This window comes from Thermophagus xiamenensis (genome assembly GCF_900112795.1).
Lineage (GTDB): Bacteria > Bacteroidota > Bacteroidia > Bacteroidales > Marinilabiliaceae > Thermophagus > Thermophagus xiamenensis.
Window position 1 is genome coordinate 1 of sequence record NZ_FONA01000026.1, and the last position, 50,902, is coordinate 50,902.

45 protein-coding genes and 1 tRNA gene are annotated in these 50,902 nt (G+C 40.2%); 24 read left to right on the forward strand and 22 right to left on the reverse strand.

Annotated elements, in window-relative coordinates; all coding sequences use genetic code 11:
- On the forward strand, positions 1-213 hold a 213-nt coding region (locus BM130_RS15500), incomplete at its 5' end, for a hypothetical protein (RefSeq protein ID WP_217645615.1).
- A 386-nt stretch (positions 214-599) separates the two neighbouring features.
- Here BM130_RS15500 and BM130_RS13650 read toward each other — a convergent pair.
- From BM130_RS13650 to BM130_RS13660, 3 genes are all read right to left on the reverse strand, one after another.
- Complete coding sequence (locus BM130_RS13650; RefSeq protein ID WP_010528047.1) at positions 600-1,754, reverse strand: MFS transporter; 1,155 nt, start codon at positions 1,752-1,754, stop codon at positions 600-602.
- A gap of 254 nt (positions 1,755-2,008) precedes the next feature.
- Positions 2,009-3,001: an L-glyceraldehyde 3-phosphate reductase gene (gene mgrA, locus BM130_RS13655; RefSeq protein ID WP_010528046.1), complete on the reverse strand. Its 993-nt coding sequence runs from the start codon at positions 2,999-3,001 to the stop codon at positions 2,009-2,011.
- A 309-nt stretch (positions 3,002-3,310) separates the two neighbouring features.
- A complete protein-coding gene (locus BM130_RS13660; protein ID WP_010528045.1) occupies positions 3,311-4,603 on the reverse strand; it encodes a M64 family metallopeptidase in 1,293 nt (430 codons plus the stop codon).
- Between the two features lie 105 nt (positions 4,604-4,708).
- On the opposite strand from BM130_RS13660, the gene BM130_RS13665 reads away from it, so the two are divergent.
- On the forward strand, positions 4,709-5,995 hold the full coding sequence (locus BM130_RS13665) for a mechanosensitive ion channel family protein (RefSeq protein WP_010528044.1): 1,287 nt from the start codon (positions 4,709-4,711) through the stop codon (positions 5,993-5,995).
- A gap of 146 nt (positions 5,996-6,141) precedes the next feature.
- A complete protein-coding gene (locus BM130_RS13670) occupies positions 6,142-6,606 on the forward strand; it encodes an Lrp/AsnC ligand binding domain-containing protein (protein WP_074964407.1) in 465 nt (154 codons plus the stop codon).
- Between the two features lie 225 nt (positions 6,607-6,831).
- On the opposite strand, the gene BM130_RS13675 is transcribed toward BM130_RS13670, so the two are convergent.
- The 5 genes from BM130_RS13675 to rlmD all read right to left on the reverse strand — a co-directional run bounded on the left by BM130_RS13675 (position 6,832) and on the right by rlmD (position 11,823).
- Positions 6,832-7,740, reverse strand: coding sequence for a bifunctional metallophosphatase/5'-nucleotidase (locus BM130_RS13675; RefSeq protein WP_010528042.1), 909 nt, complete (start codon positions 7,738-7,740; stop codon positions 6,832-6,834).
- A 51-nt stretch (positions 7,741-7,791) separates the two neighbouring features.
- Complete coding sequence (locus BM130_RS13680; RefSeq protein ID WP_010528041.1) at positions 7,792-8,553, reverse strand: 5'-nucleotidase C-terminal domain-containing protein; 762 nt, start codon at positions 8,551-8,553, stop codon at positions 7,792-7,794.
- Between the two features lie 145 nt (positions 8,554-8,698).
- A complete protein-coding gene (locus BM130_RS13685) occupies positions 8,699-9,412 on the reverse strand; it encodes a hypothetical protein (RefSeq protein ID WP_010528040.1) in 714 nt (237 codons plus the stop codon).
- Between the two features lie 98 nt (positions 9,413-9,510).
- Positions 9,511-10,284 (reverse strand): peroxide stress protein YaaA, encoded by a 774-nt coding sequence (gene yaaA / locus BM130_RS13690; RefSeq protein WP_010528039.1) that lies wholly within the window; start codon positions 10,282-10,284, stop codon positions 9,511-9,513.
- 129 nt (positions 10,285-10,413) lie between these two features.
- Positions 10,414-11,823 (reverse strand): 23S rRNA (uracil(1939)-C(5))-methyltransferase RlmD, encoded by a 1,410-nt coding sequence (rlmD, locus tag BM130_RS13695; protein ID WP_010528038.1) that lies wholly within the window; start codon positions 11,821-11,823, stop codon positions 10,414-10,416.
- Positions 11,824-11,938: 115 nt separating this feature from the next.
- Between rlmD and queF the strand changes: the two genes are divergently transcribed.
- The 9 genes from queF (at position 11,939) to BM130_RS13740 (ending at position 18,936) form a co-directional block, all read left to right on the forward strand.
- Positions 11,939-12,379, forward strand: coding sequence for a preQ(1) synthase (gene queF / locus BM130_RS13700; protein ID WP_010528037.1), 441 nt, complete (start codon positions 11,939-11,941; stop codon positions 12,377-12,379).
- Between the two features lie 49 nt (positions 12,380-12,428).
- The gene (mnmH, locus tag BM130_RS13705) at positions 12,429-13,484 is read left to right on the forward strand and encodes a tRNA 2-selenouridine(34) synthase MnmH (RefSeq protein WP_010528036.1); all 1,056 of its coding nucleotides are present in this window, start codon (positions 12,429-12,431) and stop codon (positions 13,482-13,484) included.
- Positions 13,447-14,067 (forward strand): sulfurtransferase-like selenium metabolism protein YedF, encoded by a 621-nt coding sequence (yedF, locus tag BM130_RS13710; protein WP_010528035.1) that lies wholly within the window; start codon positions 13,447-13,449, stop codon positions 14,065-14,067. Before mnmH ends, yedF begins: the two co-directional genes overlap by 38 nt.
- Positions 14,068-14,073: 6 nt before the next feature.
- Complete coding sequence (locus tag BM130_RS13715; RefSeq protein ID WP_010528034.1) at positions 14,074-15,201, forward strand: aminotransferase class V-fold PLP-dependent enzyme; 1,128 nt, start codon at positions 14,074-14,076, stop codon at positions 15,199-15,201.
- Between the two features lie 13 nt (positions 15,202-15,214).
- On the forward strand, positions 15,215-15,427 hold the full coding sequence (locus BM130_RS13720) for a putative Se/S carrier protein (RefSeq protein WP_010528033.1): 213 nt from the start codon (positions 15,215-15,217) through the stop codon (positions 15,425-15,427).
- 177 nt (positions 15,428-15,604) lie between these two features.
- Positions 15,605-16,654 (forward strand): selenide, water dikinase SelD, encoded by a 1,050-nt coding sequence (gene selD, locus BM130_RS13725; RefSeq protein WP_010528032.1) that lies wholly within the window; start codon positions 15,605-15,607, stop codon positions 16,652-16,654.
- A 101-nt stretch (positions 16,655-16,755) separates the two neighbouring features.
- Entirely contained in the window at positions 16,756-17,370 is a 615-nt protein-coding gene (locus BM130_RS13730; RefSeq protein WP_010528031.1) for an SIS domain-containing protein, read from the forward strand.
- Positions 17,371-17,488: 118 nt separating this feature from the next.
- Entirely contained in the window at positions 17,489-18,031 is a 543-nt protein-coding gene (locus BM130_RS13735; protein WP_010528030.1) for an isochorismatase family protein, read from the forward strand.
- A gap of 5 nt (positions 18,032-18,036) precedes the next feature.
- On the forward strand, positions 18,037-18,936 hold the full coding sequence (locus tag BM130_RS13740) for a PfkB family carbohydrate kinase (protein ID WP_010528029.1): 900 nt from the start codon (positions 18,037-18,039) through the stop codon (positions 18,934-18,936).
- Here BM130_RS13740 and BM130_RS13745 read toward each other — a convergent pair.
- Positions 18,926-19,600, reverse strand: a complete 675-nt coding sequence (locus tag BM130_RS13745; protein ID WP_010528028.1) for an inorganic diphosphatase — start codon at positions 19,598-19,600, stop codon at positions 18,926-18,928. The two genes, BM130_RS13740 and BM130_RS13745, sit on opposite strands and share 11 nt — an antisense overlap.
- 572 nt (positions 19,601-20,172) lie before the next feature.
- On the opposite strand from BM130_RS13745, the gene BM130_RS13750 reads away from it, so the two are divergent.
- A complete protein-coding gene (locus BM130_RS13750; protein ID WP_138956907.1) occupies positions 20,173-21,321 on the forward strand; it encodes a serine hydrolase domain-containing protein in 1,149 nt (382 codons plus the stop codon).
- Between the two features lie 197 nt (positions 21,322-21,518).
- Here BM130_RS13750 and BM130_RS13755 read toward each other — a convergent pair.
- The 13 genes from BM130_RS13755 to BM130_RS13820 form a co-directional block, all read right to left on the reverse strand.
- Positions 21,519-21,603 (reverse strand) — tRNA-Ser (locus BM130_RS13755).
- Between the two features lie 161 nt (positions 21,604-21,764).
- Positions 21,765-23,168, reverse strand: coding sequence for a protoporphyrinogen oxidase (gene hemG, locus BM130_RS13760; RefSeq protein ID WP_010528026.1), 1,404 nt, complete (start codon positions 23,166-23,168; stop codon positions 21,765-21,767).
- 196 nt (positions 23,169-23,364) lie between these two features.
- Positions 23,365-24,735 carry an oxygen-independent coproporphyrinogen III oxidase gene (gene hemN, locus BM130_RS13765; protein WP_010528025.1) on the reverse strand — a complete coding sequence of 457 codons (1,371 nt, stop codon included), beginning with the start codon at positions 24,733-24,735 and terminating at the stop codon, positions 23,365-23,367.
- 1,213 nt (positions 24,736-25,948) lie between these two features.
- Positions 25,949-26,293: a phenylpyruvate tautomerase MIF-related protein gene (locus BM130_RS13775; protein ID WP_010528023.1), complete on the reverse strand. Its 345-nt coding sequence runs from the start codon at positions 26,291-26,293 to the stop codon at positions 25,949-25,951.
- An 85-nt stretch (positions 26,294-26,378) separates the two neighbouring features.
- Complete coding sequence (locus BM130_RS13780) at positions 26,379-27,377, reverse strand: mevalonate kinase family protein (protein ID WP_010528022.1); 999 nt, start codon at positions 27,375-27,377, stop codon at positions 26,379-26,381.
- A 51-nt stretch (positions 27,378-27,428) separates the two neighbouring features.
- The gene (gene mvaD / locus BM130_RS13785) at positions 27,429-28,469 is read right to left on the reverse strand and encodes a diphosphomevalonate decarboxylase (RefSeq protein ID WP_010528021.1); all 1,041 of its coding nucleotides are present in this window, start codon (positions 28,467-28,469) and stop codon (positions 27,429-27,431) included.
- A 1-nt stretch (position 28,470) separates the two neighbouring features.
- Positions 28,471-29,385 carry a GYDIA family GHMP kinase gene (locus tag BM130_RS13790; RefSeq protein WP_010528020.1) on the reverse strand — a complete coding sequence of 305 codons (915 nt, stop codon included), beginning with the start codon at positions 29,383-29,385 and terminating at the stop codon, positions 28,471-28,473.
- Entirely contained in the window at positions 29,382-30,701 is a 1,320-nt protein-coding gene (locus BM130_RS13795) for a hydroxymethylglutaryl-CoA reductase (protein ID WP_010528019.1), read from the reverse strand. The genes BM130_RS13790 and BM130_RS13795 overlap by 4 nt, the downstream gene beginning before the upstream one ends.
- A gap of 23 nt (positions 30,702-30,724) precedes the next feature.
- On the reverse strand, positions 30,725-31,750 hold the full coding sequence (locus tag BM130_RS13800) for a beta/alpha barrel domain-containing protein (RefSeq protein WP_010528018.1): 1,026 nt from the start codon (positions 31,748-31,750) through the stop codon (positions 30,725-30,727).
- A gap of 33 nt (positions 31,751-31,783) precedes the next feature.
- Positions 31,784-32,929 (reverse strand): acyl-CoA dehydrogenase family protein, encoded by a 1,146-nt coding sequence (locus BM130_RS13805; RefSeq protein ID WP_010528017.1) that lies wholly within the window; start codon positions 32,927-32,929, stop codon positions 31,784-31,786.
- 188 nt (positions 32,930-33,117) lie between these two features.
- Positions 33,118-35,115 carry an acetyl/propionyl/methylcrotonyl-CoA carboxylase subunit alpha gene (locus BM130_RS13810; RefSeq protein ID WP_010528016.1) on the reverse strand — a complete coding sequence of 666 codons (1,998 nt, stop codon included), beginning with the start codon at positions 35,113-35,115 and terminating at the stop codon, positions 33,118-33,120.
- Positions 35,108-35,902, reverse strand: a complete 795-nt coding sequence (locus BM130_RS13815) for an enoyl-CoA hydratase/isomerase family protein (RefSeq protein WP_010528015.1) — start codon at positions 35,900-35,902, stop codon at positions 35,108-35,110. The genes BM130_RS13810 and BM130_RS13815 overlap by 8 nt, the downstream gene beginning before the upstream one ends.
- Positions 35,903-36,042: 140 nt before the next feature.
- The gene (locus BM130_RS13820) at positions 36,043-37,650 is read right to left on the reverse strand and encodes a carboxyl transferase domain-containing protein (RefSeq protein WP_010528014.1); all 1,608 of its coding nucleotides are present in this window, start codon (positions 37,648-37,650) and stop codon (positions 36,043-36,045) included.
- Between the two features lie 419 nt (positions 37,651-38,069).
- Here BM130_RS13820 and BM130_RS13825 point away from each other — a divergent pair, with 419 nt between their 5' ends.
- The 11 genes from BM130_RS13825 to gyrB all read left to right on the forward strand — a co-directional run bounded on the left by BM130_RS13825 (position 38,070) and on the right by gyrB (position 50,600).
- Entirely contained in the window at positions 38,070-39,005 is a 936-nt protein-coding gene (locus BM130_RS13825; RefSeq protein WP_010528013.1) for an N-acetylmuramoyl-L-alanine amidase-like domain-containing protein, read from the forward strand.
- 137 nt (positions 39,006-39,142) lie between these two features.
- Positions 39,143-39,775 carry a TetR/AcrR family transcriptional regulator gene (locus BM130_RS13830; RefSeq protein WP_010528012.1) on the forward strand — a complete coding sequence of 211 codons (633 nt, stop codon included), beginning with the start codon at positions 39,143-39,145 and terminating at the stop codon, positions 39,773-39,775.
- A 78-nt stretch (positions 39,776-39,853) separates the two neighbouring features.
- Complete coding sequence (locus tag BM130_RS13835) at positions 39,854-41,125, forward strand: TolC family protein (RefSeq protein ID WP_010528011.1); 1,272 nt, start codon at positions 39,854-39,856, stop codon at positions 41,123-41,125.
- A gap of 572 nt (positions 41,126-41,697) precedes the next feature.
- Complete coding sequence (locus BM130_RS13840) at positions 41,698-42,651, forward strand: HlyD family secretion protein (protein WP_010528010.1); 954 nt, start codon at positions 41,698-41,700, stop codon at positions 42,649-42,651.
- A 41-nt stretch (positions 42,652-42,692) separates the two neighbouring features.
- The gene (locus BM130_RS13845) at positions 42,693-43,613 is read left to right on the forward strand and encodes an ABC transporter ATP-binding protein (RefSeq protein WP_010528009.1); all 921 of its coding nucleotides are present in this window, start codon (positions 42,693-42,695) and stop codon (positions 43,611-43,613) included.
- The gene (locus BM130_RS13850) at positions 43,610-44,347 is read left to right on the forward strand and encodes an ABC transporter ATP-binding protein (RefSeq protein WP_010528008.1); all 738 of its coding nucleotides are present in this window, start codon (positions 43,610-43,612) and stop codon (positions 44,345-44,347) included. The genes BM130_RS13845 and BM130_RS13850 overlap by 4 nt, the downstream gene beginning before the upstream one ends.
- A 48-nt stretch (positions 44,348-44,395) precedes the next feature.
- On the forward strand, positions 44,396-45,505 hold the full coding sequence (locus BM130_RS13855) for an ABC transporter permease (RefSeq protein WP_010528007.1): 1,110 nt from the start codon (positions 44,396-44,398) through the stop codon (positions 45,503-45,505).
- A gap of 46 nt (positions 45,506-45,551) precedes the next feature.
- Complete coding sequence (locus tag BM130_RS13860; RefSeq protein ID WP_010528006.1) at positions 45,552-46,661, forward strand: ABC transporter permease; 1,110 nt, start codon at positions 45,552-45,554, stop codon at positions 46,659-46,661.
- A gap of 77 nt (positions 46,662-46,738) precedes the next feature.
- Complete coding sequence (locus tag BM130_RS13865; RefSeq protein WP_010528005.1) at positions 46,739-47,746, forward strand: NAD(P)-dependent oxidoreductase; 1,008 nt, start codon at positions 46,739-46,741, stop codon at positions 47,744-47,746.
- Between the two features lie 96 nt (positions 47,747-47,842).
- A complete protein-coding gene (locus BM130_RS13870; protein WP_010528004.1) occupies positions 47,843-48,253 on the forward strand; it encodes a secondary thiamine-phosphate synthase enzyme YjbQ in 411 nt (136 codons plus the stop codon).
- A gap of 376 nt (positions 48,254-48,629) precedes the next feature.
- The gene (gene gyrB / locus BM130_RS13875; protein ID WP_010528003.1) at positions 48,630-50,600 is read left to right on the forward strand and encodes a DNA topoisomerase (ATP-hydrolyzing) subunit B; all 1,971 of its coding nucleotides are present in this window, start codon (positions 48,630-48,632) and stop codon (positions 50,598-50,600) included.
- Positions 50,601-50,902: the final 302 nt, after the last annotated feature.

The window sequence follows — 50,902 nt, forward strand, 5'->3', positions numbered from 1 at the left end:
GGCTTTTCCCTCTGTCTAATAGTGTTTTTACTGTATACCACATATCAATTACATACATTATGCCTTTTGTTTATGATTTTCAAAAGGCAAGTTAACAATAAGCTTTCCAGAGCTCACATTTCTTCATTTCGCTTCGCTCATTCATCAATGAGAGCTCTGGAAAAGTGGTATACTTTTGATGAATATTGGTGGTATACTTCTGATGAATATTAACAAATAGCTCCGAAGGAGCTAAACCTTTGTAGCCGTTGGTATATGAGAAAAGCCTGAGCCCCGGTAGGGGCGATATCTATCTTATGAAAAGGATTCCTGGGTTTATGCGAAGGTCTCCGACCTTTATGCGAAGGTTTCCGACCTTTGTGCGGGGGTCTCCGACCTTTATGCGAAGGTTTCCGACCTTTGTGCGAAGGTCTCCGACCTTTATGCAAAGGTCTCCGACCTTTATGCAAAGGTTTCCGACCTTTATGCGAAGGTTTCCGACCTTTATGCGAAGGTTTCCGACCTTTGTGCGAAGGTTTCCGACCTTTATGCAGAGTTAAAAGTCCGAAATTTTTGAGAAATTCACGGTATTGTGTGGGAGATTTTTTAGTTAACAGACATTAGTTTTTGAAATGCCTATGTTTAAGAAAGCTCAAAATTACCAACATTAAAATGATGAATGTAATTAAAATTAAAATGAGCTGTTTTATTCCGAATTGATTGAGGATAAAACCTGTCAGGGAATTGAGAAGCATATTTCCAACCAGTGAAATACCAATAACTATGCTAAAGGCTGTGCCGGAATTATAGGGGAATGCCCTGGCGGTGAAACCCAACATTACAGGGAATGAAGCAGCTATGCCAATGCCCATAACCGCACTTGAGGATATACCCATGAATAATGAAGAAGCGAAATTAAGAATGATAATTCCCAGGAATATCACAGCCATACTGCCGAAAATGATAATTATGGGTGATATTCGTTTCAATATCTGGCTAAGGAATAATCTTGTAATAGTAATTCCAATAGCAATAGCGGTGATGGCGTATAAGGCCTTGTCGTATGAAATATCCGCAACTTCCATCAGATAAGTTGGTGTCCAGGCAGGAATTATAGCTTCCAAAGCACCGTAAAAAAAGAGGAAAAGACCAATTGATAATATTACGGGATTGGAGAAAAATTTAAAATATCCTTTAAATGAAACGGGCTTTGACTTTTTGGCAGACGGAAATTTCAGTAGTAAAACTAAAATAAATGGAATTAATAATATGATGGCGACAATTAATAAAATGGTCTGATAATCCATAGCCTTATCCAGAAGCAAAGAGGTGAGCAAGGGGAATCCAAGTGCACCAATTCCATAAAAGACGCCAAGTAAGCTTAGATAAGCACTGCTGTTTTGCGGATATAAATCTGCTACTAACATATTGGTTACCCCATTGATGCTTCCTCCGCCTAATCCCATGACGAAAAACATGAAAGGAACCAGATTGACCCTGACGGAAAATGTTATTCCGGTAATTCCCAAAATCACCAGTAGCACTCCGCCAAGCATTACCGGTTTATAACCAAACCGCTCGGCTATAGGTCCAAAAGTAAATGAGCCAATCAGTATTCCTGCCGCCAATACCGAGGCACAAAAACCAATAAATAATTTATCAACCCGGAAATTGATGGTTAAATAGTTGTTGATGGTTCCCACCGCAACCATGGTAATGCCAAAGAGCATCATTACCATGCCTGCTGCCAGAAAATGAACACTCTTTTTTCTCATACAAGGTTTATCTCTTCAAACTTGCGAGGCATGGAATATTCAGGCAGGTGATATTTCCCAATCGATTTGTGTCAAAATTGTGCATTGTTACTTTAAGTGGTTGAATTTAGGGTATTGAATGATATATTCCGTCCCCAATTAAAGTTTAATTGAAGGGAAATGATTATCAATTCAACTGAATATTCTTTGCCTCGTAGTTTCTTATGCCTGATATTAACTGACTGTAAACAAAAACTAAATTTCTTATTGGCTTTTTACTTTAATACTTTTTCTATTTTGTTGAGCTCTTCTTCGGTGAAATTTAGGTTTTTAAGTGCATCCAGATTGTTTTTCAGTTGTTCCACCCTGCTGGCACCTATAAGAACGGATGTTACCCGTTGGTCTTTCAGCAGCCAGGCAATAGCCATTTGTGCAAGCGATTGTCCTCGTTGTTGGGCCAGCTTGTTCAGGGCAACAAGTTTTTCCCTGACCTGAGGCGTAAGGGCTTCCTTTTTCAGAAAACCATGAGGTTTGGCCATTCTTGAATCCTCAGGTATTTCATTGAGGTATTTATCGGTTAGCAGTCCTTGAGCCAAAGGTGAAAAAACGATGGAACCAATTCCTCTTCTGCCAAGTACTTCCAATAGTCCATCACTTTCAACCCATCGGTCGAGCATGTTATAGCGCGGTTGATGAATTAAAAGAGGAACGCCTAAACTGCGAAGTATGGTCTCGGCTTTTTGTGTCATCTCGGCATTATAGTTGGAGATGCCGGCATAGAGGGCTTTCCCTTGTTTTACAGCCTGCGCCAGAGCACCCATTGTCTCTTCCAAAGGCGTGTGGGGGTCGGGTCGGTGCGAGTAAAAAATATCCACATAGTCCAACCCCATACGTTTAAGACTTTGGTCGAGACTTGCCAGAAGATATTTGCGGGAACCACCGTCACCATAGGGACCCGGCCACATCAGGTATCCTGCTTTGGTAGAGATAATCATCTCATCACGATAGGGTTTGAAATCGGTTGCCAGAATACGTCCGAAATTTTCTTCGGCACTGCCCGGCACCGGCCCGTAGTTGTTTGCCAGATCGAAATGAGTGATTCCATGGTCAAAGGCATATCGTAAAATCTTTCTTCCGTTTTCAAAAACATCCACCGACCCAAAGTTGTGCCATAAACCCAATGATAAGGCCGGCAGTTTTATCCCACTCTTTCCGCAGCGACGGTAGAGCATGGTATCATATCTGTTTTCTTGTGCTTGATAGTTCATAAATTATATTTTTATAATATTTGTTGAAATGTCGTGTTTTTTATCCGTATAAATTTTACTTACTTCATAGGTATATTGTTTTTAAAGTAGTCATTAGTGGTTAGTCCTTAGTCATTAGTTAATCAATACTAGTCACTAATAACTGTTGACTATTGACTAATCACTAATGACTAATGACTTCTTCTGCCTTCTGCCTGTGCACTTCTGCCTTGGGCTTTTTTGTGAGAATCTCTCATTGTCATGCTCGTTTCATCTATACATCTATCATCTAAATATCTGCCATCTAAATATCTATTATCTAAACATCTATCATTTGTTTTTTCCTGCATAAAATTTCACCATTTGGGCTATGGCCTTTTGGCATACTTCACAGAAACCTTCGGCATCATTCGATTTCATTCGGCAGTTAAATGCCGGCCGGTAAATTCCTTTTGCCGAATAGCCGGCACCTTCAAAAACGCCTGTTGCCGATTCATATTGTGGCAGAGGTGGTGTTGGAACAGGAACATTATCGGCAATTAAATGTTTCCATTTTTTGTCGAAAGCTATTAATGTGGTGATGTTCGGGTTCCAAGGCTCATGATTTAAGTCATAAAAGTCGGAATTATCATCGTAATAATATTCATCTGCCAGTCCGGCCAGACCATGTCCGAGCTCATGGACAAATACTTCGTTGGAGTGTTTATTTCGGGCTGAGGTTATGGAAAAATGGTTGTAAACACCTCCGCCACCGTATTTGTCGGAATTAACCAGCAGTACAATGTGGTCGTGCGGTACTCCGGCCGCATAGTCGTAAATGGTCCAGGTGCTGAAGCTTTCCAGATAACGTTCCGACCCAAAAGTGGAGAATGAGCTATTCATGGGTGTTTGACGCCAAATTTGTTTTGAGGGAATATCTGTCCCTGTTTCTGGTGAAGCGATAAACCTGGCCCTGATGGTGATTTTATTTTTTAATTGACTATATGGTTTCATTCCAAGCAGATAATTACTCATTTTTTTTGCATCAATAAAGAATTGATTTTTTTCTGCCCGGGTGTATCCTTCGGCAAGAATGAGCAAATCAGTTTGTTGAGATGGTTTATTTTTACCGTGTAATAATTTAATAGGATGTTCATCCGGGGTTTTCACTTCCATTATAGGAGATTTATGAGGCGAGAATTTTTCACGTAGGAGTGGTTTAAAACTATTAGACTTGTTTCGAGCTTCAAAAATAAGGTATACATCGTTGAGAGGCCATGGAGCTTCAATTGTTTGTTCGAATGCTTTTACTACCTGTTGGGCAGGGGTAGTGACCCGCCATTCTTCGAACAAAGTGCAAAAGCCTTTAATGAAAAGGGTGTCTTGCGTTTTACCGTCTAATAACACTAACCGGTAGGTTCCGTAATCGAATGGCGGCAGGTTTTGATGTTGATTACCACTATAGCCTGAAATTTTTTTAAAGTGGGCAATGGCTATTTTTTGTTGGTTATAATTTCCGGAAAGAACAAAGTCAATTCTTAACGTTTGATTGTAATTGAAAAACTCATGATTTTGTCCTATGCTATAGGTAACCTGCAAAAGGCAATAAAAGTACAGGGCAATATGTTTAAAAGAAGGTAGCATGTAGCATTAAGAAAATAATAGGTTCCGATAAAATAGAATAATTACTTTTGCATTCTTAAGTAAAACAATAAATCAAAAGTAAAAAAAGAATTGAATAGATAAAAGATGGAAGAAGTAAAGTCACAAACCGGATGGTTATCCCAATGGTTTACCGACAAGCTTGGGATGTTAAATATTTCCGACTATTGGATAGGTGCCATTGAGTCGGTTGTTTCACTGATAGCAATCATTGCACTGGCATATTTGGCCTTTTTTATAGCGCGAAAAATTTTTCTGCTGAACCTGATTCGGATGGTGCGCAAGACGCGTTCCAAAATGGATGATTATTTGGTTCAGCGAAAGGTGTTTCACTGGTTGGCTCATTTGGTGCCCATTGTCATTATTTACCTCTTATCGCACTGGATGTGGGGTGATGACCCCGAAAGGTTAAAGTTGTATCATAAGATAGTATCGTTATACCTGACGGTGGTGTTGGTAATGAGCTTCAGAGCATTGATTAATGCTTTTGAAGATATATACAACACTTTTCCGTTTGCTGCAGAGCGGCCAATAAAGGGCTACCTTCAGGTTATTCATCTGGTGGCAGTAATAGTCGGTGTTCTTATTTCCATTTCTATCATATTTAATGTTAAGGTTTTAAATATATTAGCCGGTATGGGTGCTATGGCCGCCGTACTGATGCTGGTTTTCAGGGATTCCATTTTGGGATTGGTGGCAGGTGTTCAGCTTTCGGCCAACAGAATGGTTAAAGTGGGTGACTGGATATCCATGCCCAGCCATCATGCCGATGGAACGGTTATGGAAATAACTTTAAATACGGTTAAAGTAAGAAATTGGGATAAAACCATTTCGACCATTCCCACCTACGCCATGGTGTCCGATTCATTTATTAATTGGCGGGGGATGGAAGAGTCGGGCGGAAGGCGTATTGCCCGTGCCATCAATATTGACCTTCGAAGCGTTAAATTTTGTACGCCTGAAATGCTTGAGAAATTTCGGAAAATCCATCATCTGAAAGATTATATCGACCAGCGGCAAAAAGAAATTGAAGAATATAACCGCAAACATAATGTTGACGAGTCGTTACCTGTTAATGGCCGACGGATGACCAATCTCGGCGTCTTTCGTAAATACCTGGAAAATTACATTTCCAATCATCCTAAAATACATAAGGGTATGACGCTTATTATTCGTCATCTGGAACCCACCGAAAAAGGTCTGCCCATTCAGATTTATGCTTTCTCAAAAGAGGTTGAATGGGCTAAATATGAGAGTGTTCAGGCCGATATTTTCGACCATATATTGGCTATTATTCCATTGTTTGAATTAAGGGTATTTCAAAATCCCGGAGGTGAAGATTTGAAAGAGATTATAAATAGCCTTTCAAATTGAAAGCAACTTTCCTTTCTGTTAATTTATAACCGGATATTTTTGTAATGATTTTGTTGGAATAGTGGATAATTAGTATTAATTTCGTCATTAATTATTAGAAATAAACCCCAAATAGTTTTAAATTCTAACATTTATCATTTTTTGATATGGAGAGCCATTTTCAAATTGATAGTCTTGACAAGAAAATATTGTCAATGATTACGAAAAATGCACGTGTTCCCTTTCTGGAAGTAGCCCGCGAATGTAAAGTTTCAGGAGCAGCTATTCACCAGCGCATCCAGCGATTAATGAATATGGGTGTAATAAAGGGGTCGGAATTTATTATTAATCCCGCCAAGATAGGTTACCACACCTGCGCTTTTATAGGAATATTTCTTAAAAAAGCCAGTTTGTTTGACAAAGTGGCCAAAATGTTGGAAGAGATTCCGGAAGTGGTTGAATGTCATTATACAACCGGTGAATATGCCATGTTTGTGAAAATTTTTGCCAAAAGCAATGAACACCTGAAAAGAATTTTGCACGATAAACTGCAAAATATCCCCGGAATTGCTTCTACTGAGACCATTATATCATTGGATGAGTCCTTTAAACGGCAATTGCCTATTGAGTAATCCGGTCTATTGTCTGTTATAAAAAGTGTACAGGCAAAAGGCAGGAAAAGTTTTTAGTGATTAGTCAACAGTCATTAGTGCAATCATTACTAATGACTGTTCGCTAATCACTAAAAACTAATATTGACTAATCACTAAAACCTAACTTAAACCTAACTTAAATTTCCATTCGACCAAACATTTTACATTGTAAAGAAATCAGGTCGTTATTGGACATCTTCTTTTTTATTTTATCAAATGTTGCGTAGCCAAAAATAGAGGTTCTTTTTTGTCAGGTATAATTTCCATATGTCCAAGAATTACACCTGCCCATCCCACCTGATTGATGATTACAGGTTTTCCGACTTTATTTTTAACAATTTCGGGCTTTGGCATAAAGGTATGTGAATGGCCACCAATAATAATGTCGATTGAAGCGGTGAGAGCCGCTGTTTTTTTGTCCGATTCGGGTCTGTCGGGTGCACTGGTGTAGCCCATGTGTGAGAGGGCAATCACCAGGTTGCATTTTTTCTCTTCTTTGAGAAAGCGAGCCGTTTTTTCGCCTGTTTCGACCGGGTCGAGCCATTTCATCCCTTCATAATTTGCCGGTGAAACCAATCCGCCTGGATTGACACCCAGTCCGATGAGACCAACGCGAAAGGGGCCTTTTTCTATAATTTTCCACGGGATTATTTTATCTTTTAAAACGGTTTGGCTGAAATCATAATTGGTTGAAATAAAGGGGAAATTGGCATATTGCAATTGCCTTGCCAGATGGTCCATGCCGTTATCAAACTCATGATTTCCGATGGTTGCAGCATCATATTTCATTTTTGACATGAGTTCCAGTTCCGGTTTGCCACCAAAGAAATTAAAATAGGGTGTACCCTGGAAGATATCACCCGCATCCAGTAATAATACATTGGAATGCTTTTGTCGTAACTGTTGAATTAATGTGGCGCGCCGGGCAAAACCGCCCTGATTGGGAAATTTGGGATGATTGACGGGAAAAGGTTCAAGGTGGCTATGAACATCGTTTGTATGCAGTATGGTAAGGGATTGGCCCGATGCTTTGGCTAACAAAGGCAAGGGGAGGGAAAGTGCCACACCGCCACCTATAAGTGTTTTTAAGAAGGTCCGTCGGTTTGTATTCATGATATTCGGCTTCTATTATCAATTAGATGACTATTAAATCTTTTACACTGTTTATTTGACTTGTATTTGAATTCTTGTTTCTTCAGGCGGGTTAATAATTTTTCCTTTTTTCGTCAATGTTCTGATATGATTCAGGATGATATCTCTGATTTTTTTCTGAGAGGTATATCTCTTCTCGGCTTTTGAAAAAAATGTGTAATGGTCGCCACCATTTGCCAGGTAATCAGGTGTAACCACATAATAGTATTTATCGGTCTTTAATGGTTCGCCTTGTATCATGGGATTGATGACTTTTTGGTCTTTAAAGATGAAAGATGCACCGGAAAGGCCATCACCGCCCGATGCTCCCATGTGCATAAAGGTTTCATAGACCACTTCGCCCGACAGTTTTAAAATAACCATCTGATTTTCGAAAGGCATAAGCGAATAAATATCTCTTACGGTTATATCGCCTTTAGGCAACGGTGTTCTAAGACCTTTTATGTTGATAACGGCAATGGTGGGTAAAGGTTCGTATCGGGCATCATTGATTTCTCTTAAAGCTTCTTCCCTGATTAAATCGGCGACAAAATGGGAGAGGGGAGTCTCCGGTTTTTCCGGGAATAATTGCTTTTTTGAGGTGCCAATTACCTCGTTCATAATCGATTCAATAGAGTCGTGCAGTGGTGCTATATAGGCTTTAAAAGCGGGGTCTGCAGCAATGGTGCTGTCTAGTCCAATGTTCTGGTATGATTGAAGCCCGGGTTGAAGGTTTTGTTGACAAGAGATGGTAACCAATCCAATAAGGAAAGAAATTATCAAAAAGTGTCTCATTCGTATAAAATTTTATTAAGTAGTTATGGTCCGAATGGTTTTAAATAGGCATTAAAATTAAAAAAAGTATCTCAGCAAGACCCTTTCCCGGGGTATATTTAACAAAAAAAACAGCAAGAAAATCTTGCTGCATGATTGACATAAATTATTTAATACGTTCCATATATTTTTTTCTAACCTCAGTCAGGTATTCTTCATTGATATCAGGATAATAAATTCTGATCATATCCTGTATACCAAATCCGAAATGGAAATGCCCTATAGCGGCATCAAAAAACGGACGCTCCCAATTAAACTTCACTTGCCGGGTAATATTCTCGAAATGTTTCCACGTGAGTTTTTCAGGGATGGCAAAGTAGCCATGATCCTTTTCTATTTGATCAAAAAATACGCCGCGAACTGTTTCGTTAAGGATAAAAAACTTTTTGATACGGATAATTGCCGGGCCTTCCACTTTCCTCGGTGGTTTGCTCCTGAACTCAATACCTTGATCCATGTATCCTGCCTGTAAGTCAACTATCTGGTCGAAATTATCCAAATGTCTAATTCGAATTACATCGAATTGTTTGTTGTAAATGTTAACAACCCCGGGAGTGGCATTAAAATCGGTCTGAAAATAACTTTTTATATTTTGTGTGGCACGGGTTATATCTTCCAGGGTATATAATTTTTTTAATACCAGATATATGTAGAGGGGTTTGCTCTCTACCGGGTGGTCGGAATAATAATTATAAAATCCCGGAAATGGTTCCGGTGCTTCCAAAACAAATGTGTTGGGCCAGATTTTATCTTCAAGTGTGCAAAGGGTCTCTTGTTTCAACAGATTCCCGTAACGTTCCATGTATGGTTCTTTACTCATATTAATATTAGGTTTGATTATGGGACAAAAGTTAAGGAAATTTTTACTGATATACATCAAAACGGTTATAGATAAAATCGATAATAGGTTTTGAATGTTTATAATTCATGTCGAGTAAAGACCATTTCTTTATCGGTAGATAGTTGGTTATTGAAGTGGTATCCATCCAGGTCGAAAGCCTTAAGCTCTTCCGGGTCGGAGAGTTGATTCTGAATGATGAAGCGAGTCATCATTCCTCTGGCTTTTTTGGCATAGACACTAATAACCTTAAAGGTACCATTTTTATATTCTTTAAATACCGGTGTGATGATGGGAACCTCAATTTTTTGGGGGTTAATAGCCTTGAAATATTCCTGGCTGGCAAGGTTTACCAAAGCTTTATGGCCACCGTCTGCCAAATCCTTATTAAGTTGCATGGTTATTTTATCGCCCCAAAATTGGTAGAGGTCTTTCCCTTTGGGATTTTTGAGTTTAATACCCATTTCCAGACGGTAGGGAAGGATAAGGTCGAGAGGGCGCAATAAACCATATAAGCCGGAAAGAATCCGCAAGTGGTGTTGAGCTGTGTTGAGTTCTTCGGTGCTGAAGGTGCGCGCCTGAAGTCCGTTATAGGCTTCGCCGTTAAAGGCTAAGATGGCGGGTCGACCTTCCGAACCATTAAACGGCCAGTGCCATTTAAAAAAACGCTCGGTATTAAGCTCTGCCAGACTGCGGCTTATTTTCATCAGTTGCATGAGGTCGGCAGGTGAATAATTTTTGAGTTGTTCTGCCAACTGAGAGGCTTCCTCAGGAAAGAACAGCTCTGTATAATTTATTTCAGGTACGGGTTGTTTAAAATCCAGTTTCTTGGCAGGTGATAAAATTGCTATCATACTTCGGGTTTTAGTTCATTTTCCATAGTTCCTGGCTTATAACGCTTAGTGCAAAGTGGCTGGTCATAGAGCTAATTTAAAATACTATTTTTCCCCTCAATCTCATCAATCCCCTCAATTCCCGTCAAATTATCTTCTTTCCAACAACACCACATTTTCCACATGGTGCGTATGTGGGAACATATCAACGGGTTGAATAGCTGTAACTTTATAACGGATATCCATCATGTTGATATCTCTTGCCTGTGTGGCAGAGTTACAGCTAACATAAACAATTTTTTCCGGCGCCGCGTTTAAAATAGTTTTTACCACATCTTCATGCATCCCGGCACGCGGCGGGTCAGTGATTATAACATCAGGGTATCCTTCTTTTTCAAACAAATCATGGGTCAAAATGTTTTTCATGTCACCCGCCAGAAACAAAGTGTTAGTAATGCCGTTGATGGCCGAATTTTCTTTGGCATCTTCGATAGCCTCCGGAACATATTCGATACCTACCACTTTTCGTGCTTTATGCGCCACAAAGTTGGCAATGGTTCCCGTTCCCGTATAAAGGTCATATACGGTTTCGTTGCCGGTGAGGCCCGCAAAGTCACGAGCCACTTTATATAAGTTATAAGCCTGAAGGGAATTGGTCTGATAGAACGATTTGGGGCCTATTTTAAATTTTAATCCTTCCATCTCTTCAAAAATATGGTCGCGCCCCGAATATAACTTCACTTCCAAATCGGTAATAGTATCGTTGGCCTTTCCGTTGATGACATACATCCACGATGTCACTTCCGGAAATTGTTCCATCAGATGCCGGAACAGGATATGCCGTTTTTCTTCATCATCCTTATAGAAGACTACAATAACCATGACTTCGCCGGTTGTACTGGTACGGATGATGAGGGTTCTGAGCAGGCCTTCCTGAGCTTTTAAATCAAAAAAAGGCCAGTTGTTTCCGATGGCAAAATCTCGAATGGCCAGGCGAATAGCATTGGATGGTTGAGGTTGAAGATGACACTCTTCAATGTTTATCACCTTGTCGAACATACCCGGAATATGAAAGCCCAGGCCGTTTTTATCGTTAATAACTTCGCCCGAATCCATCTCTTCCTGAGTGAGCCATCTCTTATTGGAAAAAGTGAATTCCAGTTTATTACGATAATACTGTTCTTCAGGTGAAGGTAAAATAGGGGATATCTCGGGTAACTGAACTTTCCCGATGCGCAACAGATTATTCCAGACTTCTCTCTGTTTGAATTTTATTTGTTCCTGATAGGGTATATGTTGCCATTTGCATCCGCCACAAGTACCAAAATGCCGGCAAAAAGGCTGCGTCCGGATTTCCGACAGATGGTGAAAATGTACCGGCCGTCCCTCATAATATTTTTTACGTTTTTTGGTGACTTGTACATCTACGACATCGCCGGGTGCGGCGAGAGGTACAAATACCACCATGTCGTTAATTTTTCCCAAAGCTTTTCCTTCGGCGGCTAAATCGCTAATAACCAACCTCTCCAGTAAGGGTTTATTTTTTCTTGAACGTCCCACGAATAAAATTTTCAGATTTTCGAAGCAAAGATATGCCAATCGCTATACAATAACCAAACTTTTTGTTTCCCTTAAATTGTTAACTTTGCGTGTGTGATTTTAAAAAAATTTGTTTATGTCTGAAAAGGTGCTGACTTATAAAGATATAGATAAAAGTATTTTAAAGGCCCTTCCCAATCCGGTAAAAAAAGCCTATGAAATAAAGATTAAAATTCCGGAGTTTACCTTTTTGGGAGTGAAAAATCAGCCCGATTTTGCCGATGTCTATATCACTTTTTATCCTACCGATAAAATTATTGAATTGAAATCGCTGAAGTTGTATGTTCATGCTTTGCGAAATATTACCGTATCGTACGAACGGCTAATCAATGTTTTTTACGACCATTTAATGGAAGTATATGAGCCTGACCGTATTCGCATAGTTATGATTTGTAACCCCAGAGGAGGTATCAGTTCACGTCTGACCATCGATTCGGACTGGAAGGCTCGGGGCGGTGAGGAAAAATACAGCGACTGGAAAAATCATCTTGATGATACCTGGAATGTAACGCTTTAGCGCTATTTGCCCGCATGGGTAATAAATTTTTAGCAGGAGGACCAAATAAATGGCTGAGGCTTTATTGGCCAACGATTTTTTACGTGCTGCGGATAAGTATCCGGTGGTAGATGTTCGCACACCATCCGAATTCCGGCAGGGACATATTCCGGGTGCTCATAATATTCCTCTTTTTTCTGATGAAGAAAGAGCTGTGGTAGGTACATTGTATAAAAAGCAGGGACGAGAACAAGCCGTCCTTAAGGGTCTGGAATTTGTTGGTCCCAGGATGTCACAAATGGCATCTGAGGCTAAAAAACTGGCTGTTGATAATACGCTTTTGGTACATTGCTGGCGTGGTGGTATGCGTAGTGCCAGCATGGCCTGGTTGTTCGAAACCGTTGGTGTCCGTTCTTTTACTCTGGAGGGTGGTTACAAAGCCTATCGGGCTTCGTTCCATGAGATGATAGCCCGTGAAAACTGGAATTTTGTGGTTTTGGGCGGTCCTACCGGCAGTGGCAAAACCGATGTGTTAAAAGCACTGGAAAGTATGGGCGAACAGGTGCTCGACCTGGAAGGGCTGGCCAACCATAAAGGTTCTGCCTTTGGTGCCCTGGGACAAAAGCCGCAACCTACCACCGAACAGTTTCAGAATGACATTTATGAGGTTCTTCGCCACTTTGACCCTCAGCGAACCATCTGGGTAGAGGGTGAAAGTTATAACATAGGCAAAGTTTTTATTCCTGACCCTTTGTTTGAGCTGATTTTAAAAGCACCTTTGATAATGTTTGAGTTGAATCGTGAACGACGACTCGACAGGTTGGTAAAAGAGTATGGGTGCTTTGATAAAGAGCTTTTGTCACAAGCCGTAAAGAAAATTCAAAAGCGATTGGGTGGTTTACGAACGAAAGAAGCTCTTAAGGCTTTGGAAGAAAATGATTTCCGCAAAGTGGCCGATATCGCACTGCAATATTATGATAAAAGCTATGCTAAATCGCTCAGCCAAAGAAACAAACCGGTATGGTCTTTTTCTGAAGATGAAGACAATCCCGTAGCTACTGCTGAAAAACTCATTAACAACTTAAGTTATGTATACGATAGATACGAAAGGACATCTTTGTCCTGAACCTCTTATCATGGCCAGCAATGGCCTTAAAGAAGTAAAAGAAGGCGAGAAGGTTCTTATTATTTCGGATAATGAGACTTCTTATCAAAATCTCATGAGTTTCCTGACAGATTTGGGGGCTAATCCTGTTGCCAGTAAAAAGGGATATGAATATCATATTGAAGCAACCAAGCCCGCCAAATCATCACCACAAGCTGAAAATAATCCGGAGCAATATTGTTCTGTTCCGGGAGGTGCTGCCCCCGCCACTGATTATGTTGTGGTAGCCCGCAGTTCCCGGATGGGAGAGGGTGACCCCGAATTAGGCGATTTACTCGTAAGAGGATATCTGAATGCGCTTAAAGGGATGGACCATTTACCTACTTATATAATCATGTATAACGGGGGTGTCAAACTGTCACTGGAGGGTACTGATACAGCGCTGGCACTTGGCGAGTTGGAAGACAAAGGGGTGAGCATCATTGTATGTGGTACCTGTGTTGATTATTATAAAGTAAAAGATAAGGTGAGCGTAGGCCGTATAAGTAATATGTATCAAATAGCAACCATACTTGCCGAAGCGGGTCATGTGGTTTATTTGTAATCTGCGATGGAATTTAGTAATACATATTTTGATAATGCCAGTACAAGCTGGCCAAAACCGGCGGAAGTGGGGGATGCGATGAAGCATTTCATCCATCAGATTGGTGGTACTTATGGCCGGGCAGCCTATGGTCGTGTATTCCAAACATCCAGAATAATTGAAGAGTGTCGAAATACCATGGCGGATGTGTTGGGTGTGGCCGAAGCAGGTAATATTGCTTTTACCACAAATGCCACTTATGCCTTGAATACCATAATTAACGGATTGAACTTATCCGGGGGTGAGGTGCTGATTTCACCTCTGGAGCACAATGCTGTGATGCGGCCTTTACAGCGTCTGTCCCAAACAAAAAATATTAAGTGGAAATTATTACCGGCAGGCAAAGATGGACGGATTATTCCGGAAAAAATTCCTGAAGTTCTTACCCCTTCCTGTAGGCTTGTTATTGTGAACCACCAGAGTAATGTAAATGGTGTAATTCAACCGGTAGAAGAGATTCGGTCATATATTGGTTCAATACCCTTTGCCATTGATGTAACACAATCGTTGGGGGGTGTTCCTGTGGAAGGCGACAAATGGGGCGTTGATTTTATTGCCTTTACCGGGCACAAAGGTCTTTTGGGACCTGCCGGAACTGGCGGTTTCTTCGTGAGAAATCCGGAAATGCTCGACCCTTTTATTTATGGAGGTACCGGCAGTCGTTCCGAAAGTTTTGAAATGCCCGGTTTTGTTCCCGACAAATATGAAGCCGGCACACCCAATACGGTTGGGATAGCAGGACTACTGGCGGCCCTTCAAAATAAACCTGATACGCTTTGGACCAATGACTTCTTTAACGAAATACTTCACCGTATAAGGCGCATTAAAGGACTTAAATTACTGGCGGCCGACCATTTTGAGCATCAAGGCTCAGTGTTTTCCATAGCTCATGGTTCCGTTCCCCCGTCAACTATTGCCAGACGGTTATACGACCGATACCGAATAGAGATTCGCTCAGGACTTCATTGCGCCCCGTTAGCACATCAATCTTTACGGACTTTTCCTTCGGGTACGGCACGGTTTGCCTTGTCGCCCTGGCATACCAATGATGATTTGGAGAGCCTTGCTCAAGTTATTGAAGAGATATTGACATAATAATAGAGCTTTTATGCAGTTGTATTTGTTTCCAAATGTTCACAAAGTAATGAAGGCCGAAAAAATTTGCAGCAATATCGGCATTCAGAGCAGAGTAATCCCGGTGCCGGAACATATTTCTTCCGAGTGTGGGATGTGTCTGTTAGTAGAATCAGGTGATGTAGACAAATGTGTGGAACTCTTTGAAAAAAACAGTATACCTTTTGAGGTATATCATGAAGGTTAGTCATTAGTGATTAGTCATTAGTCATTAGTGGTTAGTTTTTAGTTACTAGTCTTGAGTGCCAATGGACTAACCACTAGTGACTATTGACTAACCACAAAACACTAATTACTATTGACTAACCACTAATGACTAGTATTAAATTCCATTCGAACAATAATTTAGATAAATTTTAGGCTAATGGACAGTGAAGATTTTGATTTGCTATCGACCGTTGAATATGGAGGGTGTTCTGCCAAATTGCCGCCGGGTGAGCTGGCAGGTATTTTGGCAAAACTACCGCCAATAAATGACCCTAATCTATTGGTAGATATTGAGACCCATGATGATGCCGGAGTATATAAGCTTAATGATGAAACGGCTCTGATATTTACTACCGATTTTTTCCCACCCATATGTTCCGATCCATACGAGTTTGGAGAAATTGCTGCTACCAATGCCTTAAGTGATGTTTATGCTATGGGCGGGACACCTTTGTTGGCGCTTAATCTTCTCATGTTTTCATCGGCAAAGATGCCTCTGTCAGTTTTTGAGCGTATTCTGCGGGGGGGATATGATAAAGTAAAAGAGGCAGGTGCTTTAATGGTAGGTGGTCATACCATTGAAGATCATCCGCCCAAATATGGTTTGGCGGTAGTGGGGACCATCCATCCGGAAAAATTGATCACCAATGCTGCGGCTCAACCGGGCGACATTCTAATACTCACCAAACCTTTGGGTGTGGGTATTTTAGTGGCTGCACAGCGGCTTAAAATAGTGCGTGAGGAGGCTTATCGTGAAGTTTTAAACCAAATGAAGCTATTGAATAAAACGGCACGAGATATCATGGTCAAACATGGTGTTAAATGTGCCACAGATGTTACCGGCTTCGGACTGTTAGGACATGCACTGAAAATGGCTGATGCCAGTGGCGTGAGCCTTGCTATTAAAAGTCGTGATTTACCTGTTGTTTCTCAGGCAGAACAATTGGCTTATGATGGCTGTATACCGGGTGCAGCCTTCCGAAATCTGAATTTTGTTCAACCTTCTTTGCATGTAGCACAAAAGGTAGAACCCCACCTGAAAATGGTGGCTACCGATGCCCAGACTTCCGGAGGCCTTTTAATTTGTGTTCCTGCTGAAAAAGCTCAGAGGGTTCTTAATGAACTGAAATCCTTGCCCGGCCTTCAAAATTCAGCTATCATTGGAGAAGTTTTGCCCAAAACCCGGAAAGCAATTTATCTGGAGTAATTCATATTTTTAAAATATAAGTTTACTTTTTCCTATTTTTACTTTGAATTTTGAAGGAAGACATGTTCTTCCTGAACTTTACTCAAATAAAAAAATCTATAATGTATAAAGAGGAAATACAGTTGTTATTAAATGCAGAAGCCAAGGCTATTGGTTCTATTCCCGTTACCGAAGAGTTTGAAAAAGCCCTTGACCTGATTTTTGAATATGTGCATAATCGAAAAGGCAAATTGATAACCAGTGGGATGGGTAAAGCCGGGCAAATTGCGGTTAATATGGCCACAACTTTTAGCAGTACGGGGACCCCTTCAGTTTTTCTGCATCCCAGCGAAGCACAACATGGTGATTTAGGCGTGGTGCAAGAAAACGATATCATGTTGCTGATCTCCAATTCCGGAAAAACCAGAGAAATCCTTGAACTGGTAGAGTTGGCACGTAGATTAAGACCCGGTATTCAATTTATCGTTATCACGGGAAATAAAGATTCTATACTGGCGGCCGAAGCTTCGGCATGTATTTTTACCGGTAACCCGCCTGAAGTATGTGCTTTGGGATTAACACCGACAACTTCGACCACTACAATGACCGTAATTGGTGATGTGTTAGTGGTTTTGATGATGAAACGTATTGGATTTACCAATCATGATTATGCACTGCGGCATCACGGAGGTTATCTGGGAGATAAGTCTCGGAAAGCTGCCGGATTGACTAAATAGGCAGACCGGCTATCATGTTCATTGCTTTATTTAACGCTTAAATTATTTTAGGGTTGTAACTTGACCAGATAGCAGAAATCCATGCGAGGATTAACTTTAAACTAAAAACTGATCTCATATGCGAATATTAAAAGACCAGACAATTGCTATGGTTGTGGATGTTCAGGAAAGATTATTTCCACACATTTATGAGCGCGAACTGCTGGAAAAGAATTTAAAGATTTTGGTCGAAGGGCTTAAAATTTTGGAAGTTCCTTTTGTTGTGACGGAGCAATATAAAAAGGGACTGGGCCCAACCGTTCCGTCACTCGAAGCTCTGGTGAAACAAGATATCCACTTTGAAAAGTTGTCGTTTAGTTGTTGTGACGATCCGGCAATTATAGAGCATATTGAAACTTCTACAAAAAGATATGTTATTTTGGCCGGTATTGAATCCCATATCTGTTTGTTGCAAACAGCAATAGACCTTAAAGAGAGAGGTTATAGACCGGTAATTGTTGAGGATTGCGTTGGGTCCCGGAATCCGGAGAACAAACGAATTGCCATAAATCGTCTTCTGCAAGAGGGAATAACTGTTACCAGCGCTGAGTCATTGTTGTTTGAATTGTGCAGGGTAGCCGGAAACGAGCAGTTTAAAGCCATTTCTAAGTTGGTAAAATAAATTTCATGGCACGTATATTTGGTCTGGGCGAAACGGTTCTGGACATTGTATTTAAGGATGGTCGGCCGGTGTCGAGTCAGCCCGGCGGATCAGCCTTTAATGCTTTAATATCTTTGGCCAGAGCGGGTCATCACGTCGAGCTTATTAGTGAAATAGGTGTCGACAGTGTGGGAAACCGTATCATGCGATTCCTGGAAGATAATGGGGTCGGTACTCGGTGGATACATCGTTTTTCAACGGGGAAAACCCCTGTGGCCCTGGCCTTCCTGGATAAGGATAATAATGCCAGGTATCAGGTGTATAAGGATTTTCCGGATGACAGGTTTCAAATAGAAGCACCCGATTTTAAGTCAGGTGATATCTTGTTATTCGGTTCTTTTTTCTCTGTAAATCCGGTTTTGCGACCCAAAGTAAAGGAACTGCTTACCTTAGCAAAAAATAGTGGTGTCTATCTCATTTATGATCCAAATTTTCGGAAAAACCATATCGATGGTATTGAAATTTACAGGCCTATTATTGAAGAGAATTTTTCAATAGCCCATCTGGTTAGAGGCAGTGATGAAGATTTTGAAACTATTTATGGTGGAATCACCATCGATGAGGTTTTAAGTAAAATTCAATCTTTCGGTGCTGATGCCATCGTTACGGCCAATGCCCATGGCGTATATGCTCTGATACAGAATAATTCCTGTTATGTTGCTGCTGAGCCTATTGAGCCGGTAAGTACCATTGGTGCAGGAGATAATTTTAATGCCGGCCTTGCTCATGGATTGGTGAAACAGCACCGGCTTCCGGATAATTCAGACGAATGGAAAGCAATCATTAAAGGTGCCGTTGCTTTTTCTACCGAAGTTTGCTTGTCGATGGATAATTACATCTCAAACGATTTTGCAGCTATTTTGTAATTCTTTCAAGAAAGTGTCGCAGTTCTTCGGTGGTTGAAAATACTTTGGCGGCACCAGCCTCTGATAAAATATCCTCACTTAAAGGCCCCGTATTGATGGCAAGGGTATAAATGCCTGCCGCAACAGCCGATTGAATGCCCAAAGGCGCATTCTCAATGACTATAGCTTCATCGGGATGAAATCCGCCCTTTTTTAAGGCCATCTCATAAGGTTCGGGGTCAGGTTTTCCGCGCTTGACATCCCATCCTGTGATCATTTGATGTTTTTCCACACCATAGTCATGTTTCAAACGGTCCAGCAGTGCCGGTTGCCTAGAACCTGTTACAACCATAATTTGTAATCCCCTGGAACGCAAAGTCCGAATTAAGGACTGCATACCGGGAATCATCGGTGCCGGTTTTAAGCTATTCATCAAATGAGTCTTTTCTGCATATATCCCTTCTATCTCCTGAGGTGTGGCATCACGACCGGCTAATTCTCGTATCGCCTTTTTTATGGTAAAATCACCGGTACTTCCTTCATTGGTATAGGCTTCAATTCGAGGGAAATCAAATCCATATTTTTTGAAGGCGGCCACCCATGTGTCGGCGTGGTACTTCATGCTGTCGTACAACACGCCGTCCATGTCAAATATTATAACTCGGGTATTTCCTGGTTGATGCATTCGTAGAAATTTTACTTAAATTTTTTGTTTAAAGGACCAGAAGGATAACGCATATAGCTTAGTCTTAGTTCTCAGTTTGTGGTGTAATCAACACCAATTTACTACCTGGCACTGACTTTGCACTAACCACTAAAATACTCTTCTGCCTTCTGATTTTGAGATTGAGAAAACAACTATTCTCATTCCATTGAATATTCCTTTAAGCCGCAAAGGTAGTAAATTGGACTTAAAGTAGTGGTAGTTTGGTCATGCTCGTTTCATCCGTATAAAATTTATCTAAGTTATTGGCCGGATGGAATTCGCATGGCTTAAGTTTATTCATGTTCTTATTGTGTCAAACTTTCTTGGTCATCCTCGTTTCATTCTATAAAGCGAATAGTCCTACTTGAAAAATAGACTTTTAGGTCATATTCCTTTACCGCATATCTCAGAAATTTATTGTACTTTATGAAATTAAAGGGTAAATTGTCCCATGAATTGCTTATAACAATTGAGAAGATTGTTACAAGATTTTATGGTTGGTTGTTAGGGTATTACAATTCAATAATTACAGTAAATATAAAACAAAATCTATGCGAGTATTTATAACTTCCCAAGTTCTTTCCGTTATATGTTTAACATTCATGTTGTCTTTCGGTTATCGTTCCTTTGCAGGGAACGCTTCTAAAGCAGATTCAATTTCACAAAAGTCATCCCAATGGCATCCGACAGAGCGACAAGTGCCTAGAGGAGATAAAATTAAAGAACTTTCGGAAGGATCACCGCTCGCTGCATTCAGTCCCGGTGGCGACAAAGAAAAAGAATTGGACGATTTTATTAGGAACCAGAAAGTAGCCGGCCTTTTGGTTATTCACGATGGTAAAATTCGATTGGAACGCTATGCTTTAGGTCATACCGATACAAGTTTGTGGTCCTCATTATCTGTTGCCAAATCGGTAACCAGCACCCTTGTGGGTGTGGCCATCAAGGATGGATATATCAAGAGCATTGACGATTATGTGACGGATTATCTTCCCGATCTTAAAGGGAGTGCTTTCGATAGCGTGAAAATCCGCCATCTTCTTACCATGACTTCCGGTATAAAGTGGAATGAGAATTACACCGATCCCAATTCTGATATTGCCCGATTTGATAATGACACCACTGCAGATGGCATGAAAGCTATTGTAAGCTATATGCGGCGTTTGCCGGCCGAAGCTGAACCCGGTACGAAGTTTAACTATAGTACCGGTGAAACACATCTTTTAGGAACACTTATCAGTGCGGCCACCAAACAAAGCTTAGCGCACTATCTTTCTACTAAAATATGGATCCCTTATGGAATGGAACATACTGCCACCTGGCGAGTGGACCGTACCGGCCAAGAGTTGGCGGGTTGTTGCCTTCAAATGCGGCTTCGTGATTTTGGCAGGTTCGGTCAATTTGTACTTGAAGATGGATACATTAACGATGAATCCATTGTCCCTGACAACTGGTTTCAGGAAGCAACCAAAATACAAATACCATTATGGCCGGGCGGAGGTTATGGATATGGGTGGTGGATCTTTAATAACCATAGTTTCGAAGCTTTGGGCATTCACGGACAAAAAATTTATATCGACCCTTCCAGAAAACTTGTGATTGCCATCAATAGTGCCTGGCCCGAAGCTGATAGTAACGAACGCCATTTCGCTGTGGCCAAATTTATAAATTCTGTTGCTGAAGAGATTGATAAGGAGTAAAAAGTATTTCATTGCAATTAATTATCCTGCAATGGTGGGTTGTTGATTAAGAAATTATCGCCCATGGTGATGGGTTTCATGAAAGTTTTAAAGGCCATTGGCGGCCAAATTAACATAAAACCCATAGAAACATTCTAGTTTTAACAAACAAAAAAAGCCTGTAAGCTTTGACTTACAGGCTTTTTTGACTTTACCGGCGGAGAGAGAGGGATTCGAACCCCCGGACCCGTGAAGGTCAACGGTTTTCAAGACCGCCGCATTCGACCACTCTGCCATCTCTCCAAAACCATAAAACAATTATGGTAGCTTTGAAGTTTAAGAGACCGTTTGTTTCTCTCTCAAAGCGGTTGCAAAATTAGGTGTTTTATCGAAATCACAAAACGTTTTTTGCAAAAAATATTAATTGAATTTATTGCATGAATCGATATTGCTTGGCTTTCAGGTTATTGATTTTTGGAAAAAAGTTCATTTAACTGATTAGCCATAGTAACACCCTGTCGTATACGGTCGGCCATTCCAATGCCATCGCGAAGGTTACCGCCAATGAGTAATCCCGGAAACTGTTGTTGAATGGTATTAACAATATCCAGTCTCTCGCCTGTTTCTTTACTGTATTGGGGTATGGCATGGTGATGCCGAAAGATGCGCAATAGGTCTGGTTCACAGTCCGGCACCATCATCATTTTTTTGAGTTCAGACAAGACAATTTTACGGATATCGTCATCGGAACGTTCAATCATATCCGGCTTAAGTACGCCCCCAAGGAAAACCGATAAAAGAGCACCTTTTTCGGGGGCTCTATCCTTAAGGAATGCCGAGAGGAAAAGAACGCCCAGTATATCTCGTTTTTCTTTAGAGGGCACTAATCCACCGAAAGCTTTTAGAGGTATTCCTCGCCATTCATTGTACCCTACTGCCACCTGTACAACCCGGGCATATATCAGATTGTTAATTTTTTGTTTTTCGTCATCACGTAAGAAGGGTAGGATAGAAGGTACCTCGTGGGCACCTGTGGTTGTGATGACTGCATCGCTTTCAATGGTTTTTGCTTCACCTAATTGATGGTATCGGACAACATATCGTCCATTGACGGGACAAACTCTTGTATTTTGACATTCCAACTGAATTTCGTCGGCTGAAAATTTATTGGTTAGGGCAGATATTAATTTATCGAGACCTCCCGACATGGAAAACATTTCGCGGGTGGCTTTTTTGTGATAATGGTAGAGTTCCGGATTTTCTTTTTTTTCGCGTTTTAATTCGAGTTGTTTTTTTATGCTTCCTTTAATAAAACTACCGTATTTTTGCTCTAAATTGTAAAGTTTTGGTAGGGCATAACGAGTGACCAGCATTGACGGGTTTCCTGCATAAATGCCCAGGATAAAAGGGTCGACGGCGTATTCGAGGAACGATTTACCCATGCGGCGCATTACCAGATGGTCGAGTGTTTCATCGGGGTCATTCCCGGGTTTGCGAAATGGCTCAGCCAACAGTCTCAGTTTATCTTTCCATGAGAACAGAGGTGTTGTAATTCCATCTTTCATGCCTGCAGGTAAGTCATGCCATCGGCCGTTTTTCCAGATTAACCTTCTTTTTGCTTCTTCGTTTGCGGGTTCAACTGTTATTTCAGGGTATAGTTCTTCAAAAAGTTCAGCTACTTCGGGATGAGAGATTACACCTGTGTTAGGGCCGCTCTCAAAGGTGAAACCTTCTTCACGATGAGTATGGATTGCCCCTCCTGTTCTATTATTTTTTTCAAGAATGAGAACTTCCCATCCCAATTTTTTTAAATTCCATGCGGTAGTGAGCCCCGTAAGGCCTGCACCTATAATGACTGCTTTTCTCATTGTAGTTTTAGATGGTTTATAGTCAATGGTTCAAAGTCTGTGGTCAATAGTTTACAGTTCAATGTTTGTGGCTGGTTGTCAAATGCTAAGCATCTGGTATTTTAAAGCCACAAATTTAACTTCAGTGAACACAAACCTATTTGTACCGTGTGCATCAAAAAACTTCAGATTCCATATACACTAACTAATAAAAGGATTAAATTGTTTTGGAAAAACGTTTTTGTGCAGTTTTGAGTTTCGGGTCGAATAAGGCAGCAATGTTTCTGATGAGAAATCGCCCGGTTTCGGTAACGATGATTTCTTTGTCATTGAACTGTACAAGTCCGTCTTCTGCCAAAGCTTTTAGTCGTTGGATATCGAAACCTGTGATTGCTTTGAGCTGATTGTCTTCCATGTTTAGGCGCCCGGCTGTTTCATGCCAGTTGAGATAGTTGTTGCACATTATCTGATTAATTACTTCACGTACAGCAATATCAGTCGAGTCGGTTTGATATCCTTTAACAACAGGAATTTCACCTTTGTTTACTGCATTAATATAGTGAGGGATGTCTTTGGTATTTTGGGCATAAGCATTGTGAAGCTGGCTGATGGCCGACATACCAAAGGCATAAACCTGACCAGTAGTCTCTTTGGTGCAATAACCCTGGAAGTTTCGGTGTAAGGTTTTATTGTTCAGAGCAATGGTTAATGGGTCGTTGGGCAGTGCAAAATGGTCCATCCCAATAGGAATATAACCTGCCATTATCATTTCCCGGCGCGCATTCCAAAACATCTTCATCTTATCCTCTGGTCCGGGGATGCCATTTTTTTCGAGGGTTTTCTGATGACTTTTCACCCAGGGCACGTGCGCATATGAGAAGGTAACAATGCGGTCGGGGTGTGCATCTATGGCATGTTGAATGGTTTGAGCAAACGATTCGGGTGTTTGGTATGGAAGACCGTAGATAAAGTCGAGATTAGCCGAAGCACCCCCCTCATGCAATTGAGCAATGATGTCTTTAACCGGCATTGCCGACGGGTCACGATTAACCGTAAGCAAAATCTTTTTGTTAAAATCCTGAATGCCTAAACTGATGCGGTTAAATCCCATCTTTAATAAACGGTCGATGTATTCAACAGACAGGTAGGCAGGGTTACATTCCATGGCTATTTCGGCGTGTTCGGAAAATTTAAAGTGACCATAAATGGCATCCATGATTTTTTCTATTTGGCCAATGGTCAATGCATTGGGTGTTCCGCCGCCCCAGTGTACCTGGGTGACAAGGCGGGATGAATCTATCCTTTCGGCAATTAAATCAATCTCTTTTATTAGTGCATCAATATATTGATTATAGAGTTCGTTGTTTCGTGAAATATGTGTGGTACAGCCACAATAGAAACATAACTTGGAACAAAAGGGAATATGCAAATAGAGAGATACCGCCTGAGGATGATGATGATTCGACTCTTCAATGGCCTCAATGAAATCTTTACCGTTAAATTTTTCATGGAAAAAGGTTGCCGGCGGATAGCTGGTATACCGTGGTAAGGGCAGGTTATATTTGTCCAGTAATTTTTGAGCTATCATTGTTTAAAATATCTTTTATAGGTTCAAAAATGAATATTTCAGGTTGTTAAAGCTTATCAAAGAAACGTATTGTTGGCAAAAGTTATTCAAATAGAAATGTTTTTTTCTATAAAATAAAATTCAAAAGGTTGGTATTTGTTTACGATACTTCGCCCGTTAGTTTGATGTAATGTTAAAACAACTACAAAACAAGTATTTTGTTTCGAGATTTTTGATAAGGAAGTCCAAAATCTTTATGATATTTTACAAATGATTTTTATCGCCTGTTTGGAATTGATTGTTATTCCCTGGTGCAAAGCAGCGTTTTATTTCATCCGTATAAACTTCCCTTACTTTATTGATATATTGCTTCTTAAAAGTAGTCATTAGTGGTTAGTCCTTAGTCATTAGTTAATCAGCACTAGTCACTAATGACTGTTGACTATTGACTAATCACTAATGACTATTGACTTCTTCTGCCTTCTGCCTGTGCACTTCTGCCTTTGTCTTTTATATATGTCCTTTTGTGGCAACAGCCGCCATGCTCGTTTCACTCATTGTAAAATTTATCCTTTTTAGACTTCAACTATGTGTTCAAAAGGAGGAGGTCGGATGGCATCGTTTTTAATAAATGAAGAATTATAATTTATTTGGTTTTGTGGCCATTGCCGTTTTACGAAAAGTATTAACCGCTTGAAGCTGAAAAAGCATTGCGTGTAAAAAAACTTTTGATTGACCGGGGGGCGATATTTAATAGCCAGGTTATTTTTTGTTGAGTTTAGGTTGAATTTTAAAGTGGCAGAAGGAGGTTTTGAAATAACCAAATGTTCAAAGGATTCCTTTTTACGGCCCATCCGCTCCGGAATTCGATGACCTAAGCCGAAGAAGTAGATAAAGATAATAAGAAAATATGATAAACCGGTTGTAAATACCCCAAACAGGAACATAAGTTGTTTTATAATTTATCTAATTTGTTGGCTGTCCGGAACTAAACTGTTAATTTTTAGTTCATAGCTTTATGAGTATTAGGTAAGGTATTCTTAATGAACCTTCTATTAGCCTAAGTGTTTGATGGTTTAAGAACCTAATAACCCACCTTTTGCCTGTGCATTTTTTTATTGTGACCAATCTTTATGGTCATACTCGGTTCAAGCCTTGCAAAGGTAATGAAAAGTTCACAACATAGGTTCAGATCCTGTTGCGGGTTTTCTGTGTTCCTGCTTTGTATATAGGCTTAAAAAGTTGTTCTGTTCCAACCCCACCGGTTGGCGGGAGCATCTGCGAATTCAATATAAATACGCTCCGGATTAATTCCCAGTTTAGCATGTGCCAGGTCGGCAATTTCTTTGGTTAAAAGGTTGACCTGCTGTGTTGTCAGACCTATACTTTTAATTTCCAGGTAGGCTGTAGGTTCATCTGTTCCGCCAAATGTCATGGGTACGGTAGGCTCAAACAGGGTCATTACATATTTTTCTGATTTTTGCAGTGTTTCAGCAACTTTTTGGGATGCATCCTTCAAAAATGCTTGTTGTGTGGATGCATCAAACGGTTTATTGGTACTGATTTTTAGCAATGGCATAGTTCCTGATTTTTTTTTTCCTAATTGATAAATTTTCCTTCCAAAAATACCCAATTTTACGCAAATAGGAATAATTCCTCAGATGCTAAACAACTGTATTGGGATTATGTTTTTTCAGGTCGTGATAAACCGGTATAATTTCCCAACCCTCCTTTTCGATAATATTTTTGGTGTTGGGAAAATCGCGGGTAAATCCGAGGACGTAACCACCTCCGCCCGAACCACAGAGCTTAAGATAATAGCTGTCAGATTTTAAACCATTTCGCCAAAGAGCCCGAACAGAGTCGGGAACCATTTTTTGAAGTTTCTGTTCCTGCAGGGATGACAATTCCTTTAAAGCAGAGTAAAAATAATCTTTCCTGTTTTCAATAAGATTGATAATACAAGAGTTGTTTAATGGTGTTAGTTTATGTTCTACAAATTTATAGAACTCTTTATCATTGTTGTATTTTTCCATAAATCCCTGGACCAGGGGGGCAGTTTTACCCGGTTTACCACTGTTGATAAGGAAAATACCATCGGTTTTTAGGTCTTGGTACGAGGGTAATCCAACAGGTTCGATATGGTCGAGGTCTCTTAGTAATAAAGGATGTTTCATGAAACAGATTAAAGGGTCGATACCCGAACTTGTGCCGTGAAACCACGTTTCCAGTTGGGCCAGTTGTTCTTTGAGTTTGCGAATGTCTTGAGGGGTCAAAAGGTCTTTTCGTTTGGGTGCGTTGCTAACATATTTTTGGAAAAATGCTGCAACAAGGGCACCACTGCTACCTAATCCATAACCTTCCGGGATGGTTGATTCAAAATAGAGGCCATTGTCCAGGTCCGATTTTAAACGGTCGGTATCGAAATCGCAGAGTAAATCACCGTTGGTGGCCAGGGTATGCAAATAAAACCAAAATTCGTACAGATGTTGGTTACTGCGTTGAGCAAAGGCCAGGTCGGTATAGCTGTTGCGGTTGGGGAAAGCCAACTGGCCATTAAAATGTGAATAAGGGATGGTTAGGCCCATCGACCCGTTGATGATGGTATATTCACCAAAAAGCATAATCTTTGAATAAAATAACTCTCCTGTTTCGGTCTGCATAATCGGTTGGTTTCTACTTTTATTTAAAAAATAAATTTAATTAGTGTGTTTTTAATTTATTTTTCGAGGGCCTTCCCCGATATGGTCACAAATTATGGTTTCGTTTTCGCATAATGGTTTCAATTCCTCTTCTTCCCAAGTCTTAATTTTATTTTTTACTTCTCGGGGGTATAATAAATGAATATTTGGTCCTGCGTCGAGGGTAAAGGTAACAGGTAACCCACTTTTTTGCCGGAACGCTTTAATTTTATTTATTAGGGCTAATGAGTTGGGCAGCATGAGTGTGTAAGCGGGATTACTGCTCATCATCAAGGCATGCAACGACAAGGCCTCGTTTTCGGCGAGGTTGCTGAAGCCCTCCCAATCCCCATTTTCCAAATATTGCAGTAGTAAAAAAGTGTTGTTATGTGCTTGTTTTATTCTTCCCTGTTGATAGGGATGACCATGCATTAGGTCGTGGCCGGCCGAACTGCTGATGGATTTGCGTTTGCCGGAAACGATAAGAATGTCGTCTTGAATGGTTTGAAAAAGCGGGTGTATCTTGTCAGTTAATTGTATCGCATAAAAATCTGAACTTTCCGGTATCTCGGGTAGCTTACCCCAAAGATTCCACCCACCGAAGACGGAGCGTGCGGCACTGCCAGAGCCTATCCGCGCCCAGGATGATATAGTTTGTCTGGAAATTTTTTCTTCTGGATTAACTTGCTGATGTAAGTCAGCCAGACAAAAAGCCAGGGCCGACATGGCACTGGCCGATGAGGCAATGCCTGAACTATGTGGAAAGGTATTGGAACTATTTATTCTTAAATGATATTGTTGAATAAATGGAATTTCGTGACCTAAATGGTTCAGAAATCTTTGTATCTTATCACGAAAACTCAACTTTTCTTCGTTGTTAAGATAAAATGAAAAAGTACCTCTATTATCATTGAGAATTAATTCTACTGTTGTGGTGGTTACTGCCTTGGATAATGAAAAACTTACCGATGGGTTGATAGGCTGTTGCTGGCCTTTTTTTCCCCAGTATTTAACAATGGCAAGGTTTGAAGGAGATTGCCAGGTGGCAGAATATATTGGTTGTGAAGTATTCATATTAACGTTTTATTATATCTTGAAGTTTGAGTAAAGTATTGAATCCTTTTGCTTTGAAATATTCTTTAGTTTTGTCATCGGGCATCAGCGAGAGTGCCATAAAAAAGTCGCCTCCCCAGGCACCGAGGGATTTTACTGCTCCTTTAAAATCAGAAAAATACTTTTGTTTTAAGGTAGGGCACCCAATAACATCGCTAATGATGGATTCATGCTCTTCCATGAGGGCGATAAAGTTCTCGGGCGATTGTTCTATCGACATTTGATGAGAAATATGGGTAATTTGTTCGATGGTCTGTTTTGCTGGTAAAGTGTTTTTTAGATGTTGATTGATAGCTTTTTGAGAGTTTTGTTTGCTGTTAAGAAAACCTAACCATAATTGGCCCATAAAAGGGGGATTAAAAATTGTGTTTTGAACCAGTGGCTTTTCTTTACTCTGTAATTGGAAAAAGATTGGTCCCCTGGCCGAAGCACAGGCAATGTCATAACCGGAACCGCCAAAGGTAAGTGAAAGCAGTTGGTAAGGGTCGATATTTAACCATTGGGCAAGATTGTTGATTAATGTTGAACTGCTGCCCCAACCCCAAATAGGGGGGAATTCCAGATGGGTAGTTATTTCTTTTCCGGAAAATATAGATGGGTTTTTATTTAACTTTCCGGCTGCTATCAGAATGTTTTTTAATTTTTCGGCCAGAGGTGCATCGGTAGTTTCTTTAATGACAAGGTTTGATGAATAACGAGCTGAAAACCACAAGCCGTTAATATGAGTAGCCTTCCATATCAAGTCATCGCCGCCGGTATTGTGGCACGTCATGGTTTGTCCCTTTTGTAAGGGTATTGCCAGTCCTGTAGCACCGAAAAGGACTAAATATTCGCCTGCCAGTAGCAGTTTCCCGTTAGAGCGTATGGTGTAGCTCATGATTTGTTTTGTTGTCGAAAATGCATTAAAAAGTCTTTAACTGCTTTAGCAGATACGGTTTTATTGCTAAAGTATTGTTCGGCAGCGGCTGTTTCTTCCGGCGAAGCATTCTCTGTTTTAAGTAGATTGCTGAGGTGGAGTTTCATGTGTCCTTTTTGTATGCCTGTTGTAACCAGCGAAGCAACGGCCGAAAAGTTGTTGGCCAGTCCTGCCGAGGCGGCAATGCTCATTAGTTCCCGTGCAGAAGGATTGCCAAGCATTTCTATAGCCAGTTTTGCCAAAGGATGAAGACGTGTTAACCCGCCTACGGTTCCCAGAGCTAACGGCAAGGTCAGTTCCAACCGGAATATTTTGTCGTCAGTAATATGACATTGTGAAAGCGACCGGTATTGACCATCTTTTGCTGCCCAGGCGTGGCCGGCAGCTTCCACCGCCCGAAAATCATTGCCGGTGGCTATTACGACAGCATCGGTGCCATTAAAAATACCTTTGTTGTGGGTTACGGCACGAGAGGGGTCCAACCGTGCAATGTCTACTGCCAGCTTAAATTTTTCTGCAAATTGTTCTGATGAAAGGTCGGCGGCAAAAGGTTTGAGTGCCGACACCGGGCATTCAACAGCGGCTGTTACCAAACAGCCGGTGGTATAATTGGATAGGATGGCCATAATGATATCTATGTGACCATGTTGTTTCAAAGTTTCCTGTGATTGAAAAAAATCTTGCAGCGGATTTTTCATCTCTTCCAGACATGAGTTGATGAAGTTGGCACCCATGCTGTCTGCCGTTTCAAATAGCACTTCCAGTTGATAGAGTGAAGTTTTTTGTTCAAGGGGTATAATAGATATTGCTTCAACACCACCACCACGTTTTTCCATATTTTCGGTTATGGGTTTTACCGCTTTCAGAAGTATGGCCTTCAGTGTGTCAATGTGTTTTTGGATTTGTGTTATTGGTCCGTTCCATTTAAACCAAATCTGTCCTTTTTTTAGTGTGCCATGGATGGTGGTTTTAAATCCCCCGTTTTGAGCCCAAAAAGCAGCGGCCCGACTGGCTGCTGCTACCACCGAGCTTTCTTCTACCACCATGGGTACCACATACCACCGGTCATCAATTTTGAAATTGGGTGCAACACCAAAGGGAAGGTAAAAGTTAGACAAGGTATTTTCGGAAAAATCATCGAACAACTCTTGCTGCGAAGGGTGACGGTAGTGTGCCAGCCTTTCCGAAAAATCTTCCGGTAGCGAATAGGTTTGAGTTAATGTTTCAATCTTTTCTTCTCTTGACAGTTTAGAAAAACCTTTGATTAGTGAGCTCATATTCACAGTATTTATGTATCCCCCTACAAGTCGTTTTGATTTTGACAGTTACTTACAGGTATCAGGTATTGCCTGGCAATTCCCAGCGCTTTTTTTATTTGAATTACGAAATTTTTCAGAGTTTCGTAATCGTCCATGGCATGCTTAAGAAAAGCCGAAGCCATCCCAAAGACTGATTTTAAAGAGCTTATTTGTGTAAGGTAAAATCCATCTACCACATTGTTAATTCCACCTGAAATGATCAATTGCTGACATTTCACCGGATATTTTGCGGCAATGATATTTACAAAATGTGTCATTTCCGGTGCGGTGTGACCAATTTTGCCAAAAGGGTCAAACAGCCCGAAGTGTTCAGGATGGTGGTCTTTTATCCGGCTAATTTCAAGTTTGGTAAAATTGGTGCCTCCCAAAGCACCAAACTCAATAGCTTCTAACGGTAGCGACAATAGACGGCGCAGGCTTTCCGGGCCCATGCCTTGCCCTACCTCTTTAACGATGATTCTGAGATTGGTACGTTCCAGAAACGCTTCAATGGTTTCGATCGGCGGGACGCTAATAGTGTCCCCTTCAGGCTGGAAAGCTTCCTGAAGAGGGTTAACATGAATTATCAGTCCGTCAGCCTTTAGTCGGTCGACCATGTCAACAACTTTTTGTTCCTGTTTTTGGTCAATAATTTTTTCAATTTGGGCGATTCCTAAATTGGCATAGAAAGGTACAGACTCGCCCATATATTCTCTAATATTAAAGTCGTCCCAGTGTTCCTGATTGTCGAGTAAGGCACGGCAGGAGCCCAGACCCATTCCCATTCCGAACTCTCCGCAGGCCTGGGCCAGATTCCTGTTTATGGTTCCACTCATGCGTGTTCCGCCGGTCATGCTGCTTACCCAAATGGGTAGGGTCATGGTTTTCCCTGCAAAAGAGAAAGCATCAAAGCGTCCATCATGGTGGGATGCCAAAAGCGGTTCGTAATGAAATCGATTATCTGCCTCATGCTTGCCTGTTCGGGCCGACAAGGCCATGTCAATGTGGTCTTTTTTCCGGTCGCTCATTCTAAAAATAATTCACTAACAATAATATTTAATTTACTTTATGCCCAACTGGCGAGCGATGACATATCTTAGAATTTCGGATGTTCCTTCACCAATCTGTAATAACCTTTGGTCACGATAGAACCGTTCTACAGGGTTATCTTTAAACAACCCGGAGCCACCAAATATTTGGACCGCCTCATCTGCTATTTCACGCGCCATTTCCGATGCATACAGCTTAGCTATGGCTGCTTCGCGTGTGAAAGATTTTCCCTGGTCTTTAAGCAGGCATGCTTTATATAAGGTGTTTCTGGCCAGTTCAATTTTCATGTCCATGTCAGCCAGTTTAAAACTGATGCTTTGGAACTTAGAGATGGGCTGTCCGAATTGATATCTGGTTTGAGCATGTTGAAGGGCATGTTCAAAAGCGCCCCTGGCAAGACCTACTCCCATGGCTGCAATGGATAATCGTCCCCCATCGAGAGTTTTAAGCATATATCTGGCACCCATTCCTTCTTTTCCCAGAAGGTTGGAATATGGCACTTTGCAATTTTCCAGTTTGATTCGGCCGGTGTCAGAGGCTCTCCACATCATTTTACCGGTCATGCGTTCCGAATAAAAACCGGGTCGGTCTTTTTCTACCAAAATGGCACTAAGTTTTTCTTTTCCGTTTTTGTCGGTGGTCATGGCCTGGATGGTGACCCCCAGTGTAAGCTCGTTGGATGAGTTGGTGATAAATCGTTTGGTGCCATTGAGCACCCAATAATCTTTTTCACGTACTGCTTTGGTTTTTGTTCCCAAAGCATCGGATCCGGCGGTTTCTTCGGTTAATCCGAAACCCCAAAGATGTTCTCCGGTGGTAAGCTTGGGTAACCATTTATTTTTTTGCTCTTCACTACCATATACATAGATGGGGTCAATACCCAAACTATTGTGGGCAGCAACAGTGGCAGCCTGAGAAGCGTCAACACGTGCCAACTCTTCTACCGCAATAATATAAGACAGAGTATCAAGCTCTTGTCCTCCATATTTTTTTGGTAATGTAATCCCAAAGAGACCTGCTTCTCCCATTTTCTTGGTTAGTTCAGGTGAGAATCGTTCTTCCCTGTCGAGTCTTTCTGCTTCGGGTTGGATGACTTCTTCTGCAAAAGCCCGGATTTGTTTTCGGTAATTTTCGTGTTTTTCGGTTGTCAATATCATATTTAATAAATTATAAAAAACAGAGTATGTTGTTACAAAAAGTGGTCGATTAAGAATTAATGTTATGCCAAAATAAACGATTGTATTTGCGTGCTCTTTTCAACTTATTATAGCTTGTTAGGTTTTCGATGATTAGCTTGATAATATTTTTTTTAGAATTCCGAGGGTGCCGTGTTTTTTTAATGGTGTCAAGTCTTGTCGTCAATTTCTGCCAAAATCTGTCCGGCTTTCACTTGTTCTCCTTCGCTTATACGCACTTCCTTTACCATTCCCCTGGCTTTTGCCTGGAGAGTATTTTCCATTTTCATTGCCTCAAGGATCATCAGCGGACTGCTTTCATTCACTAATTCTCCTTTTTTTACTAATATTTTGGATATTTTTCCGGGGATAGGCGCCTTAATGATGTTGCTTTTTTCAGTGTTTTTCTGATTGCTATTTGTGATATTGTTTAGTCGGAATCCGGGAAATAGACGATAAGTGTGGCCGTCTACTTCCAATAAAAGTTCATTACGATGGGTATAGTACCAGGTCAGTTGAGCCCATTGTTCGCGGAAATAAAAGCGCAAATTATGGGATGAAAATGTAATATTATGAATATCATCCATTATGTTGTTATCTAAACACCATTTCAATGAATGGGGGTAAACACCATCTTTAATTTTGACGGTATAGGTTTTGTGAGCCAGGGTAACTTCAAAATTGTTGCCCCATCGTTTGTGGCCAAGTTTATTCCATATATTGTTGTCATTATTCTCATTTCGGTAATGAATAATCCAGACAGCGAAAGCGGCCAGGAGTAGTTCGGTTTTTTTCAACCCATTGGGTTGTATGGCCTTATGCAATAAATCCTGATAGGTTGTAGTGAAATGAGTGGTTGTATTGCCGGTTACAAAGGCTTCTGTTTTTGTCAATTTTCGTAACCATGGTAATCCGGTAGTAATACCTATAACAGAAGTTTGTTCTAAACTTAATGATAACTTTTCAATAGCTTCTTTTCGGTTAAAGCCCCAAACGGTTATTTTGGCCAGTAGGGGGTCGAAGAAAGAGGGTATCTCGACCGATGAATCAAAAAAAGAATCGGTACGTGCCATCTGCGGAGAAGGCCATTTAACAAAGTTGATTTTCCCGGGCGACGGCCTGAAGTTATTTAAAGCATCTTCAGCATATATTCTGGCTTCGATGGCATGTCCATGGGCTTTAACATCTTCTTGTATAAAAGAGAGGGGAAGCCCCATGGCTGTTTTTATTTGCTCTTCGACAAGGTCGATGCCGGTAATGGCTTCGGTTACGGGATGTTCAACCTGAAGCCTTGTATTCATCTCTAAAAAATAGTGTTGTTTATTGGAATCGACGAGGAATTCTACTGTTCCTGCGTTGCAGTAATTAATTTGTTGTGCCAGTTTAACCGCCTGGGACGATAATTTATCTCTTAGATTATCATCCACAAAGGCTGAGGGCGATTCTTCTACGATTTTCTGGAACCGTCGTTGAATGGAACATTCACGTTCAAAAAGATGAACAACATTTCCATATTGGTCACCGAAAATTTGAACCTCAATATGTCGTGGATTGTCAATATACTCTTCAACATAAATAGTCTGGTCGCCAAAATAGTTTTTGGCTTCGCGGGCCGCATCGTCGAGCATGGTCTCTAGTTGCTCACTGTTGTGGGCGATTTTCATTCCTTTACCGCCGCCCCCTGCCGTTGCTTTGATGAGTAGCGGGAAGCGAAGAGAATCATGATTTTTTAGAATTTCTTGTTTCGTTCCGGAAATTCCTTTGGGAACAGGGATGCCTGCCTTTTGAGCAACTTTTCTGGCCGACAATTTATTCCCCATTAGCGCCATGGCATCGGGCGGAGGACCAATCCATATAAGACCAGCGTTTTCGGCTAAACGAGCAAATTCAGCATTTTCAGATAAAAAGCCATATCCGGGATGAATAGCGTCGGCGCCGTATTTTAAGGCAAGCTCTATCATTACCTTGCCATTAAGATAGGTCTCATCAAGAATTGAATTCTCCAGAACGTGAATTTCATCGGCTGCACGGGCAGGTAATGTATCTTTCTCTTCCGGTACGACGGGTAAAACCGTAGAAATTCCAAGTCGGGACGCTGTGCGTATGATGCGATAAGCAATTTCTCCTCTGTTGGCAATAAATATTTTGGTTAATTTACGGTTATTCATGATTTTTATTCCAAAATGGTTTTCGATTTTCAAAAAAGGCATTGACCCCTTCTTGTCCTTCCAATGATGATCTTGCATCGGCAATCATTGATGCACAATATCGGGTCAAATCATCGTCAATGGGAACAATCCTATCATCAATTGTGTTCAGCAGTTTTTTTGTTTCAGAAATGGCGTTAGGACTGTTATTGGCGATTCGAACAGCTAACTCTCTGGTTTTTGGAATGATTTCATCATGAGAAAAAAGAAGTTGTACAAGATTATGTTGCTGGGCAGTCTCACCCGAAAAGGTAAAACCCGAAAGAAATGCCTGTCGGGCAAAGGCAATGCCTGTTTTTTTTATGATCCATGGTGCCACCATAGCCGGTACCAGTCCCAGTTTAGTTTCCGAAAAAGAAAATTTGGCTTCCGGAGTAGTAATAGCGATGTCGGAACAAGTCATTAAACCAATAGCACCGCCGTAAGCACCTCCTTCTACGCATGAAATTACCGGCTTGGGATATTGATATAAGGTTGAATAGAGGCGGTAAAACAATTCAGCCTCTTCCATATTTTTTTCTTTTGATTGTCGGGCCGCTTCTTTCATCCATTGAAGATCGGCACCTGAAGAGAAAAAACGCTCTTTGCCCCAAATGACCAGCACTCTGAATTGGGTGCTCTTTGCGCTGTTTTCAAAAAAATCAATCAGTTGACGAATCATCTCCTTGTTTAAGGCATTTTTTTTATCGGGTCTGTTGAGCTCCAGAAAGCAAACGTTTTGAGCATATTTTTTTGTTAAATAGTTCATAGAACAATCGGTTAATGTTTGTAGGCAATAAATATTTTATAAGGTAGCTAAAATATAAAAGCCATTTAAATAAAATTTTATTGGTTAAGAAAAAGTTTGTTCAACCGGAATGGTGGGATAAGGCCTTTTTAACCATCGTATTACATGCGAAAAATTCCGTATTTGGGCACCTGAGATGGTGAATGGCTTGACATTTCCAGTGCCAGCCCCAAAATATCCCGTGTTTGGGCAGGGTCTATAATACCATCATCCCATAATCTGGAAGTGCTGTACCAGGCAGAGCCTTCCGTAGCATATTTATTGATAATTTGCTCTTCAATAGCTTTTAGTTCTTCTGCTGGCACATTATTACCTTTCGCAGCTGCCTGTTCTTTTTTTAGGGTCATAAGAACCTCGGCGGCTTGCCGGGCACCCATCACTGAAATGCGTGCGTTGGGCCACATAAAGAGTAGTCTGGGATTGTAGGCACGTCCCCCCATGGCATAATTGCCGGCGCCATAAGAACCACCAATAATAATAGTGAAAAAAGGCACAACAGAGTTTGCAAGTGCATGAACCATTTTGGCCCCGTTTTTAGCGATACCCCCATGTTCATATTCTTTTCCAACCATAAAGCCAGTTATGTTTTGGAGGAAAACCATGGGTATGTTTCGGTGATTACATAGTTCAATAAAGTGGGTTCCTTTTAGTGCCGACTCAGAGAATAATATCCCGTTATTGGCTAGGATTCCAACCTTATAACCATGTATACGTGCAAAGCCTGTTACCAATGATTCACCGTAGTTTTGCTTGAATTCCTGAAATCGGCTGCCATCAACCAAACGAATTATGATTTCTCTTACATCCGGAAAGGAGTCATTCCCAGAAGGGATTAACCCATATAATTCCTGTTTCGGATATTGAGGTGGTTCGACGAATTTGTCAGGGTGACGGGATGTTGGTGGCATTGGTAGCGACTCTATTATGTTACGGCAAATTTGCAGGGCGTGTTCATCGTTTTCGGCAATATGGTCAGCTACGCCACTGATACTGGTATGAACTTCGGCCCCGCCCAACTCTTCGGGTGTTACCTCTTCGCCGGTAGCGGCTTTAACCAAGGGAGGTCCCGCCAGAAAAATGGTGCCCTGGTTGCGAACGATTATAGTTTCGTCACTCATAGCCGGGATATAGGCCCCGCCGGCGGTACAGGAACCCATGACGATAGATATTTGAGGTATCCCTTCTGCCGACAAGCGGGCCTGATTGTAAAAAATGCGGCCAAAATCGTCCTTATCAGGGAATACTTCTGCCTGTAAGGGCAAAAATATGCCGCCCGAATCGACCAGATAGATACAAGGAAGCTGGTTTTCACGTGCTATTTCCTGTGCCCTTAAATGCTTTTTGATGGTTTCGGGAACGTAGGTGCCTCCCTTAACCGTGGCATCGTTGGCAATGATCATAACATTGTGTTGGTGTATTCGCCCTATGCCGGTGACAATTCCCGCGCCCGGAAATTCATCATTGTATTGTTGCCATGCAGCCAGTGGGGAAAGTTCCAGAAAAGGGGTGTGTGGGTCCAGAAGCTTTTCAATTCTTTGGCGAACCAGTAACTTACCTCTGGTGAGATGTTTTTGTCTTAGTTTCTCCGGACCACCCTTGCTAATTTGCTCTAACCTTTCTTCCAGTGCAGCAACTAATGCTTTGTTGGTGTGGTAATTATTCTTAAAATGTTGGTCGGTAGTATCGATATTACTTTCTAAACGATCCATAAATTATTTTGTGTTGTTACTTTAATTTTTCTGGTATTTATTGAATAAGAACGTTTAGTATGTTCTTCGGTTTGTTATTTCTTAATGTAATGTTTACTTATTTCACAAAACTATACTAATGATTAACCACCAGTGACTAATTGACTTAAGGTCTGTTTTGTACCTGACCACAGCGTGAAAAAACTTTCCGGTTATGCCCGTTTCAAATGGTTGTGTTACCAATATCTTTAGGTTACTTTTAAATTTTGATAGTACATGTGTTTTTGTTTTTGAGTAACCCGAAAATAACAGTGATTGTTCGTTATTGTTTAATGTTTTTGTTGAGTGGAGCTTTTACATTCGTAAAGAACAACTTTTTAGGTGACTTATAATTTGTCATGAATGTACGTTTCTATTAAATTTGACTGAAATTTTTTGTCATGAAAAGCAAATCATTTAGAAAAGATTTCCCTAATATTTTATTTATATCAATTTTTGTTTTTTTCGTCTGCTTTTTAAATAGCCAAATAATAAGAGGGAAAGGGACGACGAAGGGTAATAAAGAAGCCACAGGTGTAAAATTTTTAGTTCATATAACCAAAGAAGATTCTGCTGTTTTTAAGGAATTGATGGAATGGTCCCACCTTCGTCAACTGGACCATCGACCGCTAGAGAATGTAATAATTGATGTAGCTCAGTATTTTCTGAATCAGCCATACGTTGCACATACTTTGGAATCGGATGCGCCTGAAAAACTTATTGTTAATCTTCGTGAGTTTGATTGTACCACCTTTGTTGAAAATGTTTTAGCGCTATCATTTTGCATTAAAGATAGAACTACCGAATTATCATCGTTTTTGAAAATTTTGAAGACCTTACGATATCGTGATGGAAGAATTAGTGGATATGATTCCAGACTTCATTATTTTACTGAATGGTTGTCAAATAATGAAGCAAAAGGCCTGGTGAAAATAGTGAGTAATGACTTTGGTGACAGAGAATTTGATGCTTATGTAGATTTTATGTCTTCCCATGCTGAATATTATCCTAAGTTAAGGGAGAATTCCACTTTAATTCATTCAATTGAAAACGATGAAAAGCGAGTTTCCACGTTAAAACTACGATATATTTCCGAGGCTAATATTGAAGCTATATCCGATTCCATTCAGAATGGTGACATCATTGCTTTTTGTACTTCAATAAAAGGTTTGGATGTTGTTCATGTGGGGTTGGCTTATCATACATCCGGTCAACTACATTTTATTCATGCTTCTACTGTAGGTAACAAGGTTAAAATTTCAGAGAATAGCCTTGCGGAGTATGTTCGTAACCGCAAAAACGTATACGGTATTCTTGTGGCCAGGCCCGTTCAATGATATTCTCTATAAGCTTAAATTCAGGGTTTTTATAATTAGTATGAGAAATTAGTTTGTGATTTTTTACGAAAAAAATTTGTTATCAGATAGAATTGAATTAAATTTGACCAGATGGTTAAATTAAACAGTTAAAACAAATGGTAAAAAACAAGCAAGATAAAAATCAAGATACAGAGGAGCTTATTTTAAAAGCAGCCAATCGGGTTTTTGAAAAAAAAGGTTATGCCGGTGCACGGATGCAGGAAATTGCTGATGAAGCCGGGATTAATAAAGCGTTGTTGCATTATTACTTCAGAAGTAAAGAAAAACTTTTCGACCGTATTTTCCGGGAAGCATTTAGTCAATTTTGGCCGTCCATAGAAAAAGTAACCCAAGGTGGGATGGCAGGAATCAGGGATTTGATAAAAGCCGTTATTGACGGATATACCGAAATATTAGCTCAGCGTCCCTATCTTCCTGCTTTTGTGGTGGGAGAACTAAACCGGTCGCCGGAACGGATTAAGGAATTGTTGCTCGCTTCGGGAATAAAGCCTGATAAAATAATCAAAATTGTTCAGGACGCTATTGATAATGGGGAGGTGGTAAATATGGACCCCAGAGAATTGTTGGTCAATATTATAGCACTTTCCATTTTTCCTTTTATTGCTCGTCCTCTGGTGAGTTCTATGTTTTGGAAATCAAAAGGAGAGTATGACAGCTTTTTGCAAAAAAGAAAAGAAACAGTGTATGAATTTATTTGTCGCAGTATTCTTGTCAATCCCGACCAATAAGTTTCAAAGTTTTATTCGAACCTAAGTTGTTTAGTTCTATTATGGTTGAAATCCATAATGTAAATTTAAATTATCATTATGAAGTATTTCCTTATATCAGTTTTGGGACTTTCAATTACGCTTAATACTCTGTTGGCGCAACCCAATTTATTTACTTTGAAGGATTGTTGGGAATATTCACGGAATCATTATCCGTTGATTAAAGGGAAAGCATTGTTGAAGCAGAGCACAGAGCTAAACCTTCGAAATGTCCAAACTAAATGGTTGCCGCAAATGGAGTTGATTGGTCAAGCCTCATGGCAAAATGAGGTGACACATGTGGACTTGTCATCGGCTATTCCGGGTGTAAATTTTCCTCAGGCCTCTAATGACCAGTATAAAATTGCATTGGATTTGAGTCAAACCCTTTATGATGGTGGACGAATTAACACCCAAAAGAAGGTAGAAGAGATTGCAGGAGAGATAGAGCAGCAGAATATTGAAATAGAGTTATACGACCTTAAGCAGCGGGTAACAGAACTGTTTTTTCAAATATTAATGCTAAATGAAAAAGGTTTGCAATTAGACCAAAAAATTAAAACACTTCAAATCCGTAAAAAAGAATTACAAACCGCCCAAAATTATGGGTCAATAGAAAAAGCCGACATTTATACGCTTGAAGCGGAAGAGCTGTTGACCCGCCAGCAAAAAGTCGCTCTTGATTACAGCATCAAGGCATTGCTGGAAAATCTTTCCTCGTATTTGGGTCGACAGGTTTCTTCTGTTTCACAACTTGTAAAGCCGGATGTCTCTGATTTTTTTCAGCCTGAGAGGCGACCGGAATATCGCTTGTTTGCTTTACAAAAAGAGCAAAGTGAAACAGCCTCAATTTTGGCCCAACGTAACAGATGGCCTGTCTTGGCTGCTTTTGTTCAAGGTGGTTATGGAAACCCCGGTTACAACATGTTAAAAGATGAGTTTGATACCTTTATGATGATAGGTATTCGTTTGAAATGGAAGCCTTGGGACTGGAAAGAAGCCAAGCGCAGACAATTGACTTTCAATAATAAAAGTCAATTGGTGGATTTAAGGCGGGAAACCTTCGATTTAAATCTTCAAAGAGTTGATAGCCGGCTAAGTAATGAAATTTCGCAATTCATATCCATTATGGAACTGGATGAGGGTATCGTTAAACTTAGACAGGAAGTGGCCAACGATAGTGAGAAAAAATTAAAGAGCGGTATAATAACGTCGGCCGACTATGTAGAAGATTTGAATGCTTTAATTAATTCCCAAATAAACTTGGGAATTCATCAGTTAGAATATTTAAAGGGTTTGGCATTTAAATATTTAGTCGGAGCCGGAAAATGAAAATAAAGTGTAATGCTTGAAAGGGGATAGTGGTTTGTAAAATAGTCATAATAAGTGACATTAATAAAATGCCTGATTGCGTGATGGGTATTTCCCCTTAAGTGGTTTAAGGAGTGCCCGTTGGCTATAATGGATTTTAAACTAACTATAAAAGTAAATTTCATACGGATGAAACGAGCATGGCGGCTTTTTCCACAAAAGGACATGTATAAAATGCCCAGGGCAGAAGTGCACAGGCAGAAGGCAGAAGAAGTGATTAGTCATTAATTAACAAGTGGTTATTATTAAATAACTAATGACAAATGACTAACCACTAACGACTACTTATAAGAAGCAATATATCAATGAAGTAAGTAAATTTTATACTGATGAAACGAGCATGACCAAGAAAACTTGTCACAATAAGAGCATGTATAAACTTTAGGTCATGCGAGTTCCATCCGGCCAATGAATTAGATAAATTTTATACTGATGAAACGAGCATGGCAAGAAGGTTTTCCGCAATAAGAACATGTATAAACTTAAGCCATGCGAGTTCCATTCGGCCAATGAGTTAAATAAATTATATACGAATGAAATCAATATTTAAGACAAACAGCACACTAAAGGATGAAAGTATCCTTTCAAAGTTTTTATTTATTGACGCAGGTTTTCTGTCGACGTTGCTACTGGTATTGATTTTAATACCAGGATGTTCGAATGACGATGGTAAGGCAGACGCTTATGGTAATTTTGAGGCGGATGAAGTAATAATTAGTTCAGAGATTGCCGGAAAAATAGAATGGCTGCAGGTAGATGAAGGTGATATTTTGGAAGGAGGAAAGGTTATAGCAATGATTGATACTACTATTGCACAACTCGAGTTGGAGCAGTTATTAGCTTCTAAAGAGAGTGTAGAAGCGCGCCTGGTACAACTTAGAAAAAGCATAGAAGTGCAAAAAGAGCGGTTAAAGGTTATGGAAAAAGAAGTAAATCGGGTTGCCGGTATGTTTGAAGAGGAAGCAATATCTGCGCAAAAATATGACGAAATCACAGGGCAATATCGAGTTACACAAAAAGAATTGGCACAAGTACAATCACAGGCTTTGGCGCTTAAAGCTGAGATGAGAGTTGTAGAAGCCAAAATTAATGCTGCAAGGGAGCGGCTGGCTCGTTGTAAAGTGAAGGCACCTTTTTCAGGAACGATTTTACAAAAGTATGCCGAGGCAGGTGAAGTGGTGGCTTTCGGGAAACCTCTGCTAAAAATGGCTAAAACTGATGAATTAATATTGAGGGCTTACATTTCCGGTGTTCAATTGGATGATGTAACTCTTGGTCAATCCGTTCGCGTGGCTTTTGATAGGGATAAGAAAAATGAGCATCAGCGGGAAGGAAAAATTACTTGGATATCTGCTTCGGCAGAGTTCACACCCAAGATAATTCAAACCAAAGAGGAACGAGTTGATTTGGTTTATGCAATAAAGGTGAAAGTTCCCAATTACGATGGCAAAATTAAGATTGGAATGCCGGGAGAAGTTTTCTTTTAATGTTCAGGTTATACCCATGGGGTTATATAAAATTAATTGATATGGTAACAGTAAGCGGTGTGTCTAAATATTTTGGGAATATTAAGGCGCTAAGGAGGGTTTCATTTCAAGTTGAAGAGGGAGAGCTCTTTGGTGTCATTGGTCCCGATGGAGCAGGGAAAAGCACATTGTTTCGCATTATTTTATCGTTATTACTGCCGGACGAAGGCGAGGTTTGCTTATGGGGGAAAAGTCCTGTTGCCGATTATAAGGCAATCCGCAGAATGGTGGGATATATGCCAGGAAAGTTTTCACTATATGAGGACTTAACGGTTGAAGAGAATCTTAATTTCTTTGCTGCCGTGTTTGGCACCACTATTAAAGAGAATTACCATCTAATAAAAGACATCTATCGGCAAATAGAACCCTTCAAGAAACGGCGAGCCGGTAAGCTTTCCGGCGGCATGAAACAAAAACTTGCTCTCTCGTGTGCCTTAATACATAAACCTAAGTTATTGGTTTTGGATGAGCCTACTACCGGGGTGGATGCTGTTTCACGAAGCGATTTTTGGGAGATGTTACAAAAGCTTAAAAATGCCGGAATTACCGTCTTGGTTTCTACACCCTATATGGATGAAGCTTCCCTGTGCGATAGAGTTGCACTGATTCAGAAGGGGCATATCCTCGAAATTTCGACACCTGATGCCGTGACACAAGGTTTTGGGAAACAGTTGTTCGGCGTGGCAGGTGAAAACATGTATAAGTTGTTGCTGCATTGTCGGAAATTCTATCGGGTTGAATCGGTATATCCTTTTGGTGAAGAGTTACATTTAACTTTCCATGGGGGTGGAGATTGGCGGGAAGAGTTAATCCGCTATTTATACGAAAATGGATTAGCCAATGTCCGAATCAGACCTATCAAACCCAATATAGAGGACCGATTTATGTCTCTAATGAGTATTACAGAAAAAGAAAACGGATGAAGGATATCAATACATCGGCGTTTGCCATTGAGGTTGTCGACCTGGTGAAAAAGTTCGGGAATTTCACCGCCAATGACCATCTCACCTTTAATGTACGCAGGGGAGAGATTTTTGGCTTTTTAGGTGCTAACGGAGCCGGAAAAACTACTGCCATTAAAATTCTTTGCGGATTGATGGCACCTACATCCGGCCAGGTAGTTGTTGCAGGATACAATGTAATGACTCATCCCGAATTAGTGAAACAAAACATTGGGTATATGAGTCAAAAGTTTTCCTTATATGAAGATTTGACCATTTTTGAAAATATCAGATTATATGGAGCCATATATGGTTTGACTGCGAATGAGATTCGTCAACGTTCTGATACGATATTAAGAAAACTTGGACTATTAAAGGATAGAAGCCGATTGATTAAGACGCTCTCTTTGGGTTGGAAACAAAAATTGGCATTTTCTGTGGCAATGGTTCATCACCCGAAAATAGTCTTTCTTGATGAGCCAACCAGTGGAGTAGACCCTGTCACCCGCCGACAGTTCTGGGAGTTAATATATGAGGCGGCAGCTGATGGAATAACCATTTTTGTTACTACTCATTATTTGGACGAGGCGGAATATTGCGATAGGGTAACAGTGATGGTAGATGGTCATATAAAAGCTCTTGACACCCCTGCTAAATTGAAAAAGCAATTTAATGTAGACACCATGAACGAAGTTTTTTTAAATCTTACTCGGTAAAAGATAAACAGAGCCTTACGACGGGGCATTAATAATCATTTCCAAACGATGAAAAAACTCTGGGTTTTTATTAAGAAAGAAGCTATTCATATCATTCGCGATAAGCGTACTTTAATGGTTCTATTAATAATGCCATTGGCACAAATACTGATTTTTGGCTATGTGATTACAACAGAAATAAACCAAGCCAGGATTGGGATTTTTAATAAAGCCAATGATTATGCCGGTTATCAACTTGTCAATCGTTTGGCGGCATCGGGATATTTTAAAATTGGCAAGATGATAGATAACCCTGAAGAGATGGAAGCGTCGTTGCGTAAAGGGGAGGTCAGAATGGTAGTGGTTATACCTTCAGAGTTTGGAAAGCGGCAGGCAGAGAGTTCGGGTGTTGAAGTACAACTTGTAGCTGATGCCTCAGAAGCCAATTCAGCTCAAATGTTAGTAAATTATGCCAGAAGTATTATCACAAGGTTTGACGCTGAAAATGGATTGTCTGGACGGGCATCGGAAATACCGGTTACAATTGAAACCCGAATGTTTTATAACCCTGCTCTTAAGGGCGTCTTTATGTCGGTGCCTGGTATTATGGCTATGATTTTAATTCTTATTTCGGCCATGATGACTTCTATTTCTATTACCCGGGAAAAAGAATACGGTTCTATGGAGATACTGCTTGTTTCACCACTGAAACCTTGGCAAATCATTGTTGGGAAAGTGGCGCCCTATATTATTCTATCTTTCATTAATGCTGTAACAATACTATTGGTAGGAATTTTCATTTTTAAAGTGCCGATGGAAGGTAGTTGGTGGTGGTTAACTATTATTAATATTTTATATATTCTGTTGTCGTTATCGTTAGGGATTTTTATATCAACTGTATCTGCCAGTCAAATGGTAGCAATGTTCATCTCTCTTTTTGCGCTATTATTACCTACGGTGTTGTTATCCGGATTTATTTATCCTATTGAAAATATGCCGGTATTGCTGCGATGGTTGAGCAGCATTATGCCCCCCAGATATTATATCCAGGCAGTGAAAAGCATCATGTTTAAAGCCGGAAGTTTTATGTCCATTTGGAAAGAATTATTAATTTTTGCGGCTTTTATTGTTGCTTTTATGGCATTGAGTATCAAAAATTTTAAAGTTAGATTGTCATAATTCACATGGTCAGTGAATGTTTTTTCTTTTTTAATGACAAACAATAATGAGAATTCTATTCTATTTGCTTCAAAAAGAATTTATTCAGATTTATCGCAATAAAACCATTTTGCGGTTAATATTTGTTATACCTGTAGTTCAATTGCTAATATTGGTAAATGCCGCTACTCTGGAAATGCGAAAGCAGCAATTATCAGTCGTTGATGAAGACCATTCGCCCTGGAGTAAAAGGTTAATTTCTGTCTTGGATGCATCGCCTTTTTTTGTTGTGGGAAAAAATGATGAAAATGTTTTAAGTGCGAAAAAGAAAATTGAAAAAGGTGAAATCGACTTTTTGCTTGTTATACCTCAGGGTTTCGAATCTTCTTTAATGAGCAATGAGCAGGTAAAAATTCAATTATTGGCCAATGCCATAAATTCACAACAGGCTCAATTGGGATACGCATATTTGCAGCAGGTAATTGCCGGTTTAAGTCAAAGCTTCGTTAAAGAAACTTACGGTGTGCTACCACAGGCAGGTATAGTGACTACTTTTTCCTATTGGTACAATCCTGAACTCAACTATAAACATTTTATGGTTCCTGGAATTTTAGTGGTCTTGGTATCGGTTGTGGGCATGTTTTTAACCGCCATGAATTTGGTGCGTGAAAAGGAGATGGGAACCATTGAACAGATTAATGTTACGCCGGTAAGAAAGTGGCAGTTTATAGTAGCCAAGCTGCTTCCGTTCTTATTAATTGGATTATTTGAATTGGCTCTGGGATTGACAATTGGGAAACTCATTTATCAAATACCAATCGAAGGCAGTCTGTGGCTCGTTTTTGCCATTGCAACATTATACCTCACAGGCCTTTTGGGTTTAGGTTTGTTACTTTCTACAATTTCTTCGTCCCAACAGCAGGTTACTTTTGTTAGTTTCTTTTTCCTGTTGGTGTTTATCCTTATGAGCGGTATCTTTACTTCAGTAGATAATATGCCGGAGTGGGGGCAAAAATTAAACCTGCTCAATCCGTTATATTATTTTATCGACTTGATGCGTGCCATTTTGTTAAAAGGTGCCGGTTTGAGTGATTTGTGGAAGCAGGTAACCGGTATTTCCGTTTTGGCTGTATTTTTATTTGGTCTCGCAGTATTAAATTACAGAAAGACAATATAGAAGTTTCAGTGAATATGATGTATATTTGAATTTCGAAAAGTTTTTATGCTTATGCTATAATAAGATTCGTGACGACTATGAAAAAAAAGATACTCATATCTCACAGAATACCCGAGGAGCCGTTAAAAATTCTGGAAAGCGATTTTGAATTGATTTGGCCTGATAATGACACTTTCTCGAATGAAGAACTATCTGCTTTGATTCCTGAATGCGAAGTTGTAGTCTCGGTTTTTGGAAATCCTCTGGATAGCAGGCTTATTGAGGCTGCATCGAAATTGAAATTAATAGCCAATTATGGTGCCGGTACAGACAATATTGATGTTGAAAAGGCTACTCAATTAGGCATTGTAGTAACCAATACGCCTGATACTGTTACTGAGCCCACAGCAGAACTGGCTATGGGATTGATTATTGATGTGGCACGTAGAATATCAGAATTTGACAGGGGGCTACGTGCAAAAAAAATTACGGATTGGGGCGTCCTTCAAAATTGGGGAACTACGCTTCGCGATAAAACGCTTGGAATAGTTGGCCTGGGTGCTATCGGCAAAGCGCTTGCTAAAAGGGCATTAGCTTTTGGTATGAAGGTGATTTATCATAATCGACATAAACTGGAGCCTCATATTGAAGAGCAATATGAGGCCCGATTTACCGATTTGGAAAATTTGTTGCGTAATGCCGATTTTGTTTCTCTTAATGTGCCTCTAACACCGGAAACCAAATCTTTGATTTCTTTTCCGGAACTTAAGCTAATGAAACCTTCTGCTTTTCTTATCAATACTTCACGTGGCGCGGTTATCAATCAGGAAGCTTTAATTGAGGTTTTAAAAAAGAAAGAAATTGCAGGTGCTGCCCTGGATGTTTTTGCCAATGAACCCAACGTTCCTGATGAACTAATTTATATGGATAATGTTGTTTTGGTACCTCATGTGGGTAGTGCTACTCATGAAACTCGTAAAGAAATGAGCAAGCAAGTAGCATCTGTTATTGCTGATTTCTTTCAGGGAATGAAAGGATTACCGGTTGTTAATCCTCAAGTTTGGAATTCTGAGAATTTGAGATTTAAGGCCGAGGGCGCCTCTTAAGCCTACTCTGTTTGATGATTTTTCCCTTGAATAAAGTATAAATATTGAGGATATAATGAGTGTGAAAAAAATTTTATATCTTAAATTTTCAATCAAATGATTAAGCAAGTTAAAATTACGTTGCCTGAGTTTAAACGAGGATTTCATTTGATAACCAGTTATATTACCTCTCAATTGCCAGAGTTGCCTGATAAGGGGCTTGTTAATATATTTTTGCAACATACTTCGGCTGGATTAACTATTAATGAAAATGCCGACCCTTCTGTAAGAGATGATTTTGAAACCATTTTCAATAAACTTGTGCCGGAAAATGATCCTGACTACACTCATACTTTAGAGGGGGCCGATGATATGCCGGCGCATGTAAAAAGCTCTTTGTTAGGGCCATCTCTTACCATCCCTGTCGTAAATGGTCGCCTGGCTCTTGGAATGTGGCAAGGTATTTACCTTTGCGAATTTCGTAATTATGGGGGCCCGCGACGCTTGCTGATTACAATTTATTCCTAATTTTTAAAGGGTCATTCTACCCTTGCCTTAACTGTTTCTTTTAGTAAAATACTGTTTTTACGTGAAAAGGAGGTTATTGCTTTATTTAATTTTTATCAACTATAAGAATTTCAATCGATGAATTAAAGCAATTCCATTGATTTTTCGGCATATTTTCTGTTCATATTGTGAATCTTTTCTCATTAGTGGTATGGGTATTTTTATGTCTAAGTGTAAAGTATTGGTATATAAGTTGTTGTGAGTTTACCGTGGCGACAAATAGTTACCATATTAGGCGGCAAATACCGGTTATTTTGTTATATTTGTAATGCATTTTGATTCTTAACTCAAAGAACGACAAAGCTATCTAAAAAATATTATTTTATTATTTAAAATCATGAGTGAAAAGGTAAATGGAAATAACCAAGAGTCTGAGGCAAATGGTTATAGTGCCAGCAGTATTCAAGTGTTAGAAGGACTTGAGGCTGTTCGGAAGCGACCCGCCATGTATATCGGAGATATTGGCCAAAAAGGATTACACCATTTGGTTTATGAAGTTGTAGACAATTCTATTGATGAGGCTCTTGCAGGATACTGTGACTCAATTCAGGTTACCATAAACGAAGACGGAAGCATTACCGTTGTTGACAACGGGCGCGGTATTCCCGTTGATTTCCATGAGAAAGAGGGAAAATCTGCCTTGGAAGTTGTCATGACTGTTTTGCATGCCGGTGGAAAATTTGATAAAGGAAGTTATAAAGTTTCCGGTGGGCTTCACGGTGTGGGCGTTTCATGTGTAAATGCTTTATCATCCAGTTTGAAAGCTGAAGTTAGAAGGGATGGAAAAATTTTCCGGCAAGAATATGAGCGAGGTAAACCGTTGGCACCTATCCGGGAAGTGGGTACGACAGACCAAACTGGTACTGCCATTACTTTTATGCCCGATTCAACTATTTTCAATAATACTGAATATAAATACAGCGTGCTTGCCGGAAGAATGCGGGAGTTGGCGTTCTTGAATGCCGGACTGGAAATTATCCTTACCGACAAGAGAGAAAAAGATGAAGAGGGTAATTTTAAATCTGAACGTTTTTATTCTAAAGATGGTCTTATTGAGTTTGTTAACTTTATTGACGATAATCGTGAGCCGCTTATCGAAAAACCCATCTTTATTTCTACGGTAAAAAATGATATTCCTGTCGATATTGCCATTCTCTACAATACTTCTTTTAACGAGAATGTTTATTCATATGTCAATAATATAAATACCATAGAAGGAGGGACCCATTTAACCGGTTTTCGACGAGGGTTAACCAGAACTTTGAAAAACTGGGCCGAAAAGTCGGGAATGTTCTCTAAACTGAAGTTTGATATTAGTGGCGATGATTTTAGGGAAGGTCTTACTGCCGTTATTTCTGTTAAAGTTGCTGAACCTCAGTTTGAGGGGCAGACTAAAACCAAATTAGGAAATAGCGATGTAAGTCTGGCAGTGGACCAGGCCGTGAGTACTATGCTTTCAAATTATCTTGAAGAAAACCCTAAAGATGCTAAAGCCATCGTTAATAAGGTAATTTTGGCTGCTACGGCGAGGCATGCAGCACGAAAAGCACGGGAGCTGGTACAACGAAAAAGTGTTTTGTCCGGTGGTGGGCTGCCCGGTAAGTTGGCCGACTGTTCGGTTCGTGACCCCGAAAAAGCTGAAATTTTCCTGGTGGAGGGTGATTCCGCTGGCGGTACTGCTAAGCAGGGCCGCGACCGTCGCTTCCAGGCTATTTTGCCTTTGAGAGGTAAAATTCTTAATGTGGAAAAGGCGCTTCAACATAAAGTATTTGAAAACGAAGAAATTAAAAATATTTTTACCGCTCTTGGGGTGACTATTGGTACCGAAGAAGATAGTAAGGCCTTGAACCTTGATAAACTGCGCTACCATAAAATTGTTATTATGACCGATGCCGACGTGGACGGAAGCCACATCGCAACGCTTATTATGACTTTCTTCTTTAGGTATATGAAAGACCTGATTAAAAAAGGATATCTTTATATTGCAACCCCGCCTTTATACTTTTTGAAGAAGGGGAAAATTGAGGAATATTGCTGGACCGATGCGCAACGAAGAGAATTCATCGAAAAATATGCCAACGGTAAAGAAGATACCGTTCATGTTCAGCGGTATAAAGGTCTTGGTGAGATGAATGCCGAGCAATTGTGGATGACTACAATGAATCCAGAAAAACGGTTACTGCGGCAGGTTACTTATGAAAATGCTGCCGAGGCCGACCGTATTTTTAGTATGTTAATGGGAGACGATGTGCCGCCCAGAAGGGAATTTATTGAAAAAAATGCAACATATGCTAATATAGATGCTTAAGTGGATTTCATGATTTTATATTTAAGAGTAGAGCGGTCCAATGTTTGGGTCGCACTTCTTGTTTCTTCTCTTAGTATTGCTAAAATTTTAATGATTCCCGGAATAAAAGAAGTTCTCTAAAAAGTGGAAATGAACTTATCCCGACGGTATGTAAAAGTTATCCCGACGGTATGTAAAGGTTATCCCAATGGTATGTAAAAGTTATCCGGTAGTGTTTAAATTAGTGTGTCCGGATAAAGATCTATCTCAGTTTAGTTCGTATTGCAAAGTTAATTTTTTCTTTTTCCCGGTTTGATAAATAT

Excerpts from the sequence above, each read along its gene's own strand:
- yaaA (WP_010528039.1), bottom strand. The coding sequence starts at position 10,284 with ATGATAGCAATTTTATCACCTGCCAAGAAACTGGATTTTAAACAACCC.
- BM130_RS13815 (WP_010528015.1), bottom strand. The coding sequence starts at position 35,902 with ATGAACTATTTAACAAAAAAATATGCTCAAAACGTTTGCTTTCTGGAG.
- BM130_RS13675 (WP_010528042.1), bottom strand. The coding sequence starts at position 7,740 with ATGAATACAAACCGACGGACCTTCTTAAAAACACTTATAGGTGGCGGT.
- BM130_RS13845 (WP_010528009.1), top strand. The coding sequence starts at position 42,693 with ATGGTAACAGTAAGCGGTGTGTCTAAATATTTTGGGAATATTAAGGCG.
- BM130_RS13810 (WP_010528016.1), bottom strand. The coding sequence starts at position 35,115 with ATGAATAACCGTAAATTAACCAAAATATTTATTGCCAACAGAGGAGAA.
- BM130_RS13670 (WP_074964407.1), top strand. The coding sequence starts at position 6,142 with ATGGAGAGCCATTTTCAAATTGATAGTCTTGACAAGAAAATATTGTCA.
- selD (WP_010528032.1), top strand. The coding sequence starts at position 15,605 with ATGGACAGTGAAGATTTTGATTTGCTATCGACCGTTGAATATGGAGGG.
- BM130_RS13850 (WP_010528008.1), top strand. The coding sequence starts at position 43,610 with ATGAAGGATATCAATACATCGGCGTTTGCCATTGAGGTTGTCGACCTG.
- BM130_RS13780 (WP_010528022.1), bottom strand. The coding sequence starts at position 27,377 with ATGCAGACCGAAACAGGAGAGTTATTTTATTCAAAGATTATGCTTTTT.
- BM130_RS13805 (WP_010528017.1), bottom strand. The coding sequence starts at position 32,929 with ATGATATTGACAACCGAAAAACACGAAAATTACCGAAAACAAATCCGG.
- BM130_RS13790 (WP_010528020.1), bottom strand. The coding sequence starts at position 29,385 with ATGAGCTACACCATACGCTCTAACGGGAAACTGCTACTGGCAGGCGAA.
- queF (WP_010528037.1), top strand. The coding sequence starts at position 11,939 with ATGTCTGAAAAGGTGCTGACTTATAAAGATATAGATAAAAGTATTTTA.
- BM130_RS13685 (WP_010528040.1), bottom strand. The coding sequence starts at position 9,412 with ATGAGTAAAGAACCATACATGGAACGTTACGGGAATCTGTTGAAACAA.
- BM130_RS13720 (WP_010528033.1), top strand. The coding sequence starts at position 15,215 with ATGCAGTTGTATTTGTTTCCAAATGTTCACAAAGTAATGAAGGCCGAA.
- yedF (WP_010528035.1), top strand. The coding sequence starts at position 13,447 with ATGTATACGATAGATACGAAAGGACATCTTTGTCCTGAACCTCTTATC.
- BM130_RS13735 (WP_010528030.1), top strand. The coding sequence starts at position 17,489 with ATGCGAATATTAAAAGACCAGACAATTGCTATGGTTGTGGATGTTCAG.
- BM130_RS13795 (WP_010528019.1), bottom strand. The coding sequence starts at position 30,701 with ATGAGCTCACTAATCAAAGGTTTTTCTAAACTGTCAAGAGAAGAAAAG.
- BM130_RS13835 (WP_010528011.1), top strand. The coding sequence starts at position 39,854 with ATGAAGTATTTCCTTATATCAGTTTTGGGACTTTCAATTACGCTTAAT.
- BM130_RS13860 (WP_010528006.1), top strand. The coding sequence starts at position 45,552 with ATGAGAATTCTATTCTATTTGCTTCAAAAAGAATTTATTCAGATTTAT.
- gyrB (WP_010528003.1), top strand. The coding sequence starts at position 48,630 with ATGAGTGAAAAGGTAAATGGAAATAACCAAGAGTCTGAGGCAAATGGT.
- BM130_RS13665 (WP_010528044.1), top strand. The coding sequence starts at position 4,709 with ATGGAAGAAGTAAAGTCACAAACCGGATGGTTATCCCAATGGTTTACC.
- BM130_RS13775 (WP_010528023.1), bottom strand. The coding sequence starts at position 26,293 with ATGCCATTGCTAAAAATCAGTACCAATAAACCGTTTGATGCATCCACA.
- mvaD (WP_010528021.1), bottom strand. The coding sequence starts at position 28,469 with ATGAATACTTCACAACCAATATATTCTGCCACCTGGCAATCTCCTTCA.
- BM130_RS13650 (WP_010528047.1), bottom strand. The coding sequence starts at position 1,754 with ATGAGAAAAAAGAGTGTTCATTTTCTGGCAGCAGGCATGGTAATGATG.
- BM130_RS13745 (WP_010528028.1), bottom strand. The coding sequence starts at position 19,600 with ATGCATCAACCAGGAAATACCCGAGTTATAATATTTGACATGGACGGC.
- BM130_RS13750 (WP_138956907.1), top strand. The coding sequence starts at position 20,173 with ATGCGAGTATTTATAACTTCCCAAGTTCTTTCCGTTATATGTTTAACA.
- BM130_RS13865 (WP_010528005.1), top strand. The coding sequence starts at position 46,739 with ATGAAAAAAAAGATACTCATATCTCACAGAATACCCGAGGAGCCGTTA.
- BM130_RS13830 (WP_010528012.1), top strand. The coding sequence starts at position 39,143 with ATGGTAAAAAACAAGCAAGATAAAAATCAAGATACAGAGGAGCTTATT.
- BM130_RS13870 (WP_010528004.1), top strand. The coding sequence starts at position 47,843 with ATGATTAAGCAAGTTAAAATTACGTTGCCTGAGTTTAAACGAGGATTT.
- BM130_RS13820 (WP_010528014.1), bottom strand. The coding sequence starts at position 37,650 with ATGGATCGTTTAGAAAGTAATATCGATACTACCGACCAACATTTTAAG.
- BM130_RS13680 (WP_010528041.1), bottom strand. The coding sequence starts at position 8,553 with ATGAGACACTTTTTGATAATTTCTTTCCTTATTGGATTGGTTACCATC.
- BM130_RS13840 (WP_010528010.1), top strand. The coding sequence starts at position 41,698 with ATGAAATCAATATTTAAGACAAACAGCACACTAAAGGATGAAAGTATC.
- BM130_RS13855 (WP_010528007.1), top strand. The coding sequence starts at position 44,396 with ATGAAAAAACTCTGGGTTTTTATTAAGAAAGAAGCTATTCATATCATT.
- BM130_RS13660 (WP_010528045.1), bottom strand. The coding sequence starts at position 4,603 with ATGCTACCTTCTTTTAAACATATTGCCCTGTACTTTTATTGCCTTTTG.
- BM130_RS13800 (WP_010528018.1), bottom strand. The coding sequence starts at position 31,750 with ATGAGCGACCGGAAAAAAGACCACATTGACATGGCCTTGTCGGCCCGA.
- BM130_RS13730 (WP_010528031.1), top strand. The coding sequence starts at position 16,756 with ATGTATAAAGAGGAAATACAGTTGTTATTAAATGCAGAAGCCAAGGCT.
- BM130_RS13825 (WP_010528013.1), top strand. The coding sequence starts at position 38,070 with ATGAAAAGCAAATCATTTAGAAAAGATTTCCCTAATATTTTATTTATA.
- BM130_RS13740 (WP_010528029.1), top strand. The coding sequence starts at position 18,037 with ATGGCACGTATATTTGGTCTGGGCGAAACGGTTCTGGACATTGTATTT.
- hemG (WP_010528026.1), bottom strand. The coding sequence starts at position 23,168 with ATGAGAAAAGCAGTCATTATAGGTGCAGGCCTTACGGGGCTCACTACC.
- hemN (WP_010528025.1), bottom strand. The coding sequence starts at position 24,735 with ATGATAGCTCAAAAATTACTGGACAAATATAACCTGCCCTTACCACGG.
- mgrA (WP_010528046.1), bottom strand. The coding sequence starts at position 3,001 with ATGAACTATCAAGCACAAGAAAACAGATATGATACCATGCTCTACCGT.
- mnmH (WP_010528036.1), top strand. The coding sequence starts at position 12,429 with ATGGCTGAGGCTTTATTGGCCAACGATTTTTTACGTGCTGCGGATAAG.
- BM130_RS13715 (WP_010528034.1), top strand. The coding sequence starts at position 14,074 with ATGGAATTTAGTAATACATATTTTGATAATGCCAGTACAAGCTGGCCA.